This window comes from Pseudoalteromonas sp. '520P1 No. 423' (assembly GCF_001269985.1).
Taxonomy (GTDB): domain Bacteria; phylum Pseudomonadota; class Gammaproteobacteria; order Enterobacterales; family Alteromonadaceae; genus Pseudoalteromonas.
Genome location: NZ_BBZB01000001.1, coordinates 1,153,433 through 1,211,103, shown reverse-complemented (window position 1 = coordinate 1,211,103; position 57,671 = coordinate 1,153,433). Strand labels below are relative to the sequence as shown.

Annotated in this window: 55 protein-coding genes and 2 pseudogenes (2 of these 57 running past the window's edge); 26 read left to right on the top strand and 31 right to left on the bottom strand. The window is 35.8% G+C overall.

The window, feature by feature from the left end; all coding sequences use genetic code 11:
• On the bottom strand, window positions 1-59 hold the 5' end (the start) of the coding sequence (locus PSA_RS05555) for a marine proteobacterial sortase target protein (protein WP_059364779.1). 2,005 nt of this gene lie to the left of the window's left edge; the window shows 59 of its 2,064 coding nt (coding positions 1-59); the start codon lies at window positions 57-59; its stop codon lies off the left edge, out of view.
• A gap of 61 nt (window positions 60-120) precedes the next feature.
• Window positions 121-879 carry a sortase-associated OmpA-like protein PdsO gene (gene pdsO / locus PSA_RS05550; protein ID WP_042147536.1) on the bottom strand — a complete coding sequence of 253 codons (759 nt, stop codon included), beginning with the start codon at window positions 877-879 and terminating at the stop codon, window positions 121-123.
• 220 nt (window positions 880-1,099) lie between these two features.
• On the opposite strand from pdsO, the gene pdsR reads away from it, so the two are divergent.
• The gene (gene pdsR, locus PSA_RS05545) at window positions 1,100-1,789 is read left to right on the top strand and encodes a proteobacterial dedicated sortase system response regulator (protein ID WP_042147533.1); all 690 of its coding nucleotides are present in this window, start codon (window positions 1,100-1,102) and stop codon (window positions 1,787-1,789) included.
• Window positions 1,789-3,915, top strand: coding sequence for a proteobacterial dedicated sortase system histidine kinase (gene pdsS, locus PSA_RS05540; RefSeq protein WP_042147530.1), 2,127 nt, complete (start codon window positions 1,789-1,791; stop codon window positions 3,913-3,915). Before pdsR ends, pdsS begins: the two co-directional genes overlap by 1 nt.
• Here the strand turns inward: pdsS and PSA_RS05535 are convergent.
• Both PSA_RS05535 and PSA_RS05530 read right to left on the bottom strand, forming a co-directional pair.
• Entirely contained in the window at window positions 3,902-4,621 is a 720-nt protein-coding gene (locus PSA_RS05535) for a hypothetical protein (protein WP_042147527.1), read from the bottom strand. The two genes, pdsS and PSA_RS05535, sit on opposite strands and share 14 nt — an antisense overlap.
• A 115-nt stretch (window positions 4,622-4,736) precedes the next feature.
• Window positions 4,737-6,440: a substrate-binding domain-containing protein gene (locus PSA_RS05530; protein WP_052380068.1), complete on the bottom strand. Its 1,704-nt coding sequence runs from the start codon at window positions 6,438-6,440 to the stop codon at window positions 4,737-4,739.
• Between the two features lie 412 nt (window positions 6,441-6,852).
• On the opposite strand from PSA_RS05530, the gene hutG reads away from it, so the two are divergent.
• Genes hutG through fdhD form a run of 3 tightly spaced genes read left to right on the top strand, consistent with a single transcriptional unit; the run spans window position 6,853 to window position 9,855 of the window.
• Window positions 6,853-7,641: an N-formylglutamate deformylase gene (hutG, locus tag PSA_RS05525; protein ID WP_042147524.1), complete on the top strand. Its 789-nt coding sequence runs from the start codon at window positions 6,853-6,855 to the stop codon at window positions 7,639-7,641.
• A gap of 29 nt (window positions 7,642-7,670) precedes the next feature.
• Window positions 7,671-9,032: a formimidoylglutamate deiminase gene (locus PSA_RS05520; protein WP_042147520.1), complete on the top strand. Its 1,362-nt coding sequence runs from the start codon at window positions 7,671-7,673 to the stop codon at window positions 9,030-9,032.
• A 10-nt stretch (window positions 9,033-9,042) separates the two neighbouring features.
• Window positions 9,043-9,855, top strand: a complete 813-nt coding sequence (gene fdhD, locus PSA_RS05515; protein WP_042147517.1) for a formate dehydrogenase accessory sulfurtransferase FdhD — start codon at window positions 9,043-9,045, stop codon at window positions 9,853-9,855.
• Window positions 9,856-9,864: 9 nt separating this feature from the next.
• On the opposite strand, the gene PSA_RS05510 is transcribed toward fdhD, so the two are convergent.
• Window positions 9,865-12,210, bottom strand: a complete 2,346-nt coding sequence (locus PSA_RS05510; protein ID WP_231665319.1) for an FdhF/YdeP family oxidoreductase — start codon at window positions 12,208-12,210, stop codon at window positions 9,865-9,867.
• Between the two features lie 219 nt (window positions 12,211-12,429).
• Window positions 12,430-12,732, bottom strand: a complete 303-nt coding sequence (locus PSA_RS05505) for a hypothetical protein (protein ID WP_052380067.1) — start codon at window positions 12,730-12,732, stop codon at window positions 12,430-12,432.
• 342 nt (window positions 12,733-13,074) lie between these two features.
• Here PSA_RS05505 and PSA_RS05500 point away from each other — a divergent pair, with 342 nt between their 5' ends.
• Together PSA_RS05500 and PSA_RS05495 are read left to right on the top strand one after the other, a co-directional pair.
• Window positions 13,075-13,659, top strand: a complete 585-nt coding sequence (locus PSA_RS05500) for a HutD family protein (RefSeq protein ID WP_042147514.1) — start codon at window positions 13,075-13,077, stop codon at window positions 13,657-13,659.
• A gap of 52 nt (window positions 13,660-13,711) precedes the next feature.
• Complete coding sequence (locus PSA_RS05495; protein WP_042147511.1) at window positions 13,712-14,200, top strand: ferredoxin-type protein NapF; 489 nt, start codon at window positions 13,712-13,714, stop codon at window positions 14,198-14,200.
• Here PSA_RS05495 and PSA_RS05490 read toward each other — a convergent pair.
• From PSA_RS05490 to PSA_RS05465, 8 genes and pseudogenes are all read right to left on the bottom strand, one after another.
• Window positions 14,200-14,817 (bottom strand): annotated as a pseudogene (locus PSA_RS05490) (molybdopterin-dependent oxidoreductase); the annotation flags it as partial. The gene PSA_RS05495 and the pseudogene PSA_RS05490 overlap by 1 nt on opposite strands.
• Before the next feature lie 178 nt (window positions 14,818-14,995).
• Window positions 14,996-15,145 carry a chaperone NapD gene (locus PSA_RS24355; RefSeq protein ID WP_269432819.1) on the bottom strand — a complete coding sequence of 50 codons (150 nt, stop codon included), beginning with the start codon at window positions 15,143-15,145 and terminating at the stop codon, window positions 14,996-14,998.
• 45 nt (window positions 15,146-15,190) lie between these two features.
• Window positions 15,191-15,337, bottom strand: coding sequence for a TIGR02808 family protein (locus tag PSA_RS24350; RefSeq protein ID WP_082305633.1), 147 nt, complete (start codon window positions 15,335-15,337; stop codon window positions 15,191-15,193).
• Window positions 15,338-15,904: 567 nt separating this feature from the next.
• On the bottom strand, window positions 15,905-16,414 hold the full coding sequence (locus tag PSA_RS05485) for a DUF3087 domain-containing protein (RefSeq protein WP_042147506.1): 510 nt from the start codon (window positions 16,412-16,414) through the stop codon (window positions 15,905-15,907).
• A 209-nt stretch (window positions 16,415-16,623) separates the two neighbouring features.
• Window positions 16,624-16,830: a cold-shock protein gene (locus PSA_RS05480; RefSeq protein WP_042147503.1), complete on the bottom strand. Its 207-nt coding sequence runs from the start codon at window positions 16,828-16,830 to the stop codon at window positions 16,624-16,626.
• A gap of 371 nt (window positions 16,831-17,201) precedes the next feature.
• Window positions 17,202-17,906 (bottom strand): DUF3581 family protein, encoded by a 705-nt coding sequence (locus PSA_RS05475; protein ID WP_042147500.1) that lies wholly within the window; start codon window positions 17,904-17,906, stop codon window positions 17,202-17,204.
• 128 nt (window positions 17,907-18,034) lie between these two features.
• Window positions 18,035-19,519, bottom strand: coding sequence for a glutamate--tRNA ligase (gene gltX / locus PSA_RS05470; protein WP_042147498.1), 1,485 nt, complete (start codon window positions 19,517-19,519; stop codon window positions 18,035-18,037).
• A gap of 90 nt (window positions 19,520-19,609) precedes the next feature.
• Window positions 19,610-20,995, bottom strand: coding sequence for a PLP-dependent aminotransferase family protein (locus tag PSA_RS05465; RefSeq protein ID WP_042147497.1), 1,386 nt, complete (start codon window positions 20,993-20,995; stop codon window positions 19,610-19,612).
• Between the two features lie 100 nt (window positions 20,996-21,095).
• Here PSA_RS05465 and PSA_RS05460 point away from each other — a divergent pair, with 100 nt between their 5' ends.
• The 7 genes from PSA_RS05460 (at window position 21,096) to ruvX (ending at window position 26,444) form a co-directional block, all read left to right on the top strand.
• Window positions 21,096-21,698, top strand: coding sequence for a LysE family translocator (locus PSA_RS05460; RefSeq protein ID WP_042147493.1), 603 nt, complete (start codon window positions 21,096-21,098; stop codon window positions 21,696-21,698).
• A gap of 9 nt (window positions 21,699-21,707) precedes the next feature.
• Window positions 21,708-22,124: a GNAT family N-acetyltransferase gene (locus PSA_RS05455; RefSeq protein WP_042147491.1), complete on the top strand. Its 417-nt coding sequence runs from the start codon at window positions 21,708-21,710 to the stop codon at window positions 22,122-22,124.
• Between the two features lie 156 nt (window positions 22,125-22,280).
• On the top strand, window positions 22,281-23,402 hold the full coding sequence (locus PSA_RS05450) for a DUF3083 family protein (RefSeq protein ID WP_042147488.1): 1,122 nt from the start codon (window positions 22,281-22,283) through the stop codon (window positions 23,400-23,402).
• A gap of 140 nt (window positions 23,403-23,542) precedes the next feature.
• Window positions 23,543-24,274: a 16S rRNA (uracil(1498)-N(3))-methyltransferase gene (gene rsmE, locus PSA_RS05445; protein WP_042147485.1), complete on the top strand. Its 732-nt coding sequence runs from the start codon at window positions 23,543-23,545 to the stop codon at window positions 24,272-24,274.
• Window positions 24,275-24,369: 95 nt separating this feature from the next.
• Window positions 24,370-25,320, top strand: a complete 951-nt coding sequence (gene gshB, locus PSA_RS05440) for a glutathione synthase (RefSeq protein ID WP_042147482.1) — start codon at window positions 24,370-24,372, stop codon at window positions 25,318-25,320.
• 84 nt (window positions 25,321-25,404) lie between these two features.
• The gene (locus PSA_RS05435; protein WP_042147479.1) at window positions 25,405-25,962 is read left to right on the top strand and encodes a YqgE/AlgH family protein; all 558 of its coding nucleotides are present in this window, start codon (window positions 25,405-25,407) and stop codon (window positions 25,960-25,962) included.
• Between the two features lie 35 nt (window positions 25,963-25,997).
• Window positions 25,998-26,444: a Holliday junction resolvase RuvX gene (ruvX, locus tag PSA_RS05430; RefSeq protein ID WP_042147476.1), complete on the top strand. Its 447-nt coding sequence runs from the start codon at window positions 25,998-26,000 to the stop codon at window positions 26,442-26,444.
• Here ruvX and PSA_RS05425 read toward each other — a convergent pair whose 3' ends face one another.
• The 3 genes from PSA_RS05425 to PSA_RS05415 all read right to left on the bottom strand — a co-directional run bounded on the left by PSA_RS05425 (window position 26,445) and on the right by PSA_RS05415 (window position 29,622).
• On the bottom strand, window positions 26,445-27,311 hold the full coding sequence (locus PSA_RS05425) for a hypothetical protein (RefSeq protein WP_231665223.1): 867 nt from the start codon (window positions 27,309-27,311) through the stop codon (window positions 26,445-26,447). It abuts the gene before it with no gap.
• Window positions 27,312-27,435: 124 nt separating this feature from the next.
• Window positions 27,436-28,569 carry a PilT/PilU family type 4a pilus ATPase gene (locus PSA_RS05420; protein ID WP_042147473.1) on the bottom strand — a complete coding sequence of 378 codons (1,134 nt, stop codon included), beginning with the start codon at window positions 28,567-28,569 and terminating at the stop codon, window positions 27,436-27,438.
• The gene (locus tag PSA_RS05415) at window positions 28,570-29,622 is read right to left on the bottom strand and encodes a type IV pilus twitching motility protein PilT (RefSeq protein ID WP_042147469.1); all 1,053 of its coding nucleotides are present in this window, start codon (window positions 29,620-29,622) and stop codon (window positions 28,570-28,572) included.
• A gap of 39 nt (window positions 29,623-29,661) precedes the next feature.
• Here PSA_RS05415 and PSA_RS05410 point away from each other — a divergent pair, with 39 nt between their 5' ends.
• The 4 genes from PSA_RS05410 (at window position 29,662) to PSA_RS05395 (ending at window position 32,382) form a co-directional block, all read left to right on the top strand.
• Window positions 29,662-30,348, top strand: coding sequence for a YggS family pyridoxal phosphate-dependent enzyme (locus tag PSA_RS05410; RefSeq protein ID WP_042147466.1), 687 nt, complete (start codon window positions 29,662-29,664; stop codon window positions 30,346-30,348).
• A gap of 9 nt (window positions 30,349-30,357) precedes the next feature.
• Complete coding sequence (gene proC, locus PSA_RS05405) at window positions 30,358-31,176, top strand: pyrroline-5-carboxylate reductase (RefSeq protein ID WP_042147463.1); 819 nt, start codon at window positions 30,358-30,360, stop codon at window positions 31,174-31,176.
• A gap of 44 nt (window positions 31,177-31,220) precedes the next feature.
• Entirely contained in the window at window positions 31,221-31,754 is a 534-nt protein-coding gene (locus PSA_RS05400; RefSeq protein WP_042147460.1) for a YggT family protein, read from the top strand.
• Window positions 31,755-31,932: 178 nt separating this feature from the next.
• Entirely contained in the window at window positions 31,933-32,382 is a 450-nt protein-coding gene (locus PSA_RS05395; RefSeq protein ID WP_042147457.1) for a DUF4426 domain-containing protein, read from the top strand.
• Between the two features lie 43 nt (window positions 32,383-32,425).
• Here PSA_RS05395 and PSA_RS05390 read toward each other — a convergent pair whose 3' ends face one another.
• From PSA_RS05390 to glyA, 11 genes are all read right to left on the bottom strand, one after another.
• The gene (locus PSA_RS05390) at window positions 32,426-35,605 is read right to left on the bottom strand and encodes a ligand-binding sensor domain-containing diguanylate cyclase (RefSeq protein WP_231665222.1); all 3,180 of its coding nucleotides are present in this window, start codon (window positions 35,603-35,605) and stop codon (window positions 32,426-32,428) included.
• An 88-nt stretch (window positions 35,606-35,693) separates the two neighbouring features.
• Entirely contained in the window at window positions 35,694-36,176 is a 483-nt protein-coding gene (locus PSA_RS05385; RefSeq protein ID WP_042147454.1) for a phosphatidylglycerophosphatase A, read from the bottom strand.
• 12 nt (window positions 36,177-36,188) lie between these two features.
• Window positions 36,189-37,148, bottom strand: coding sequence for a thiamine-phosphate kinase (thiL, locus tag PSA_RS05380; RefSeq protein ID WP_042147451.1), 960 nt, complete (start codon window positions 37,146-37,148; stop codon window positions 36,189-36,191).
• 56 nt (window positions 37,149-37,204) lie between these two features.
• Window positions 37,205-37,615, bottom strand: a complete 411-nt coding sequence (gene nusB, locus PSA_RS05375; RefSeq protein WP_042147448.1) for a transcription antitermination factor NusB — start codon at window positions 37,613-37,615, stop codon at window positions 37,205-37,207.
• A 9-nt stretch (window positions 37,616-37,624) separates the two neighbouring features.
• The gene (ribE, locus tag PSA_RS05370) at window positions 37,625-38,089 is read right to left on the bottom strand and encodes a 6,7-dimethyl-8-ribityllumazine synthase (RefSeq protein WP_042147445.1); all 465 of its coding nucleotides are present in this window, start codon (window positions 38,087-38,089) and stop codon (window positions 37,625-37,627) included.
• Window positions 38,090-38,211: 122 nt separating this feature from the next.
• Entirely contained in the window at window positions 38,212-39,330 is a 1,119-nt protein-coding gene (gene ribBA / locus PSA_RS05365) for a bifunctional 3,4-dihydroxy-2-butanone-4-phosphate synthase/GTP cyclohydrolase II (RefSeq protein WP_042147442.1), read from the bottom strand.
• Between the two features lie 17 nt (window positions 39,331-39,347).
• Complete coding sequence (locus tag PSA_RS05360) at window positions 39,348-40,031, bottom strand: riboflavin synthase (RefSeq protein ID WP_042147439.1); 684 nt, start codon at window positions 40,029-40,031, stop codon at window positions 39,348-39,350.
• 13 nt (window positions 40,032-40,044) lie between these two features.
• On the bottom strand, window positions 40,045-41,151 hold the full coding sequence (gene ribD, locus PSA_RS05355) for a bifunctional diaminohydroxyphosphoribosylaminopyrimidine deaminase/5-amino-6-(5-phosphoribosylamino)uracil reductase RibD (RefSeq protein ID WP_042147572.1): 1,107 nt from the start codon (window positions 41,149-41,151) through the stop codon (window positions 40,045-40,047).
• A gap of 93 nt (window positions 41,152-41,244) precedes the next feature.
• Entirely contained in the window at window positions 41,245-41,694 is a 450-nt protein-coding gene (nrdR, locus tag PSA_RS05350; protein WP_042147436.1) for a transcriptional regulator NrdR, read from the bottom strand.
• Window positions 41,695-41,781: 87 nt separating this feature from the next.
• Window positions 41,782-42,435 (bottom strand): ERCC4 domain-containing protein, encoded by a 654-nt coding sequence (locus PSA_RS05345; RefSeq protein ID WP_042147433.1) that lies wholly within the window; start codon window positions 42,433-42,435, stop codon window positions 41,782-41,784.
• A 133-nt stretch (window positions 42,436-42,568) separates the two neighbouring features.
• Window positions 42,569-43,825, bottom strand: coding sequence for a serine hydroxymethyltransferase (gene glyA, locus PSA_RS05340; protein WP_042147430.1), 1,257 nt, complete (start codon window positions 43,823-43,825; stop codon window positions 42,569-42,571).
• Between the two features lie 785 nt (window positions 43,826-44,610).
• On the opposite strand from glyA, the gene PSA_RS26195 reads away from it, so the two are divergent.
• From PSA_RS26195 to PSA_RS05330, 3 genes are all read left to right on the top strand, one after another.
• Window positions 44,611-44,826 carry a DUF5522 domain-containing protein gene (locus tag PSA_RS26195; protein WP_197276837.1) on the top strand — a complete coding sequence of 72 codons (216 nt, stop codon included), beginning with the start codon at window positions 44,611-44,613 and terminating at the stop codon, window positions 44,824-44,826.
• A gap of 552 nt (window positions 44,827-45,378) precedes the next feature.
• Complete coding sequence (ettA, locus tag PSA_RS05335; RefSeq protein ID WP_042147425.1) at window positions 45,379-47,052, top strand: energy-dependent translational throttle protein EttA; 1,674 nt, start codon at window positions 45,379-45,381, stop codon at window positions 47,050-47,052.
• 236 nt (window positions 47,053-47,288) lie between these two features.
• On the top strand, window positions 47,289-47,540 hold the full coding sequence (locus tag PSA_RS05330) for a DUF4124 domain-containing protein (protein ID WP_059364777.1): 252 nt from the start codon (window positions 47,289-47,291) through the stop codon (window positions 47,538-47,540).
• Here the strand turns inward: PSA_RS05330 and PSA_RS05325 are convergent.
• Both PSA_RS05325 and PSA_RS05320 read right to left on the bottom strand, forming a co-directional pair.
• Window positions 47,518-47,835 (bottom strand): annotated as a pseudogene (locus tag PSA_RS05325) (transposase); the annotation flags it as partial. The gene PSA_RS05330 and the pseudogene PSA_RS05325 overlap by 23 nt on opposite strands.
• A gap of 442 nt (window positions 47,836-48,277) precedes the next feature.
• A complete protein-coding gene (locus PSA_RS05320; protein ID WP_042147406.1) occupies window positions 48,278-49,675 on the bottom strand; it encodes a PhoH family protein in 1,398 nt (465 codons plus the stop codon).
• Window positions 49,676-49,841: 166 nt separating this feature from the next.
• On the opposite strand from PSA_RS05320, the gene rapA reads away from it, so the two are divergent.
• From rapA to PSA_RS05300, 4 genes are all read left to right on the top strand, one after another.
• Complete coding sequence (rapA, locus tag PSA_RS05315; RefSeq protein WP_042147405.1) at window positions 49,842-52,751, top strand: RNA polymerase-associated protein RapA; 2,910 nt, start codon at window positions 49,842-49,844, stop codon at window positions 52,749-52,751.
• 115 nt (window positions 52,752-52,866) lie between these two features.
• The gene (gene rluA / locus PSA_RS05310; protein ID WP_042147402.1) at window positions 52,867-53,535 is read left to right on the top strand and encodes a bifunctional tRNA pseudouridine(32) synthase/23S rRNA pseudouridine(746) synthase RluA; all 669 of its coding nucleotides are present in this window, start codon (window positions 52,867-52,869) and stop codon (window positions 53,533-53,535) included.
• Window positions 53,536-53,566: 31 nt separating this feature from the next.
• The gene (locus PSA_RS05305) at window positions 53,567-53,881 is read left to right on the top strand and encodes an META domain-containing protein (protein WP_042147400.1); all 315 of its coding nucleotides are present in this window, start codon (window positions 53,567-53,569) and stop codon (window positions 53,879-53,881) included.
• Between the two features lie 47 nt (window positions 53,882-53,928).
• Window positions 53,929-54,789 carry a DUF3530 family protein gene (locus PSA_RS05300; RefSeq protein WP_052380064.1) on the top strand — a complete coding sequence of 287 codons (861 nt, stop codon included), beginning with the start codon at window positions 53,929-53,931 and terminating at the stop codon, window positions 54,787-54,789.
• A gap of 91 nt (window positions 54,790-54,880) precedes the next feature.
• On the opposite strand, the gene djlA is transcribed toward PSA_RS05300, so the two are convergent.
• Window positions 54,881-55,684 (bottom strand): co-chaperone DjlA, encoded by an 804-nt coding sequence (gene djlA, locus PSA_RS05295; protein WP_042147396.1) that lies wholly within the window; start codon window positions 55,682-55,684, stop codon window positions 54,881-54,883.
• Window positions 55,685-55,833: 149 nt separating this feature from the next.
• Between djlA and lptD the strand changes: the two genes are divergently transcribed.
• On the top strand, window positions 55,834-57,671 hold the 5' portion of the coding sequence (lptD, locus tag PSA_RS05290) for an LPS assembly protein LptD (RefSeq protein ID WP_042147393.1). It continues 418 nt past the right edge of the window; the window shows 1,838 of its 2,256 coding nt (coding positions 1-1,838); the start codon lies at window positions 55,834-55,836; its stop codon lies off the right edge, out of view.

Here is a 57,671-nt window from a genome sequence, read left to right as displayed (position 1 = left end):
AAAAAAAGGCTAGTTTTACACAATTGTGTAAAACCTAACGCTTTGACAAGTGTCATCATAAGGGAACCTTTAATTGAGGTGGTAAAACACCTCAATCCTAACTTTAAATTAAATGGTTGATTAGTATTGGTTACTTGCTGTTTGAGAATTTGAGTGTACTTTTCTAGCTTTAACCGTGACACGGCGGTCAAAAAAATCACCTTCATAATCTGTTTGTTTCGCTACAGCTTGGCTTTCACCAAATGCATGACTATTTAAACGTGTATGTTCTACACCTTGTTTTATTAAAAATTGCTGTACTTGGGCTACGCGCGATTTTGATAGCTTTAAGTTAAACTGCTCTTCACCCCTTTGATCTGCAAAACCATTTAAATCAATTTGGATATCCGGATTGGTTTTCATTACTTGGGCAAGTTCAGTTAACTGCTTTGCAAAATGAGACTCTATTTTTGCTGAACCCGTTCTAAACTGAACTGTAATCGCCATTAAGTTATTAATGCGTTGCTTTTGAAGTTGTGATTTTTCAAACTCAATTTCTTCTAATTGTGTTTCTAGTTGCTCCGTTTGTGCTACTAATGCCTGATAGTTTTTTGTTTTATATTGCATCGCGACTATTTGTGTTTTTTGTGACGATATTTGTTTATCTTGCTCAGCGATTTCATCTTTATTTACTTCTACTTTTCCTATTAAAGTTCCCGTAAATGCACCTATAAATGCGCCGATAGGACCACCTACTACACCACCAATTAATGCACCAGTTCCTAAACCGATAGCTTCTTCTTTTTGCATTTCATTTTTTTTACTGCTTGCAGCTTGCGTTGAAAATGTAACTGAAGAAAGTGCTAAAACTAATGCTGTAGTGATAATTGATTTTTTCATTTTGTTTGCCTCATGTTTAAATTTATTAAATTGGTTGGTCGTGCTTGGTTGATGAGTTAATTAAAACATTGAGTTCTGGCGATAAAATGGATGAAAAATGGCAATGCAAAGATCAATTGTGGCAAAAAAATGGCAATGTGCTTTTTTGCATTTTATTAGTGGGTAATTTAGGTATAGTTCTATACAGCAAAACGATTTAAGCAAAAGGTAAGCAATAACCATGAAAAAAATAGCCATTATTGAAGACGAAAAAGCCATTAGAGAAAACTATACCGAAATGCTGACAAAGCAAGGCTATCAAGTAAATGGTTATGCTTCTCGCCCTGAGGCCGAAATGGCCTTTAATGATGCCTTGCCAGATTTAGCCATTATTGATATTGGCTTAGGCGATGAAATTGATGGTGGCTTTGCTTTATGTCAAACCTTGCGCTCTTTATCAAAAACGCTACCAATTATTTTTTTAACTGCCAGAGACAGTGAAATTGATACGGTATGTGGTTTAAGAATGGGCGCTGATGATTATTTAACTAAAGATATTAGCCTCCCCCATTTAGCTGCACGGATTGCTGCTTTGTTCCGTAGAATGGAAGCGTTAGAAGCTCCAATTCTTGAAGAAAATATTATTACCCGTGGCAAATTAAAAATTGATAATAAACGTATGCAAGTCTTCTGGTTAGATACTTTATTAGATTTAACCGTCACTGAATTTTGGATGGTACATTCATTAACACAGCGTCTAGGTCACGTAAAAAGCCGAAATGAACTAATGAATGATGCCAAGATTTATGTCGATGACAGCACCATTACCTCTCATGTAAAACGTATTCGTAAAAAGTTTATAAAGCTTGATCCTCAGTTTGATTGCATAGATACTGTTTATGGCATGGGATATCGCTGGGAGCAAGTTTAATGCGATTTGGTTTACGCAGTCAGATTATTTTATTGTCATGTTTTTTAGCACTGCTTCCTTGGCTTGGTTATGAATACGTATGGGAAATGGAGAAGTATTTAAGGCAAGGCCAAGAAAAAACGTTAGTGGGTACTACTCGTGCCCTTGCGACTGCTTTACACGAACGACCAAAACTATTCGATCATCAAGCAAGCTTTTTAGATCAAGTGGTTAAAGGCCGTGACTTGTACGCCTATAATTTACCAAGTCGCATACAGTTAGACGGTAAATTACATGACTGGAAAACCTACCAACCACTATTTTGGCATTACGACAAAAGTTATTTAACACCGATTAATCTCAACCATAACCCCGCTGACTTATCTTTTACTCATATGGTGGGGAAATACGATAATTACTTATACGCGGTATTTAAAGTAAAAGATGATAATACCCAATACCGCGGTGCTAATAGCCTTAGCATCACCAATAATGATTATCTTAAAATTGCTTTAAAAAATCCTGATAACCAAATTTTTAATTACATTATCGCTCCAAAAAAAGATGGTTGGATCACAGCTTATGAAGCAACATCTTTAACTCCTATTTCAAAAATTCAAGGGCATTTTTTAAAAACACCTGATGGTTATAATATCGAAATTCGCATGCCACTAAATATGATTGGCAATAAACTAGGGTTTGCAATTGTTGATAAAGATAACAAAAATACCCCCATCAAAACCATGTCGACTTCTAACCTGCAAGATTTAACACAGTTAGGCTCAGTATTATTACCATCACCAGAAATTGAACGCATTATTAAAGGTATGGGGCACTCTGGTAGTCGTATTTGGGTAGTCGATAATCATCACAGAGTATTGGCGCAATCAGGAAAAATCCAGGATGCTGATGGCGTTTGGTCACAAAATTTAACTGAAGATCCAAGCAAGTTAAGTCAATGGCGGCAATTCGAAAAAAAATATTTGCATCCTTTATATTATAAAATTTTAACTAAACCACCAGCTGATTTTTTAGATACATTATTTGATGTTACTTCATTACAAGGCAAAAACATTAAAGGTGCTTTAGCAGGTGATCCAGAATCAAGTTGGCGTCTTACGCCTGATAAAAAGGCTGTTATTTTATCAGCCGCTTACCCAATTTGGATTGATGATAAAGTAATGGGTGCTGTCATTGCAGAAGAGACCACCAACGGCGTACGTACCTTAAGAAATAAAGCTTTAGAAAAATTATTTACTGTAATTTTAGCAGTTATGCTTATAGGCACTTTATCTTTATTCTTTTTTGCCTCTCGTATTTCAAGTAGGATCCGAACCCTAAGAGATGCTGCTGAAGCGGCCATAGACCCTCAAGGAAGAGTATTAAGAGACATTAAAGGCTCAAATACCCAAGATGAAATTGGAGATTTATCTCGTAGCTTTGCCAATATAGTTGGTCGATTAGGTGGATATACCCATTATTTAGAAAATATGTCATCACGCTTATCCCATGAACTGAGAACGCCTGTTGCGGTTGTGCGCTCTTCCTTAGAAAGCCTACAATTGCAAAACTTAGATGAGGAAAGTAAAAAGTATATTGAGCGTGCCACAGATGGTGTACATAGATTAAATAAAATCATAACTACAATGAGTGAAGCCACACGGTTAGAGCAAAGTATTCAAAGCGCAGAGACTGAATCTTTTAATTTAACCAAAGTGGTTTCGGGTTGTATGCAAGGCTATCAAATGGCTTATCCTGAAAAGTCCTTTGAATTAAACTTGAGTGATGAAAAGAAAGCCATGCAAGGTGTGCCTGAATTTATAGCACAATTACTCGATAAGCTTATTGCCAATGCGGTTGAGTTTTCAGAACAAGATAGCCCGATTTATGTTGAATATCGTGTTGATAATCAATCAACTCATATTAAAGTCATCAATAAAGGGCCTTTATTACCTCCTGAAATTGGCGAACATATTTTTGACTCTATGGTATCGGTAAGAAGCCAGTCATTACAAAAGAAACCACATTTAGGACTCGGTTTATATATTGCTAGACTCGTTGCTGATTTTCATCATGCACAGATATCAGCTAAAAATTTAGATTCAAATGACGGCGTTGAATTTAAATTAGTGTTTAAAAGTTCATAGATTGAGATAAGTCAGTTTGTAATGAGCGATCAAGCGCTTCTTGCAAACTAATTTTTTTTACCTTGGAAATTTCGATTTCTTCAGTTAATGATTTTGTATTTTTCGACTCTGTTTTTTGTATTTGAGTAGGCTGATTTTTTGGCTTTTCAACATCTTCAACTAGCGCATTAAGTTTTGACTTAATACGACTTTTTTTATCTTCTGCGGTTTCTTCAATTGCTTGTGATAATAACTTTTTTGTTTGTGCGAGCTTAATTGAAGATACTGTAGATTGAGGCGATGTATTTTCTATGCCTATGCGCTGTAAAGATAAACCTTCTTGCTCCATCTTTGAGATCAGCTCATCTGAAGGTAGCTTTAATTGACTCATGTTCTTTTGTAACAAAGCGCGTATTTCTATAGCTTGTGACATAGAAAAACCACTCATCGCATCAATCAGTTTTTGCTTATCTAAAAAGACTTTATGAAGATGTGCACGAATAATACTAGGTGAACTTTCAGACGAGGATAATGGTTTATTGGAACCTAAGCTAAAATCAGTTATACATAAACCTTCATTACGCATATGCGCAATTAAATCATCAGAAGGAATATTAAGTGTTTTAATTGCCTGATGAATATTAAACTTTACTTTAAGCGCCTCTGTTACTGAGTATTTTTTAAATACAGCAATGAGATTTTCTTGTTGTGAAAAAATAGCAAACATAAAATAGACTCTTAAAACTCCGAATTGACTGCATAATAAAAGGAATTTATGACAGAAATATTAATTAATCTAATTAATTGAGCTAGCTTCATAAAGTGAAACTAGCTTGGCCTGGTTATAACAACCATACCTCTACTCTTCTATTGCGCTCCCTGCCTGATTCGGTCTCGTTATTTGCAACTGGGATCGCCTCGCCTAAGCCTTCAACAGCCATAACAGGTATGCCTCTAGCAACAAGTTCTCTTTCAACCGACTTTGCACGTGTAAGTGATAATTGAATATTTTTCAATTTAGCACCAATACTGTCTGAAAAACCCATTAATACTAAACGACGTCCTTCATTTTGCTCCATAAAGGAGATTAATCTTTGTAAATCTCTTTTACCTTTATTATCGAGGTCTTTATTACCGTAATTAAATCTAAAGTTAAGCGAAAGTCGCTTAGCTATTTTTGTATATTTATTGTATTTAATTGGTGCATCTTGCATTGGATATGCATTTTCAACCTTGATGTTTTGTGAAATCAAACCTGTTTTTTCAACGATATCTTGCCCTTGTTGAGAAATAGCAAACTGGGCAAAATCTTTCACTATATTTGAAGCCGAAGTGGGTGTATAAAAATATAATCTACGTGCCAATGCATAGTCTTCAGTACCAATTGTAAAACGTGTTGGAAAAATAGCTGTTGTGCCCGCTCCTTCAGAAATAGCCAAAGCTTTATTATGCAAAACATAATTTAAGCCAATAAAGCCGATAGCAGCTTCATCTTGAGAGATTAATGTTGATAATTCCGAGCTTGATTCTAAACGAGTAGCTGTGACTGCTAATTCACGGCTAAACTTTTTTAATACTAAGTTTTTAAATGTATCCCAAGTACCTGATTTCGCATCCCTTGAAAATACTTTGATTGGTAAATCTGTACCACCAAGCTGTGACCAATTATTTATTTCACCAGAGAAAATTTTGGATAATTTATCCGTTGAAATATGCGCAATCGGATTATTCTGATTCACGATGACAGCTAAACCATCTAATCCAATAATATGCTCATTACCCACTTTATTTAAATTACCTAGTTGAGATTTAAGCGCTATAACTTCTTTTTGTTTAACGCGACGAGAAGCCATTGCTAAATCTGCTTTGCCCAACTTTAAATCTTTAAAACCTGTACTTGAACCATGTGCATGTAACTCTATCGCATAGGCTTTGTTATTTTTTATATACTGTAAAGTACGCTCAACCGGACTATCTCCTTGAATCCACTCAAAATCTTTTACATCTTGCTGCTCTAAATATTTAACTAGTAATGCCGGAGCCAGTTTCTCCCCTATGGTATTAGAGCCATGAAGTTTAAAGCTCACCTCTGCTTCTTTAACCGGTAATGTTAGTTTTATTGTCTTTGTAGTCTCAGTCTTAACTTCAATAGGAGTAGTTTGATGTTTAACTTGGGGTGCTTCTAGTAATATATCTGAACCACTATTTTGCGATACTAATAGAAATGCCATTACTGCGATCACAGATACAAAAAATAAGGATAAAGGTAATAATAAGTTGGGTTTTTTATTGTTGTGACTATTACTATGTTCAGCAGGAGAAGATTGATTTTCTACCGCAGAATAATTATTGATCCAATTAATAATTTCAATTATTTCTGGATGATTAAGTTCATATAACTCTTTTAGAACCAATTCTCGATAATCTTGCTCTGAAATCATTTTTTGATATGAAATTTGGATTTCAAATTCTGTTAATGATAATAGAGTGAGTTTTTTTAACTGTGATATTAACTCATCACTGTAAGTATCAAATGCTTTATTCATATCTAAATTACCACCTTGTTTTTTAAGGGATAATAAAATATTAAAATTTCATTTTTATGACATAGGTACAAGTCTCGATACATAAACATAAACTTGTTTTCATTTAATAACACTTTTATTTCTAATCATTACATTGCTCACGTATTTACTTACAGGCTTTCATGAAATGATAGCAGCATAGAAAATTTAGTTGAATTAATACATATACTCTCCCCGTTCAATGGTATATAAATCAAAAGCCTCAAGCCAGTTGAGGCTTTTTTATTTCTATATTTACCTTTCATTCTCTGCATATTATGAACAACTCCCCTATATTTAAAGTTGATAAATTTGGTTGTTTTCTCCACTCGTGATAGATTATAGCTACAACTTGTATATACAAGTTATCTTATTAAACAAAAAGGGTTATAAAATGGCATCAAGTTATACGCTCAGTAAAGGTAGAATCCCGTTATTAATCAGCATGCCACATAATGGTGAAGCCATTGCTGATGAAATTAAACATGCTATGACAGAGGTCGGTATTAATGTTACCGATACTGACTGGTATATGGATAAACTTTATGATTTTGCGGATGAGCTTGGTATATATGTTATTAATCCAAAATATAGTCGGTTTGTCATTGATTTAAATCGCGACCCTGATGGCGTAAATTTATACCCAGGTCAAAATACCACTGAACTGTGCCCGACAACGGCTTTTGATTTATCACCTTTATACTTAGAAGGTATGAAACCTGATGAGACTGAAATACAACGTCGTGTAGATCTTTACTGGCGTCCATATCATCAAGCGATTGAAGATACATTAAATCAAATGAAACAAGAATTTGGTAAAGCAGTATTACTCGAAGCACACTCTATTTTATCTCATGTACCACGCTTTTTTGAAGGTCAATTACCTGATTTTAATTTTGGCACCAGCGATGGCGCTAGCTGTGATAAAGCTCTAATCTCACAAGTTGAAGCATTAGACTTTTCTCCTTATTCAAATGTGACCAATGGTCGTTTTAAAGGTGGCTTTATTACACGTCACTTTGGTAAGCCAGAAAATAATATTCATGCATTACAACTTGAGTTATCACAAATTACTTATATGAATGAACCAAGTAATGAATATAACGAGACTAAAGCAGCACAAGTAAAACCTAAGTTAAGAGCGTTAGTTGAAGCTTTAGCTAAATTTGCGCAAACCAAATAACCACAACTGACAATTATAAGAGTTAAATAATGAAATTATACGCACATAAAGTATTGCTCAATGATGGTTGGGCAAATGATAAAACGATCTCTATTATAGATGGTGTGATCACTGCGATTACTGATGGCAAAGATTCTGATGCACAAGTTGCTAATGGTGTTGTGATCCCGGGCATGGTTAATTGTCATTCCCATGCATTTCAACGTGCTTTTGCAGGGTTTAGTGAGCAAGGAAGCGAAGGACAAGATAGCTTTTGGACTTGGCGCAAGATCATGTATCAATTTTTAGATCAATTATCTGCAGATGATGCTCAAGCCATTGCGAGCCAACTTTATATTGAAATGCTAAAAATGGGTTATACCCGCGTTGCTGAATTTCATTATTTACATCATCAAATCGACGGTGAAAACTATACACCGCTTGCAACTATGGCAGAGTCTATATTTAAAGCTGCAAAAACATCTGGTATAGGTTTAACTATGTTACCTGTAATGTATCGATTTAGCGGTTTTGGTCCACTTGAGCCAAATGACGGTCAAAAGCGATTTATCAATTCTGTTGAACAGTTTAATCAATTAGTAACCGATTGTTTTAGTTTAACCAATGATTACAGCAATACAAATGTCGGCATAGCACCGCACTCTTTACGTGCTGTTGATAAAGCGTCGTTACATAGTGCTGTAAATCATGTTCGTAGTTTAGATGATAAAGCACCTATCCATATTCATATTAGCGAACAACAAAAAGAAGTTGATGATTGCCTTGCTCATTATGGCGAACGCCCTGTTCAATGGTTATTGAATAATGCTGATTTAGATAAACATTGGTGTTTGATCCATGCGACGCATATAGATGAAAATGAACGTAGAGGCATAATTAAAACAGGTGCAATTGCGGGTATTTGTCCGACAACTGAAGCTAACTTAGGCGATGGCATTTTTCCAACAACTGAGTTTTTAGCCGAAGATGGTACTTTTGCAATTGGTTCAGATAGTCATATTTCAGTTAACCCAATTGAAGAATTACGCTGGCTTGAATATGCGCAGCGCTTAATTAAGCAACAACGTGCTATTTTAGCAACATCAGAGCAAGCATCTGTTGGCCTTAATTTATGGCAGCGTGCAGCACTTGGTGGCGCACAAAGTACAAATAGTAATACTGGTAGCTTAGAGATAGGTAAACAAGCTGATTTGTTAGTATTAGATGCAAACCAAACTAAGCTATTTGCTAATAGCGACAAAAATTTATTAGATAGCTTAATTTTTGCAAGTCAGAAAAACCCTGTTCAAGATGTGATGGTAAATGGCACTTGGGTAATAGAGTCAGGCAAACATGCAGATGAAGAAATATGTGCTAATAAGTTTGCTAAAATTTTAGAAAAAACAGCATAAAAGGTTATAAGTGAAGCAAGATCAGAATATCAAACCGCCTAATGGTTTAGTCAATGTATCGCGACAAGTACGTGATACACAACTAGATCACACTTCTGATCTTGAACAAGATTTTGTTATAGATGAACAAGCAATCGCTTTTGTTTATAACGGGATCTCTAACGCTGTTATGATGGCAACTCCTTGTGATCTTAAAGATTTTGCTTTGGGTTTTAGTTTATCTGAAAACATCATAGATCAAAAAAACGATCTACTCGATCTAGAGATCACACACACCGCCCATGGTATTGAGCTTAATATAACAATTAGCTCGAGAAAGTTTATACAATTAAAAAAGAAACGAAGAACATTAGCAGGTAATAGCGGCTGTGGCTTATGTGGCATAGAATCTTTGCAACAAATTGATAAAAACAGAACACCTCTAAATGCATACCAAACACTTGCATCTGAAGTGATTGAAGCTGCCTTAACTCAATTTAAAACACAACAAGTATTAAATTTACAAGCCGGAGGCGTACACGCTGCCGCTTTTTGTGACTTAAGAACTGGTCATATAAGAATTATTAGAGAAGATGTTGGCAGACACAACGCGCTTGATAAACTAATTGGTGCTATCAATAACCATAAATTAAAGAACTCAAATGGCTTTATTTTAGTATCAAGTAGAGCAAGTTATGAAATGGTAGATAAAACCATAGCGGCTAATATTAATCATCTTATTACTATTTCCGCACCCACCAGCAAAGCAATCGCAGTTGCAAAACAAAACCGTTTAAACCTGATAAGTTTTGCACGTTCTGGTAGGTTTGTTATTTATGCTTAAATTACTAAGTTAAATAATTCTGTTGTCTATCGCTTTAGTTAAAATAACAGGTATTGATTTTGATGTTGGCGTAAAAGAGCGATCACCATAACTATTTAATGGTACTAAAGGGTTTGTTTCTGGGTAATAGGCTGCTAAATTATCTCGCGGAATATCATAATAAAACACTTTAAAACCTGTCACACTGCGGGTTTGGTTATTATGCCAAATGGACGTGATATCAACTAAGTCACCATCAGCTAAACCCTGTTTTTTTGCATCTTTTTCATTAATAAATAAAACTTTACGTTCATTCTCTACACCTCGGTATCTATCGTTCATGCCATAAATCGTTGTATTGTATTGATCGTGTGAACGTAAAGATTGTAAAGTGAAAATCTGGTTGTGTTTTTTATTATTGTCTTGGCTCAGTTCATCTATATTCACATGCATTAAGTGTTCTGGTAACTTATTTGCTGTGAACTGTGCTTTTTGCGATTGAGTAAGCCAGTTTTTATCTGCCGCGCTATTGCCCAAATAAAACCCGCCAGGTTGGGATAACTTAGCTTCAAAGTCGTCAAATCCACCTACAATATTTGATATTAGCTGTCTGATTTTAGCGTAATCATCAGTCATTGACTGCCAATCAAGATGCCCTTTCGGTAATGTTGCTTTTGCGATATTAGCTACGATATTAGTTTCAGAACGCATCTCTTTTGAAAGTGGCTCTACCTTGCCTTTTGAGGCATGCACCATAGAAAAAGTATCTTCAACTGTGATCTTTTGCTCGCCACTTGCTTGCCTATCAATTTCTGTACGCCCTAAACAAGGTAAAATTAATGCATCTTTACCTATTAATAAGTGACTACGATTTAACTTTGTAGAAATTTGCACATTTAATTCAGTATTTTTTAAAGCTTGATGTGTTTGCTCTGTATCTGGTGCTGCTTGTGCTATGTTTCCACCCAAACAAATAAGTACTTTACTTTGTTTATTTAAAAAAGCACTTAATGCGTGATAAACATTATGACCGAAGTTTTTTGGCATATCATGTTGCACAACTTGAGCTTGCTTTGCTAAAAACTCCGCAGGCGGTTTTTCATTAATCCCCATAGTGCGATTACCTTGCACATTTGAATGCCCTCTTACTGGACATAAACCCGCACCTGGTTTACCTATATGGCCTTTTAATAATTGTAAGTTTACTAATTCTTGAATTGTCGCAACTGAATGTTTGTGTTGCGTTATGCCCATAGCCCAAGTACAAATAACACTGTTAGCCTGCGAATAAACTTCAGCGGCATTGGTGATTTGCGCTTTGCTTAAACCTGATTGTTCTTCTATGGTTTGCCAACTAGTGCTTTGCACCACTTCAACATAATCCACAAAGTTTGCACTGTGCTGATTAATAAATTTTGAATCAATAATTTCAGTTAAACCTTTTGCTAAACACTCTGTATTTTTAGCTAAGATAACTTTTACCATGCCTCTGATCGCCGCCATATCACCACCAAGTCTAGGTGTATAATAGGCATGACTGATTGTTGTGGCGCTAGGTGTTAGTAATTCGATTGGATCTTGAGGACTGGCAAAACGCTCTAATGCGACTTCTTTAAGATTATTAAATGTCACTATCTTACAGCCATTTCGAGCAGCTGAGCGGAGTGCATTCATCATTCTAGGATGATTTGTTCCTGGGTTTTGACCAAATACAAATATCGCATCTGCTTTATCAAAGTCTTCTAAAACAACTGTACCTTTTCCTATGCCTATGGTTTCTTTTAAAGCAACGCCGCTGGCTTCATGACACATATTTGAACAATCTGGAAAGTTATTAGTACCGTACAGTCGACCAAATAGTTGATATAAAAATGATGCTTCGTTACTGGCTCTGCCGGAAGTGTAAAACTCAGCTTGATCTGGACTTGATAATCCATTTAAGTGCTCTGCGATAAGTGAGAAAGCATCATCCCAACTGACTGCTTCATATTTATCTGTTTTTTGATTATATCTAACAGGTTGCGTTAAGCGCCCTTGGTATTCAAGCCAATAATCACTTTGCTTTAATAACTGGCTTACAGTATGTTCTGCAAAAAATTTAGCATCTACTTTTTTAGAGGTAGACTCCCAAGCGATAGCTTTAGCGCCATTTTCACAAAAATGTAAAAAGCCCTCTTGTTTATCGCCCCAAGCACATCCAGGGCAATCAAAACCATCTTTAGTATTGGCAATAAGTAAATTTTTAAGGTTGGTTTGTGGCTGCTGACTTTTAATAATATGTTTTAACGTTGATTTTAAAGAAGAAAAGCCACCCGCTTTTGCTGGTTTATGATGTGATGATTTATTTGAATTATTATTTGTCATGTTATCTTTCATATTATCCACAGAACCAAACCTCAGCCATTTTAGAGATAGCTCAAAGCACAAACTTACTTATAAGTGTATTGTACCATTTAGGAGAATTCAGACCAATTTATCGAAAGATAATTTATTTTTATTATTAAGTTTAACTATTTAGGCATTGATTAAAAACAAGAGGAGATATAAAAATATAATAGAGTCATAATTAAAGCTATGACTCTATATATTTACTGATTATCTACCATCTTCAAATGAAGCTGTCGCAGAAGCAGAACCCCAAGTACCATCTGAATATAAAATTGTTGCAGTTGCTTTATTTGTTCTAAATGCTCTTATAGATACTGAACAAAATGTGCCTGAAGTTCCACAGCTCTTAGCTGAATCTTTCCAAATTACAGAATCTATTGGTTTTGATGCTCCTACAATTCGAAAAACAGCTGTCGCTTTGTTTGCTCCAAAAATAAGCGCTTCACAATGATCTGCTGTAAAGTGATTATATGCCTGAGTATCAACATAACACTGCATATTTGCTGCCATAGCTTGTGAACCAAAAACTCAAGACGCTACTAATATTCCCACTTTTAAAAATTTATTTATTTTTAATCCTTTATTAACCATTAAGGACCCGAAATAGGCACAGGATTAACTTACCCCATACAGGAATTAGAAATCAAGCAATTATTTCCTCTGTCAAAAATGACAATTTATTTACTCCAATAATACAAAATATAAATCAGAATTTTGCCTTTATTTGTTTTATGCAATACATGCTCAACCTGAAGGTATAAAAATAATCTTTCGTATGAGAAAATGAAATTGTATAAATAGCTAGTTTCATTATCCATAGCATCTACCCAAACGACTCAAAGGCTTTAAAGTATGAACATAAGTATCAAAACACCTGCACAGTTTAAAAATGTACCTTGGAAAAATGGCAAAGGCACAACAACTGAGCTAGCAATCAATGAAGGTGGTACATTAGAGTGCTTTGATTGGCGAATGAGCATTGCTAGTGTTGCTGAGGATGGTTTGTTTTCTAATTTTGCAGGTTATACTCGGAACCTGACACTTATTGCGGGTAACGGCATTGATTTACACCATTACTATAATGATGTTTCTGTTACTCACAGTTTAAAAAGCATTTTAGATGTATCTATATTTGATGGTGGTAGTGCTACATCAGGTGAGTTACATAAAGGCGAAATTTTAGATTTTAATGTAATCGTAAGAACTAATAAGTTTTCAGTGGAAACAATCAATAATGTTGCTCTAGAACAAGTTTCATTAGAAGCTGGAAATGATTATTTTGTTTATTGTTTAGCAAATAAAACCAAGCTAACTCACAATGATAAAGTGATCAAAGAGCTTGCTTTAGGTCATTTAATGCATATTACAGAGTTAACTGATAACAATGTGCAATTATCTGGTGAAATGATGATTATCATCAAACTAAAACATAAATAATTAACTAAAATTATAGCTGCGTTGAGTGTTTATATTTTTAAGGTAACAGTTCATGGCAATTGATCATAGTCGTCGCGAATTTTTTAGAGCAAAACCAAAAGCTCCTCCTCCTTTAAGGCCTCCGTACAGTGGCAATGAAGATGCTTTTCTGGAATCTTGCACTCAATGTAATAAATGTATTGATGCATGTGAAACAGGCATTATAAAAAAAGGTGCTGTGGGGTTTCCTGAAATAGATTTTAATATCGATGAATGCACTTTTTGTGATTTATGCGCTGATGCATGTGAACCCAAAGCTTTAAATAATAACTTACACCCAGCTTTTAATAATCAGATATCAATCGCATGTAACTGTTTAGCAGTAAATAAAGTTCACTGTATGTCGTGCAAAGATATCTTTGAAACTGAGGCCATTAAGTTTGATTTATTTAAATCCGCAATTCCCATTCCAGAGATCATTTTTGCTGATTGCACTAGTGGTGGTGCGTGTGTTTCTATTTGCCCGCAAGGTTCAATAGAGATAAAGCCAAAACTAACTTAATCTGCTTGCTCTAAATCATCATAACAACCCATAGGTTCATCTATACCAAAAGTACGCATAAACCCACCTACAGCAGAAGCCATACAGTGAGGTGTATTTGGATCAATATTATTTGAACGGAAACCTGCTTTCATTAATTTAACAGCAGCATACCCTTACATTACAGTCCATTGACCAGAACCAAACATACCTAAAGATGTTGGACCTTTCGCTTTTAATGAAGATTTAAATTTATCAGCCATCACATCAAAAGCCATATCCCAGCTTACTGGTTGGAAGTCGCCTTCTTTATGGAATTTACCATCTTTCATTCTTAACAATGGCTGAGTTAAACGGTCTTTACCGTACATAATTTTAGATAGGAAATAGCCCTTAATACAATTTAGGCCTTTATTTACCTCTGCATCAGGATCGCCCTGAGTTGCAACAACTTTACCGTTTTGGCTACCAACTAGAACACTACAACCTGTGCCACAAAAACGACAAGGTGCTTTATCCCATTTGATTTTACTTTCATCTGAATCAGTGTTCAGATTAGATGCTGATGTCAGAATTGCTGCTGCAGCGGTAGCGGAGATTGCATTTGCTTTTATGAAGTCACGTCTTGATTGAGTCACAACTTCTTCTCCTGACTAGTTATATGACGATATAAGTCGATATGAACTATTTGCTATTTAAAATTAATTTTACCGCCATTATTTTTTGCATGAGGTACCAGCCCAGCATCGTGATAGTGGAATATCAAAGACGCATCAAGCACCCCTTCAAAAACACTTAACTTAGTAATAATGTCGACTACATTTTTTCTTTATCTGCTGCTTCAACTGTCACAACCATACAGCCATCATCACTGATCTCATGAACTTCAGTACCTGGAAGTGCATTTAGTTTTAGAGCAATTGCTTGGGTATTGTGAGGAAATGCTTTAACAAGCACTCCAGCAATGTGAACAGGTTCTTCTAATAAGTTAATCTCAAAGAATTTACCTATTTAAACTTTAGACTGAATTGATTTAGCACCTAGCATTTTCAAAACAAACAATGAAACTGCAGCTACACCAGCAAAACCTAAAATGAATATAGTTGGCATTGCTAAATAACCTAATACGGTCCAAATCATTGACTCTAACGCACTCATTTAGCTCTCCTGTTTGATGGTTTTCATCTTGTATTTATAGTGTAAATTTTGTTACAAATAGCACCTTGATTTAGATCATGCTTTTAAATAAACCTTACTAAATTTAAGATTTTTATCTGTAATGATAATTAGTTGTATTTAAAATATTTTAAATTTAGTAAGACAAAGATCGATAGGGAAGAGAGGTATTTAATAAAGAAAATAATTAGCAGGTTTATATAACAAATAAGAATTAAAGGAGGTTTTTAAGATAAGTATTAATTGAAAGAGATAAAAGAATCGGTCGCAAGCGACCGAGTTTAAAAGAGTCCTAACTGATTTCCGTGAGCTTCTTTTTTATCCAATTCAACCAATTGGTTTTACACATATTTTCGAATTCGTCGATACTTAGGTATCCACACAAAGTGATACATTAGTCTGAAAACATGATGAGAATTTCTTTGAAGTTCCATGTAGTGGATAGTGTAGACTGAGGCAAGCTCAGTCTACACTATCCAGCAAGGGAGCAAACCCCCGAGATTTTCGCTACGCTCTATTAAAAATAAACCTCTTTGAATAAAGTATATATTAATTCATTGACGATAATGTTGTTGCATCATATTTAGTGGTATCTAATTCAAGATTGTATTGGGCAGCCTTTGTATCTAATTCAGCTTGCCAAATAGTAAGCTCGTCTTGGGTAATATTATTATCATCTAATAACCATAACTGGCGAGAACCAGCATAAAAAAAGTTAAGTGCTTGCATAGCATGAACATCACCTCGCTCAACACCTTGTTTTACTTTACGCATTTTACGAGTGATTTTATTTAGCGCTTGTTTTAAGTCCCATACATAAGCAACTTCATACATATAGGCATGTTTTTTATATTTGATCAGTTGCGAGCCTATTAATAAACTTGTAATAATCACACCAATCAGATTCCAATGGAAATGACTACCAGAATCAGATGGCAATAATGTAATTAAACCTTGCGCGATACCTAAACTACCTATCGTTAAGCTTGCAATACACCCGATAATCACACGATTTAAATGTGCGCGATATCTTTTTTTATCAACTTCAATTAATGTCATTTATTTTCCAATATTTTTGAATATATCTACCTAGATGTATTTTATACCAAATGGCATATAATGGGCTTTGATTTCAATTAGTTTAATGTCATTGAGAATGATACTGCCATTTATCAACAAGCACAAAAAAGGGCAACCCTTTAGGCTGCCCTTTTGTCTTAGTATTAAGACAAACTTAAACTAAGTTACTAATATTAGCAAAAGCTAAATTAGATAGCTTGGATGTTCTCAGCTTGAGGACCTTTCTGACCAGTAGTAACTGTGAAAGATACACGTTGGCCTTCAGCAAGAGTTTTAAAACCATCGCTTTGGATTGCAGAGAAATGAGCGAAAACGTCAGGACCATTTTCTTGCTCGATGAAACCAAAACCTTTAGATTCGTTAAACCATTTTACTGTACCAGTAGTAGTAGACATAATAATATCCTATTTATTTAAAGTAATATAAGCCTTGTATAAGGCGGTTCTGCTAAAAGTGTTACTTCTTATGTAAAACAGGACGAAGATGTAAAACATACATCGAAATGGTGTTGCATAATCTAAAACGAACTTTCAAGCTGCACGCAGTATATACCATAATTTTTAGCAGTCAAACACTAAAGTCTTGTTAAATGCGTAGTTTCAAAAAATTTTAATTTTTTTTACTGCATATCTTATTTATTCGAAAAAAACCTTCTAACGTGTCAAGTTACACAGCCATTTTTTAAACAATTAGATAAAGCAAAAAAGACGCATTTAGCGTCTTTTTATATATATCGTCTCTTAAAACAGTCTAGTAGTTTGAGCAATTACTCAGGTTTTAGATCTGTTTTTCTTTGATTATAAAAATTAATCAAGTCATCTACTGTTTCTTGGCAATATTCACGAATACCTGAAACCAACATATTTTTAACGCCAGTTCCTACCACGACACCTTGCTCTAAAATATTAAAACGCAGAATAATTTTCCCGCGTTTACCATTAAGTTCAAACACAGGATCTGCAAATTCAAGTTCAGGGCTAGCAATATCTAATCGTTGTAAATCTATCGACATAGATTCATAAATAACCATAGGACGTGAAGGATTTATCATCACATCTTGCTCACCCATAATTGGAATGATTACATGAGGAAAAGTCGTTCCAGAGAACTCAACGTAATTTTTAGTTAAGCTCTGTGTTAATGCAGGGCAACTTGAGGTATCACCCGAACGCTTTACTGATAAGTAAACTTTATCACCATCTGTGATATCAAACTCATCAGCTGCTTCAGGGAAATCTAATGCGACATTTTCATTAACCATGCCTGAAAATGTAAAATGCATTTTTTGGCTAATGCCATACTTCTGTAGTACTAATGAGAAAAGTAAATCACCTGGTACACAAAACTTTTTAGCATCAGCATCGTGTAAAGGGTTATAGTCATCGGCTATTAATTTAGCAAAATTACTACCTTGTTCACGGGTAAAAGTGATCTTATTTTTTTCGCACTGATGGTAAAAAGGATTTAACATATTTTAATGACTTCTTTTATGACTAAAGTTACAACCTGACCATTCTACCAAGATTTTAGGTAATAGAGGTCGAATCAGTTAAAAAAGCGACCCTAAGGTCGCTTTTATATTATTAGCAAAAGTATTTTTTATTCTGCTAGGTAAACTTTATATGCTTTTTCTAGCTTTTTAGCTTGCTTCTTAGATACACCTATATGACCTAATGCAACACGTAAACGGGCACGAGACATATCTGAACCTAAAATTTCCATCGCATCGATAACCGATGTTGAAGATGGCTTACCACTAATCGCAACAAAGATAGGTTCTAAGAATACTTTAATTTTAAGCTCATGGTGATCAGCTAGTTTTTTTGCAATCGAAAAAATCTCTGATTTTTCCCAAGTGCGTAAAGCCTCTAGATCCCAAATAAAGAACTGTAGTGCTTGACGAATAACATCTTCTTCCGCTTTGCCTGCTGTTAATAACTCAGGCTCATAGGTTGGCATACCAGATACAAAGTAACCTGCAAGCTCAACTAAATCAGATAATGTATTAATACGTGTTTTAACTTGCGGTAAAATTTTACCTAAAGTTTCACCATTAAACTTCCAATCAACAAAGCGACCAATTAATTCTTCGTCAGTTAAGTTTTCACGGATCCAAAGACCATTTAACCAACTTAATTTTTCAACATCAAATACCGGACCACCAAGTGATACACGTTTCATGTCAAAATTTTCAATCATCTCTGCTAATGTGAATTTTTCACGCTCATCAGGCATTGACCAACCCATACGACCTAAGTAATTCAATACAGCTTCCGGTAAAAAGCCCATTTCTTTATAGTAGTTAATAGAAGTTGGGTTTTTACGTTTTGATAATTTAGATTTATCTGGGTTTCGTAATAATGGTAAGTGACCTAAAGTTGGTGCAGTCCAACCAAAATCTTCATATAGTTTTAATAATTTAGGCGCTGAGTTTATCCACTCTTCACCACGGAAGATATGGCTAATTTCCATATGGTGATCATCAACCACATTTGCTAAGAAATAAGTTGGGAAACCATCAGCTTTAAGCAATACTTGCATATCAACGTTTTCCCACGGGATCTCAATTTCTCCACGTAAGTAATCGTTAAATTTAAATGTCCCTTCTTCTGGGATATTCATACGGATCACATAAGGTTTACCCGCAGCTAAATTTGCTTCAATTTCATCAGCAGAAAGCTTTAAACCACGACCATCATACTTTGGACGTAAACCTTCAGCCATCTGCGCTTCACGCATTTGGTCAAGCTCTTCAGCCGTTGCAAAACAGTAAAAAGCTTTACCATTATCAACAAGTTGCTGTGCATATTTTTTATATAAATCACTGCGCTCAGACTGGCGGTATGGACCAAAATCACCGCCCACATCAGGACCGTGATCCCAATTAAGACCTAACCAACGTAAACTATCCATAATCGCTTGTTCTGATTCTGGTGTACTACGAACCTGATCAGTATCTTCAATACGTAATACAAATTCACCGCCTTGCTGCTTAGCAAAAGCGTAGTTAAACAATGCAATATAAGCTGTGCCTAAGTGCGGGTCACCCGTTGGTGACGGTGCTACACGAGTACGAATAGTCATGAGTTAAATCTCTTAAAAAAAATATGTAAGAACTAAGTCTAAATAATTGTGGCAAGGGTAACATAAAGCTTAGTTTTAGGATAATAGGTTTTAAATAACAACATCATTATTATTGTGTAATTGCTTAAAAACCCTATCCATAATTTCTATGCCTTTATCAAATACCTTTCTATGCTCTGGTCCACCTAATGAGATACGGATCGCATTATAATCATTCGTGCTTGACGGTGCTAAAAATAAGTCTGCAGTACGTATTTTTACATTATTTGCTAATAATAAACCGCTTAACTGATGCATATTGATAGTTTTAGGCAACTCAAGCCAAATATTTAAACCGCCTAAGCGTGCGATAAATCTATATTTATCAAAAATCACTTGGAACGCTTTTTGGCGATAGATAAGTTCTTTTGCAAGTTTGTCTTGATTGAACTGATAGCCATCACTTTGAATAAAACGAGATGCCAATTCAAAGTTCATAGATGAAACCATCCAACACTGACTATGAATATGTTGCTTTAATACCTGTTGAAATAAAGCAGGAGCCAAAATATAGCCAACTCTTAAGCCACCAGCAAAATACTTAGACAAACTTGATATATAAAAAACACGATCAGGGGCTTTTTGTTGCAGTGGTAAACGCCAATTATTAGGCAAACAGTAATTCACATCATCTTCAATAATAAAAAATTGATATTGACGACTTAAAGCTAAAATTTTATCTAACTGCTGCTCAGTGTATTTTACATTGGTCGGGTTTTGATTATTTGGCGTAATATAAAGCACTTTTGGCGCGAATTTTTTACAAATAGCCTCTAGCTCATCTAAATCAATACCTTCATTTGTTATCGTGAGCTCTTTCATTTTTAAACCTGATGACTCTGCCGCACGATAAAACCCAGGATAACAAAGGGATTCATGTAGCACGAGATCCCCACGCTCAGTCAGTATTTGTAAACAGCTATAAACGCCTTGTTGGGCACCTTGTAAAAATATTAAATCAGCAGCGTTTTTAAACCCTTTATTTATGAGCCAGTCATTAAATACCTTCTTATGCTTAGCTATGCCATCTATTGAATACGTTAATATGTGAGATAAAGCATTATTATCTTGTGCGAGCTCAGTCATTGCTTGCGCTAAAACAGCTTGTTGACCCATCATTGGCTGCATACTAGATGCAAAATCAACAACGAGCTCTTCTGTTATATTTGAATTGCTCCCAGTATCAACAAAGGTGCCAGCACCTAACTTTGCTTTAACAAGCCCTTGTTTTTGCGCTAATTCATAAGCTCTAGTGACCGTACCATGGGTTACATTTAACTCATCAGCCAACCAGCGCTGCGCTGGTAATTTTTGCTTAAAAGCTAAATCCCCATCAGTGATAGCTTCATCAATTAAAGTCACTAAGGCCTTATATTTTGCTTGAGTTTTTACAAGCTCAATAAAACGAACTTGGTTTACCTTCCAAATTGTATCCATAACAATAAACTTATAGCCTAATAAAATAAATGTGACAACTTAAAGCAATACAAACACCATAAATTGTATGCGTACAATTTAAAATTAACAAGGACAAATTATGCAAAATGAACTTTTAGCGCTAATTTTACCTATTAGTATCTTTACGGTTATAGCAACAATCACCCCTGGACCAAACAATATTTTACTGGCGCATTCTGGCGCTTATTTTGGTATCAAAAAAACGATCCCGCATATTTTAGGGATTCGAATAGGCATGATATGTTTGCAAACATGTATTCTTTTTGGTTTAGGACAGCTTTTTATCGCCTACCCTAAAATACAGTTTATTTTAAGCTTGATTGCTTGCATATATATTCTAAAGCTCGCTTTTACTATCTCAAAAGCGAAACCACCGTCATCAAATAAAGCCCATCAACCATTTAATATTATTCAAGCTGCGGGATTTCAGTTAATTAATCCCAAGTCCTGGGCGATGTTATTAACAGCAAGTTCTGCGTTCACACTAGCTGGCGACCTTTATTGGTCTTCTGCTTTTCTCAGTATTTTATTATTTAATACAGTATCAATCCCTTGTGCTTTTGTATGGGTAACAATAGGAAAACTGATCGCAAAAAAATTACAAAACCCTCATTTCAATCAAAAATTCAATTTGACTATGGCTAGCTTACTACTACTTACAATTCCCATGATCTTTATTTAGGAGATAACAATGCAAATTAAATACAAGTTAAACCAAGCAGATTTTGAAACTATTTTTAATTTTTTAAGCGAACGCAGCTATTGGTCTAACGGTATCTCAAAAGACTGCTTAAAACGTGCCTGTGATAATTCTTTATGTTTTGTAATTCAAAATAACAATACATTATGTGCCTTTGCCAGAGTAGTTACCGATCAAGCTACCTTTGCTAATTTATTAGATGTCTTCGTTTTAGAGAAATATAGAGGCCAAGGTATAGGAAAGAAATTAATTACAGCAATTATAGAAGATGAGAAATTACAAGGATTAAGACGTTTCACTTTAGCAACTAAAGACGCCCATGATTTATACGCCCAATATAATTTTGCAAAACCAATTTATCCTGAGGGCATGATGGAAATTTATAAACCTAATATCTACCTTGAGTAAAATTATAAATAAAATTGTATAATTTTTTATCTTAAACTTGATTCCTTTATTAAATGAATGTCTACTTGAGAAAACTTTGTTCTAAAACAATAAATCAAATGATTAGAATTTTATAATAACCCTATAAAAAGCGTGCTTATTAATTAAGGATCAATAATGTCTATTCGTCGTAGTCGCAGTAAAGTTAGTAAAGTTTATTTACCTTCTAATTCTCGTTATAACCAATTTTTATTAGCTGAGTTTAAAATAACAGATGAATTATTAGAGCGTTTTGAAAGTAGTGACAGCTCTGATAAGTTAAAGCCTTGGCAGAGTTTTTATCAAAAGTTCTCAGAGCAACTTTTCACCGTATGTGAAGAGGCAGATATAGATAATGTGCATTTTATCGCTAATGATAAATTACCTCGAGTTCGTTTTAACCAAGAGATCCGATACTGGGAAACAGATCAGCAAATGCTGATTTTTTATAACCCAGAATATCATCAGTCATATAAGTCTCATTTCGATGGTGCTGTTCGCTCTAAAAAAATATCACTATTATTTTTAGCATCTGGCGATTCTATTCGCACAAGTGCTGCGGGATACCATACAAAAGTTCGCGAAACACTTACAAAGCTTTTATCTGAAGTGGGTGTTGATGCAAGCGCTGTGCGTTTACGTGATCATCAGCATTTAACTTATGATTTATTTGCAAAAGATAAAGGCGTCGAAGGCTCTAACGGCCATACTTTAAGACGTATTAAAAATCGTTATAAAGCAGCCGATGTTATCTTGCCTGAGCAAAACGATACTATGAGTTATGTCGTAGCAAGTATGCCGATTTCTCGTCGTTTATTAAAACGTAGCAATGTAAATTTAGTTGGTGAACAATCTTACGCTGATTTTTACCAAACGTTATCTGATGCATGTGTAAAATCTGCCAACCATTATAATTTAAAAAATGGTGCATTTATCGCTAATGGCTTAACACCGATTATTCGTAATAGCTCAAATAAACCTGAGCAAAAAGTAGGTGAGCTTCAGATGTTAGGTTTTGACCCTATCGAACCTAAAAATGAATTTTACTGTAACTGGCAAGATGATCATTTAGTTGATTATGTACAAATCATTTTTGCGGCAACTAAAGACGATATTGAAGATAAAGGTTTTGCTAAATTTATGGAAACCGTTGATAAGTCATTACGTATGATGGCAAAAGAATTAGAAATGACGCCAGATCATGAAGAAATCGCTATTCGCTTCCACCAACATTTAGCTTACCACTTCGATCAAGCTTAAATAAGTAGCTTAAAATATAGAGTGGCTCGAATTGAGCCCTCTCCTCCCTCCAAGATCACCTTTAACTGTAGAAAATAGATATAAACAATAGATATCTGTATCATGATCATTACTCACAATTAAATTAATTTATTACTATTATGCGCATTCCACATATTTATCAAGCTGGCGAAATCAGCTTAAATGAAACTTTAGCTTTACTTCCTGATGCGGCAGGCCATATTACTCGTGTATTACGTATGGATATTGGCGAGCAGGTTTGCCTATTTAATGGTGAAGGCGGTGAATACCTATGTGAATTATCTGAAGTAAGTAAAAAATCAGCTGCAGTAAAAGTAATCGAATTTATTGAAAAAGATGTTGAGTCACCCCTAAAAATTCATCTAGGCCAAGGTATTTCAAGAGGCGATAAAATGGATTTTACAATTCAAAAGTCTGTCGAACTTGGTGTGACTGAAATCACCCCCATTTTTACCGAGCGATGTGGTGTAAAGCTCAGCGGTGATAGATTAGAAAAAAAACATCTACAGTGGCAAAAAATTGCAATTTCAGCTGCCGAGCAATCTGGTCGTAATTTCATTACAAAAATTCATGCACCAATTAAAATAGAAAGATGGTTAGAGCAAACATCCGATGAATTAAAAATCACACTACACCCTAGAGCCGATCACAGCATAAAAACGATTCCAGAACCATCAAATGGTCTACGCTTTATTGTTGGCCCTGAAGGCGGATTTACCGATGCTGAAATGTTAAAAACTAAAAACTGTGGATTTATGGATATTCGTTTAGGCCCAAGAGTATTAAGAACTGAAACAGCAGCATTGACAGTATTAAGTGCATTGCAATTACAATTTGGTGATTTAGCTTAAACTTTTCTTAGGCTAGTTTTTTCATAAACTAGCCCCATATACTTTATAACTAACAAATTTGGACCACAGGTCCCGCTAAATAATAAGGCCATCACATGAGCATAAAACTCGGGATCGTTTCAGACCCAATTTCAGGTTTTAATATTAAAAAAGATACTGGTTTTGCCATGATGGTAGAAGCACAAAGCCGTGGTTATGAAATCTATTATATGGAAATGGACGACCTTTACCTAAGAAAAGGTCAAGCCTTTGCTACAGCAGCAAAAGCCCAAGTTTTTGAAGATGAAAACCACTGGTATGATTTAGAAGAAAAACAAAGCATTGCCTTAGCTGATCTTGATGTAATTTTAATGCGAAAAGATCCACCATTTGATACCGAATATATTTACGCAACGTATATTTTAGAACGCGCAGAACTTTCAGGCACTTTAATTGTAAATAAACCGCAAAGCTTGCGTGATGCAAATGAGAAACTATTTACCGCTTGGTTTAGCGAATTTACACCGGATACTTTAGTAACAAGAAGTCAAAAGCAGATCCGCAGCTTTTTAGATGAGCACGGCGATATTATTTTAAAACCACTTGATGGCATGGGTGGCGCATCAATATTCAGAGTCAAACAAGATGATGCTAATTTAGGCGTAATTTGTGAAACACTCACGAAACATGGTAGTGAGTTTGCGATGGCACAAAACTATATCCCTGAAATAAAACAAGGCGATAAACGTGTATTAGTGATTGATGGCCAAGTTATTCCATATTGCTTAGCGCGTATCCCACAAAATGGCGAAACACGCGGTAATTTAGCCGTGGGTGGCCGTGGTGAAGCGCGCCCGTTAAGTGAGTCAGATCTTAAAATTGCACAAGCGATTGCACCAACATTAAAAGAAAAAGGCCTTATTTTTGTTGGCTTAGATATCATTGGTGATAAGTTAACTGAAATAAATGTAACAGCGCCAACTTGCGTAAAAGAAATTCAAGCAGCTTATGATATCTCAATCACAGGTATCTTATTTGATGCCATTGAACAGAGATTAAAATCATAAGATATTATTACGGTATCTCCCAGGTAATGCTTATAATAATGAATAAAGTATTACCTTTTTAAATAACGAACTAAGGTAAATGTTATGCAATCTTTAGAAAATCACTTTCTCATTGCAATGCCAAATATGCAAGATCCGGCATTTGAACATTCCGTTACCTATATTTGTGAACATAATGACCAAGGCGCAATGGGTTTAGTCATTAACCAACCGATAGATTTAACTGTAGGTGAGCTACTTGATCAAATAAAAATTGATAACAATAAAGAAACCGACGCAGCCAATATCGCAGTGTTCTCTGGCGGCCCAGTTCAGCAAGAGCAAGGTTTTGTATTACACATCCCTAAAGAAGGTTATCAATCAAGCTTAAAACTCACCAATGACGTTATGATCACCACATCTAAAGATGTATTAACATCACTTACAACTGAGTTAGCACCTGAGAAATTTTTAATCTCTTTAGGTTATGCCGGTTGGAGTTCGGGACAACTTGAACAAGAGCTAATGGATAATGCATGGCTCACAATTGAAGCTGATCCTGACATTATATTTAGTACTCCCGCACATTTAAGGTGGGAAAAAGCAATTGAGATGCTCGGCATTGATATTAGCAAATTAAGTACACAAACAGGTCATGCTTAAATATCTGAAAATTATAAGTTTACACTGAGGTTAAAATGGCAAAGCGCCAGCTAAAAGAAAAAGGTCAACGTACTGTATTAGGATTCGATTTTGGTACTAAAAGTATCGGTATTGCTGTGGGCCAAGAAGTTACCGGTTCTGCATCACCATTATGCGCAATTAAAGCACAAGATGGCATCCCTAATTGGGATGAGATAAAAGTGATTGTTGATGAATGGTTACCTGACTTAATTGTAGTAGGTTTACCTTTAAATATGGACGGCAGCAATCAACAAGTAACCTTTCAAGCCAAAAAATTTGCTAACCGCTTACATAATAAACATGGTTTACCTGTTGAAACACAGGATGAACGATTAACCACTACAGATGCAAAGTCGCAACTTTTTGAACACGGCGGTTATAAAAACCTAAAGAAAGGCAATGTAGATAGTATGTCAGCTAGAATAATCTTAGAAAGTTTTTTTGAAAATCAATGGGGTTAGTTACTGGTTTAAAATTTTCACACTGCCCTTTTTAGGAATAAAACCCGCCTCTCTATAAGCTTGCATAATCAAGCCTTTTACTCTTAGCTTATCAAGTCCAATTTGCATTGCTTGATAAGCTAAAAAACCATCAGGATGCTTTTTACTAATAACAAAGTGGCGACTATCATCAAGCATAATTGCAATGTCCGGTACGGCTTTTAACTCTATGCTTTCGAGTTTATATATATTATCTCTTGCGGGCATAAATGGCATTAGCATAAAGTCAGCCCACTTTAAGTTAACCATACGTGTTTGCCCTAACCATTCATGCTCTTGAAAGACTTCTTTTAGAGGTAAATCCATTAAGGTTTGCCAATCCGTACGCCACCTAGGCGTAGAAACTGATGTTAAACCTTTAAAGTCAGATAAAGACTTTATTGAAAATACCTTTTCATTGCTCGGATTTGAATATACACCAGCAAGATATTCACCTCTGTTAATTACCGGATCTGAAATATATACCTTTTCATTCAGTTGCAGTGCATCTGCTAACCAGTATGTATCAAAGCTAAGTAACAATGCTCCTTGCTCTAATAACTTGGTATTTCTAAAGTTAATTTTACCCACTTTATATTTAAAGGGTTTATGAAAGCCACCTAATTTAAGCGCTTGTTGTGCGATTATCATATCAACCACATCACGCCTAATTTTATGACCACTGAAAGAGGTGATTTCTAAAGGATCTCGACCGGCTAAAAAACTGGTGTAATCCTCATATACATCGTCACGTAAAAACATTTTAATTTTTTTTTCATCAACAGCCAGACATGTATTTAGGCTACTGAATATATAAATGAGCAAAACTAAAATCGCTTTATAAATCACAAACCTCACCATTAAATAAATATCTGTTTAAAAAGTATAAACCCAAATATGCATAAAAGAAAAGCTCATTTAAAAATGAGCTTAAAATATTTTAAATAAAAAAATCAGCAACTTAAATTAAAACCTAAGGGTTATCATCACCTAAACCATCAACAGTAACACCTTGTAAGAAGCCTGCCCCCTGCTGATCGTTATTTCTAAGTTTGATCATAAGTCTTAAATCATTTGGTGAATCAGCATGATGCAATGCATCAGCATAATTGATCCTTTGATTTTGGTAATGATCAAACAATGCCTGATCAAAAGTCTGCATACCCATTTCACGAGACTTAGACATAGTTTCTTTAATACCGCCAATATCACCTTTTTTCACTAACTCAGCAATCATAGGTGAGTTTAACAATACTTCAATCGCTGCGACACGACCTTTACCGTCGGATGTTGGAATTAATTGCTGTGCAACAATGCCTCGTAAATTAAGTGCTAAATCATATTTTAATTTATCATGCTTCTCTTTTGGCACTAAATGCATAATACGGTCAATTGCTTGGTTCGCATTATTTGCATGTAGTGTAGCAACACATAAATGGCCTGTTTCAGCAAAGCTTAATGCATATTCCATCGTCTCTTGAGAGCGTATTTCACCTATTAGTATTACATCTGGTGCCTGGCGTAATGAGCTTTTTAATGCCGCATCAAAGCTCTCTGTGTCTAAACCCACTTCCCTTTGCGTCACGATACTTTTTTCATGTTCATGCACAAATTCAATCGGATCTTCAATTGTCAGAATATGGCCTTTGTGATTACGGTTTCTATAACCTAACAAAGCCGCTAATGATGTAGATTTACCAGTACCCGTACCACCAACAAATAACATTAAGCCTTTTTTTGCCATGATCAAGTCAGTTAATACCGATGGTAAACCAAGATCAGCAACATCAGGGATCGTAGTGACGATTCGACGAATAACCATTCCCGCCTTATCTCTTTGCCAAAATGCCGAGATCCTAAAACGCCCTTCATCAGTAGCTATTGCAAAATTACATTCTTTTGTAGAATGAAATTCAGCTTTTTGCTTTTCACTCATAGCCGATTCGACCAAAGATAAAGATTCATCTTCAGTTAGTTCATGGTCATCTAAAGGTGTTAGTTCGCCATTTATTTTTGCACTGACCGGCAACAGACTAGATACAAAGACATCTGATGCATCTGCTTCACACATTTTTGCTAAATAATAGTTTAAATTACCCGGTTCCATTTACATTCCCCCTGAGGAGCTAAATTGAGATTTATCATGTGCTTTTGCAGCCGCTGCAGATTGGCTCACTAAACCTCTATTTAGTAAGTTTGTTAAACATTGATCCATGGTTTGCATACCAAAACCAGCACCTGTTTGTATTGAAGAGTACATTTGAGCAATTTTATCCTCACGAATAAGGTTTCGAATAGCTGGAATACCTATCATGATTTCATGTGCTGCAACTCGACCACCACCAGTTTTCTTTAGCAGTGTTTGTGAAATAACGGCACGTAATGATTCAGATAACATAGAACGTACCATAGATTTCTCTGCTGCCGGAAAAACATCAATAATACGGTCAATGGTTTTTGGTGCAGAGGTTGTATGTAAGGTACCAAACACTAAATGACCAGTTTCAGCTGCAGTCATCGCTAAACGAATTGTTTCTAAATCACGTAGCTCACCAACTAGAATTACATCTGGATCTTCACGTAATGCAGATCTAAGCGCTGCATTAAAGCTTTTGGTATCTCTATGAACTTCCCTTTGATTGATCAAGCTTAGTTTATTTTTATGAACAAATTCGATTGGATCTTCAATTGTTAAAATATGATCGTGTCGTGTCGCATTAATATAATCAACCATACCTGCTAATGTTGTTGATTTACCTGAACCTGTAGGTCCTGTTACTAATACCAAACCCCTTGGGTTATCTGATATTTCTTTAAATATTTCTGGTGCGCCTAAATCTTCTAAAGATAATATTTCACTTGGGATAGTACGAAATACAGCTGCAGGACCTCTATTTGTGTTAAATGCATTTACACGAAAACGCGCTAAATTTGGTACTTCAAAAGAAAAGTCACATTCTAAGTTTTCTTCGTATTCTTTGCGTTGTTTATCGCTCATAATGTCATAAACTAACCCATTGACATCTTTGGCTTCTAAAGCTGGAATATTGACACGCCTAACATCACCGTCAACGCGTATCATAGGAGATACATCTGACGATAAATGTAAATCTGAAGAATTATGTTGCACACTAAAGGCCAATAATTCGGTAATATCCATGGGTAAACTCCGAGAACTAATAAATTTAGATATAAGTATATGATTACAATAGCAGAACGACTGGATTCCGCCTATGGTAGAATCAAAGAAGCAGTAAAAAAGTTTAACCGCCCAGAACAAAGTATTACTTTGCTAGCAGTGAGTAAAACTAAGCCAATAGATCTTATTTTAGATGCATATGAGGCTGGCCACAGAAAATTTGGTGAATCTTATGTTCAAGAGTCTGTTGAAAAAATTGAAAAGCTCGCGCATCTTGATGGTATTCAATGGCATTTTATAGGTCCGATACAATCAAATAAAACCAAATTAATTGCAAATAATTTTTCTTGGGTGCAAAGTATCGACAGATTAAAAATAGTAAAACGCTTAAGTGATCAAAGAGCCACCGAATTACCGCCTCTTAATGTATTAATACAGGTCAACATCAGTGACGAGGCATCGAAATCCGGCTGTACATTAGCAGAAGTAAACCAACTGGCACTCAGTATCCATGCCTTAGATAATATAAAGCTCAGAGGATTAATGGCAATCCCTGAGAAAAAAGAATCATTAGAGCAACAAATCCAGGCTTTTAGTCAGTTAAAAACTTGCTTTGATGCGTTACAGACCCAATATAAAGAGATTGATACACTATCTATGGGCATGAGTGCAGATTTAGAAGCAGCCATCGCTGCAGGCTCAACTATGGTAAGAATTGGTACAGACATTTTTGGTGCAAGAAGTTAAGGTTTATAAATGACAGACAGAACCATCGCCTTTATTGGCACAGGCAATATGAGTTACGCAATTATCAGTGGCATGATTAAAAATGGTTTTGATAAAAGCCGTATTATCGCAACTAATCGCAACAGTGAAAAATTAGCAAAAGTAGCCAAAGAATTAGCAATATCAACTGATACTGATAACTTAGCTGCATTAGCAAAAGCAGATGTGATTGTACTGAGTGTAAAACCACAAATGATGGCTGATTTATGTAAAACCTTTGTTGATTCTGGCATAGATATCAGTAAAAAATTATTTATTTCTGTCGCTGCAGGTTTAACAATTGAAAGATTACAACAAATGTTAGCTCAAAAAGTGACTATGATACGTTGTATGCCTAATACGCCTTGTTTATTAGGTAAAGGTGTATCTGGACTTTATACTCAAAATGCAACTGATGAAGAACGCGCTTTTACACAAAGCGTATTTGAAAATACGGGTATCGTTACTTGGCTTGAAAAAGAAGCTGATATTAATAATATTACAGCCGTAACGGGTTCATCACCGGCTTATTTCTTTTTGTTTATGGAAGCCATAGAACAAAAAGCAAAAGCGTTAGGGTTTAGTGATGAACAAGCAAAACAGCTAGTGCAGCAAACAGCTTTAGGTGCTGCGCAAATGGTAGCGTCTCAAGATATTTCAATCTCTACTTTACGTGCTAACGTGACATCTAAAAATGGCACTACTGCTGCTGCGATTGCTCAGTTTGAACAAAGTGGTTTAGTACAAAGTGTTTCAGATGCAATGGATAAGTGTATTGCGCGCGCACAAGAAATGGAACAAGAACTTTAACAAGCTCTGTAGTTAAAGAGCACAGAAAATAAAACAGGTAACCAATGAATGCATTTAAATTTTTAATTGAAATCGCCTTTGATTTGTTTTTAATGGTGGTTTTACTTCGTTTTTGGCTACAACTTGCAAAAGCTGATTTTTATAACCCTTTAAGCCAATTTATCGTAAAGGCAACTTCACCTTTAGTGAATCCATTACGTAAAGTCATTCCTGGCTTTGCAGGGATAGATGTTGCTTCTTTGGTATTAGGCTTTTTAATCGCTTTTGCTAAAGTAAGTGTTGTAATGTTAATGATTTATGGCACATGGGAGCCTATCAGTGCATTAATCGGATCTGGTATTACACTTGTTAAAGAAGCGGTAAAATTAGTATTTTGGGTGTTGATTATCCGTGCAATTTTAAGCTGGGTAAGCCAAGGAAATAATCCTATGGAGGCTGTATTCCATCAACTAACAGAACCTATGCTTAGACCAATTCGAAAAATCATTCCTCCTATTGGTGGCTTAGATTTATCTGTATTAGTATTAATTATCGGTATTCAGTTTATTCAAATTTTGTTTATGGATTTATTTAAATAAACCCAATATAAATCATTTTTAAAGAGGCGCTAAAAATAGCGCCTCTTTGCTCTATTTTCCCACCAAAAGTTATTTAATCTATAAAAAATAACAAGATAAAAATCATTCCTGATACTATAATCAGAACAAAGCCACTATGGCAACTCACTCATAAAGCCAATGTCGATGGAGACACCCAATGATAAAGTTCAATCATGTCATTTTGCTATTTGTAACTTTCTTTTTATTTTCCGCTTTTACGCAAGCCAGTGATCAAGGTGGCCAATTTAAAACCTTAGGCAATTGGGATGTGCATTACATCGCTTTTCCATCTACTTTTTTACAACCTAAAATAGCAAAACATTACGGTATTGAACGCAGTGGTTATGCTGGTGTAGTTAATATTTCTGTATTAGATAATCGCACTAAAGATACACCCGCACAAAAGGTGAAAATAATCGGTGTGGCAAGAAACTTAATAGGTCATCGTATAGAGATGGAATTTCAAGAAATTGTTGAAGGCGACTCAGTGTATTACATCGCACCAATCAAATACCGCAATGAAGAAACTTATCGCTTTGAATTAGAAATAAGCCAAGGTAAAAACTTTAAAAAATTGAAGTTTCAGCAAAAGTTTTATGTGGACTAATAAAAATATGCCCGTTTCACTTCGTGAAACGGGCATATTTAATTTAGAATTGCCATATTTTTAATTCTGACAATCCTGTTTCTAACAAATTATTTAATTGTACTTCTATGTTTTCGCTATTTTCAAACTCAAAAGCATCTAACTGCTCATCAAAAGAAAAAGTCGCATAACCATTTCGGCCATTATCTTTTACGCGATGCAAAGCCAAATCAGCTATATTAATAGACGTTTCCCAGCCAATGATTTGCCCACCTAATAATGGTAATGGATAAAAAGCCCAACCCATAGAGCTAGTCAAATGAATAGCTTTACCATTTGGTAACTTAAAGTTGTCTTGTGCAATGGTTTGCCCTAAACGTTTTACATAACGTGTTATTGCATCACGCCTCATATCTCTTAGTAATAATAAGAACTCATCACCACTCCAGCGTACAATATAATCCGAGCCTTGCGTTTTACTATTAAGCAAAGCTGCAACTTGCTGTAAGCAGCTATCACCGGCCATAGGACCGTAAGTATCATTTACCCGACTAAAGTCATCTAAATTAATAATAAGCAGCGCCATCGCCTTACCCTGCTCTTCTATGCTTGCTCTATTTCGCTGGAAATGCTCAATATCTTTAGGCAATTGATCAAATAAGAATCGACGACTTCTTAAACCTGTTAACTCATCATTATGGCTCACTTCTTTTAGCTGAGAGTTAGCATTATTTAATTTATCATTGGCAGACTTTAATTCTTGAGTTCGGGTTTCTACCTGCTTTTCTAATTCAATTTGTTTTCTACGCTCTTGGGCACGATATATCCAAAACAATAGATAAAATACCAGAAAGAAAATTGAAATAATCATTAAACGAAAATAAACGGTTTCATCAAACGTTTTTGGGACTACAAATACAACCTCAGTATCTATCGCATCATCCCAAGACTCACTGACACGTTTAACTGATAGCTCAAAAACAAAAGTACCCGGTGATAAGTTAGTGTAAATCGCTTCCCGGCGCATTTTGGCATAACGCCAATCATTATCTAATCCTAATAATTTATATCTAAACTCTATGCTTTTTGGTGCTGAATAATCTATTGCCGTGTACTTAATCGTCACATTACGTTCATCGGTATCTAATACTGTTTTATCATCATTAATAAAACCAATGGATCTTTTGTCGGTAATGATGCTTTCAATATGTGGTGTTAATGCTTCTGAACCAAATAGCACTATATTTTTAGGTACTTCTACCAAACCTTTCAAACTTGGGTACCATAACGAACCTTTTTGATCTGCAACCGCATCATGACCATAACCAGCACAACATTGGCTTGGTTTACCATCTAATTGACGATCTAGAGAGGTGATCACTTGCTCTGCTTTTAAGCTATCTAGAGCTTTAGGGAATTGGATAACAGGTAAGCGATATACACCTTTAAGTGTACTAACCCAAAGTTGTTGTAAATTTCCATCAAAGTGCAAACTAAAAATTGGGCCATAAGGTAAACCGTTTGAAATATCAAACTGGCGCCACTGCTTTTTTAGATCTCGATAAAACAAACCATCATTTAAAGTACCAATAAAAGTACCTACTTCAGCCACTTCTAAAATACTCGTAACATAGGCATTTTCAAGTGCTGTTGAACTACCTGTGCGCTCTATGCCTTTATCTGTAAAATAATAAGCGCCTTTACTTGTTCCAAGCCAACCATAGGTGCCTTTATCCATGACATAAGTAATAAACTTACTATCCAAAAATGCATTATAAACAAAAGGTTTTAAACCACTATATGCTTGGCGAAACAATCCGCGTGCAGTTCCTATCCAAATTCCGCCACTAGATGAAGGCGCTAAAGCTAATACAGGGTTATAACGCAAAGCTCTTCCCGGTAAGGTTTCTACTTTTCCGTCTTGATAATAAACAACACCCCGATCGGTTCCTAAATATAGTCTTGAACCTTGAAAGAACATATCATTAATAGATGAACGCTCTAGTTCAGAAAGAGGGATTTCATTTACATATTCGTTATTTGCATCAAAATAACCAACACCACTTCGTGTTGCTGCCCAAAGATGACCATCTGGAGATAAAGTCACCGCCATTATGGCTTCAGTGAGACCTGCTGTTGTTTTATGGCGCTTAATGTTACCAGCATGTACTTTCCACAAACCTTCACTGAGACTGGTTAACCAAATATTTTTTTCACGATCTTGAAATATATCTGAAAACCAAATATTTTGCCCCAATTGTGTAGGCTCAATCCACTGCCATTCACCTGAATCATCGCGATAAAATAGCCGCCCATATGATGAGACCCACAGGGCACCATCAGCATCACTCATGAATTTATAAACAGCTTTATTACTACTGTGAGGCAGTGCAAATGGCCTTAACTCTTCATCGACATCTAAAAAATTTGCACCTAAAAAATCAAGAAAATAAGCACCCAGCTCTGAGGCTAAATAAAGGTTGCCATCAATCCATGACAAATCATAAACAATTGCTTGCCCTAAGCGTTCGGGTAGAGATACTTTTGCTGTAATTTCAAGGCGAAGTGCTGCACCAGGATCATCAGAAAGATTAGTTAAACGTAATAAAAAGCGATTATTTATCAGCCAAATTCCTTCTGGTGATAATGCCATTTTATTTACTGAGCCAATTAGCTGACTAATTGCATTTTGCTTTTCTCTATCTGAACGGTAACGTCCTTGAGGGTCTACCCAATCTCGATTAGAAGAAATACCACTAATGATTTGATTTAAAGATTTAAACTTATCTTGAGAAAATAAATACAAGCCATTTGCAGCAATCCAAATGCGATTATCATTATCTTCTAAAATATCTCGAACTGGACCTTTGACATTATATTTTGTAAAGCTAAGTGATTTAGGGTCTAATTTAACTAATCCTTTTTTTGTGCCAACCCATAATAAACCATCACGATCTAACATCAGTTTCTTAATAGAGTTACTTGGTAAAAATTTTGAATTAGAAGTTGTGAAATTGGTAAATTGCTGTCCATCAAAGCGGCTAAGACCAAACTGTGTACCGATCCAAATATAGCCTTGTTTGTCTTGTACAACACTTTTTAAAGACTGAGATGCTAAGCCATCTAACGTACTCCATTGCTTTACAACATAATCATTAATTGAAGCAAAGGCACCTAAACTTATTGCATTTAACAGTATAAAAATAAATACAAAAAAGCTAGATCTCACATATTGTTTGATCACTTAACATCTTCTTTTATTGTGATCTTAAAAACCCTAACCATGTTTTTTGATTATGATTTTTAAGATTATTAATCCTAATTAAAGCTATTTATACTAAATAACCCGCTTTAATTAAAGCTTGCAAGCAAATTAATGAAAAAATACCAGCAAGTACATCATCTATCATAATGCCAAAACCACCAGATACTTTTTTATCAAGCCACCTGATAGGTCCTGGTTTTGCGATATCAAAAAAGCGAAATAGTACAAAACCAACAAGCAAAGTCTGCCAACTAATAACCGCGCCTATCATAGTAATATAATAGCCAGCCACTTCATCCCAAACTATTGCACCATGATCATGCACACCCACATCATCAGCTGTTTTACCACATAACCAAATACCAACCACACTGATAACGAGAGCTGTGAGTATCTGCACAACAATCCCATATTGCGCTGTTAAAAATATAAATGGTAATGCGGCAAAGGTACCAAATGTACCTGGTGCCTTAGGTGCTAATCCTAAACCAAACCCCAGCGCCAAAAATTGATGTGGTTTTTTTAAATTAAATTGGCTTTTTGTACTCAAAACTCACCCTTATTAAAAATGTTGATAACCTTTTTCGTTAATCTCAAAGCGCTCTTCATTTTTAAGTAACTCAATTTCACCTGCATTGCCTTTAATTTGCCCAATGCAAACAGCCTCAACACCATACTGGCGCAAATTAATTTCAAGCATACCTTTGTTATCTTCTGGAACAGTAAACAATAACTCATAATCATCACCATAAGCTAAGGCATAGGGTAAGTATTCATCTTGTGTCAAAGCTTCTTTTAATACATCTGAAACAGGTACTTTTTCAACATCAATAATTGCGCCGACACCTGATAAATCAAGAATGTGTTGAATATCCGCAATTAAACCATCAGAAATATCAATAGCAGATGATGCCAAACCACGTAATACTTGGCCAGCAGCAACTCTAGGACTTGGGTATTCAAAACGTTTTTTAACGGCTTCTAACTGTCTTGGTGACAGGTTGTGTTTACCCTTTTGAGCTTCAATAGCAACACCTGAATCACCTAATGGACCAGATACATAGATCCAATCGCCATTTTTAGCACCTGAGCGTTTTAGCGACTTTCCTTTAGGTACAGTGCCTTTAGCACATACAGAAATTGTCAAAGGCCCTTTGGTTGTATCACCACCTATGATCTGAACATTAAAGTATTCAGCAATTTCATGCATACCAGCAGTAAACTCTTCCAACCAGTGAATATCAGCTTCAGGTAATGTTAATGCTAAAGAGATCCAAGCGGGTTCTGCTCCCATAGCCGCTAAATCACTTAAATTTACAGCTAATGCTCTATGCCCTAAAGCACGCGGATCCATATCAGGAAAAAAATGCACGCCTGAAATAAGCGTATCAGTTGTTACAACTAATTGACAGTTTTCAGGTACAGTTACAACTGCGCCATCATCACCTATGCCTAAATCAACATCTTTACGGGTAATACCGTTATTCTTAAAAAAACGGCTGATTAATTCAAATTCGTCCATACACAAAAAAGCCGGCTGTGGCCGGCTCCCTTAATTAGTAAATTTATTCTCAGGGACTAAGCTCGTAAATCTTTAACAGCTTTATCTAAAACACCGTTAACAAATTTATGACTGTCTTCAGCACCAAATAACTTAGCTAGTTCAATTGATTCATTGATTGCTACTTTATATGGGACATCTTCACGGAATTTAAGTTCATATCCAGATAAACGTAAAATCGCTTTTTCAACCATATCTAAGTCATCAAAAGGACGTGCTAAATGAGGTAATAAAAGCTCATCTAACTGTGCATGATGTACAGAAACACCACGTGCTAAGTCTTTGAAGTACTCAACATCCATTTTAGTAACATCATTTTCTAAAAGCATATGTTGTTCAATCGTAGCAATTGCGTTACCGCTTAATTGCCAAGAATAAATTGCTTGCAACGCTAATACGCGTGCTTTACGTCTTGCAGCTGGTTTCACTAGGAATCCTTAAATTTTATCTAATACATTAACCATTTCTAGCGCACCTAAAGCAGCTTCGCCACCTTTGTTGCCCATTTTAGTACCTGCACGCTCAATCGCTTGCTCTATGCTTTCTGTTGTTAGTACACCAAATGCAACAGGAATATCATAGTTTAGAGATACTTGCGCTAAGCCTTTATTTGACTCACCAGCTACTAAATCGAAATGTGGTGTGCCACCTCGGATCACTACACCTAATGCAATTATTGCATCATATTCTTTTTTAGCTGCGACACGTTGTGCAGCTAATGGAAGCTCTACAGCACCTGGTACATAAACAACTGTAATATCGTCGTCACTTACATTACCAGTGCGTTTTAATACGTCTACCGCACCTTGCAATAAACTACTTCCGATAAAATCATTAAAACGAGAAATAACAATGGCAAATTTTTTGCCTGGGCACTGCATATTGCCTTCAATAATTTTCATTTATAACCTCTGAAATTGGGTTTATAGCTAGCGCGATAGCGCTATAAATAATCTGGCCCGCATTGTAACACAAAAAAACGGCTGAATTTAAATTAGCCGTTTAAATTTTTATCTAATAAAGATTAAGCTTTTGGAGGCTCAACATATTCAACTACTTCTAAGCCAAAACCTGAAATAGCATGATATTTTTTAGGTAAGCTCATTAAGCGCATTTTATGAATGCCTAAATCTGCTAAGATTTGAGAACCCACACCCACAGTACGTGATGTACCTTGGAATTTTTGTAACTGACCTGACTCACCTTTGTCTTGTGCTTCAAAAGATTTTACGATGTTTGTTAGCTCATCAGTTGATTCTTGGCGACCTAAGATCACTAAAGCTCCGCCTTGTTCTGCAATATATTTCATAGCAGAATTAAGTGTCCAGCTGCGATCAGCAACACGATCTGATTGTAAAATATCATTAAAAGTACTTTGTAAATGCACACGTACTAAAGTTGATTCATCTTGTTTTACTTCACCATTAAGTAATACATAATGTAATTGGTTGTCGATCGTATCTTGGTAAGTTACCAGATCAAAGTCACCATATTCAGTTGGTAATTTACATTTAGCAACACGCTCAATGGTCGCTTCATTTAAGTTACGATACTCAATTAAGTCAGCGATAGTACCGATTTTAAGTTCGTGTTCTTTAGCAAAGATCTCTAAATCTGGACGTCGTGCCATAGTGCCATCTGCATTAAGTATCTCAACAATAACAGATGATGGCTCACAGCCCGCTAAACGTGCAATATCACAGCCAGCTTCAGTGTGCCCAGCACGTGTTAAAACGCCACCAGCTTGCGCCATAATTGGAAAAATATGACCAGGTTGTACGATATCTTCTGGCACTGCGCCTTTTGCAATGGCAGCTTGTACTGTACGAGCACGATCTGCTGCAGAAATACCTGTTGTTACACCTTTTGATGCTTCAATTGACATTGTAAAGTTTGTAGAGAAAGCTGCGCCATTTTGGCTTACCATTAATGGTAATTTAAGCTGTTCACAACGGTCTTGTGTTAATGTTAAACAAATTAAACCTCGACCATGAGTTGCCATAAAGTTGATTGCATCGGCACTAATATGCTCTGATGCCATGATTAAATCACCTTCATTTTCTCTATCTTCGTCATCCATAAGGATAACCATTTTTCCTAGTCGAATATCTTCTATTATTTCTGCTGCACTGTTTAGATTCATTGGTAACTCGCCACTTCTTATTTGATAAAGCCAGCTTGAGCTAATAGATCAAGCGATACGTTGTCTGGGGCACTTTTAGGTGCATTGTGTTCTGTTTTTGGTGCTAAGATCAATCTTTCTAAATATCTTGCAAGTTGATCAACTTCTAAATTAACCGATGTACCGACTTCAAAATCAGCAATCCTTGTTTGCTCTGCAGTATGTGGCACGATAGTTAACTTAAAACGATTATTTGTTTCTTCATCAGGGGCTGCATTAACGGTTAAACTGATCCCATCAATACATACTGAACCTTTATAAGGAATATACTTTAAAAGCTGACTAGGTGCTGATAACCAATAATCGGTTGCTCGTGCATTTTGTTCCACTGCAACGATTTTTGCAATACCATCAATATGACCTGACACTAAATGACCGCCTAATCTAGAGCTAGGTGTAAGTGCTTTTTCTAAATTTACTTTTTGCCCCATTTTATAATGTGCAAAGCCTGTTAACTCTAATGTTTCTTTTGAAACATCAGCGCTAAATGTATTTTGTTGTAATGAAACAACAGTCAAACATACGCCATTTGTTGCTATGCTATCACCTAACTTTACATCACTAAAATCAAGTGTGTCTGTATAAATAGTAACAGCTAAGTCACCGCCTTTATTTTGTAAGGCAGCAATACGACCTGTTGCTTCAACAATACCTGTAAACATGGTTTTACCTTATTTAGCCGACTTCTTTTTTAGAAGAGGCAGTGATTCGTATATCGTCACCTATCATAGTGACATCAGAAAATTTAAGCTGAATAACCTGAGACATATTTTTAAATTCAGGTAAGTTAACCAGACCTTTACTGCAATCACCCATTAATTTAGGTGCAATATAAAAAATATATTGATCAACTAAATCTAATTCTGCAAATTTACCTGCTAATGTATGGCCAGCCTCTAAAAAGAGATTATTAATATTGTGAGAAGCCAAAAGTGTTAATGCAATATTTAAATCTACTTTCCCATCACATTCAGGCACGAGCATATGAGTTACAAAGTGTGGCCATTGTATAGAATTATCAAGCTTAGTTGTTAAAATAATTACTGGGCTCTCAATTTCAAAAAAAGCTAAACTGGGCGTTAATCTGTTTTGCGAGTCAATTACAATGCGTATTGGCTGTCGTAACTCACTTTCATTTATATCTAACTGAGAAAAATCTGTATTTTTTAACTCTTCATAACGCACATTCATTTTAGCATTATCAACAATCACAGTATCCGCACCCGTTAATATTGCACAACTTTTCGCTCTTAAATTTTGCACATCTTTACGTGCATCAGAGCTGGTGATCCACTTACTTTGACCATTTTTTAAAGCTGTTTTACCATCTAGGCTAGATGCAAGCTTACAAGTAACAAAGGGTTTTTCTGTTTTCATTCTAGTTAAAAAACCTGGGTTAAGTGCTATCGCTTCTTGCTCCATTAAACCATACGCGGTTTCAATTCCAGCTTGCTCTAATATTGCCAAGCCTTTTCCGCTTACTTGTGGATTAGGATCAACCATAGCTGCTATAACTTTTATAACACCTGCTTTTTTTAAACCTTCAGCACAAGGCGGCGTACGCCCATAATGACTACAAGGCTCTAAAGTGACATAAGCCGTCGCACCTTGAGTTTTGTCACCCGCCATAGCAATGGCGTTGACTTCCGCATGCCCTTGCCCGGCTTTAACATGATAGCCTTCGCCAACAACTTGATTATTTTTAACTAAAACACAGCCCACATTTGGGTTAGGTGTTGTGGTATAACGACCTTTTTTTGCCAATTCAATAGCTCTGGCCATGTAAATATGGTCTTCAGGAGTAAACTGCACTTTTTATCATTCCTAACAAAATCATTGCCACGCAGTGGCATTAAATAAATTTATGTAGCTAATTTATTCGCCTAAGCGCGCAATTTCTTCACCAAACTCTTTGATATCTTCAAATGAGCGATAAACAGAAGCAAAACGCACATAAGCTACTTTATCTAATTTTTTTAATGAATCCATAATAAATTCACCAACAAGGTGACTGGATATTTCTCTTTCACCTGTGGCTCTTAATCGAGATTTTATTACATGTACTACATCATCTACTTGTTCTGTACTGACAGGTCTTTTTTCTAGCGCACGATTGAGTCCATTTAATAATTTATCTTCATTAAACGGTTCCCTGCTACCATCTTGCTTTACGACACGTGGCATCACCAATTCAGCAGTTTCAAATGTCGTATAACGCTCATGGCAATCATTACATTCGCGACGACGGCGGACTTGATGACCGTTACCTACCAAACGAGAGTCAATCACCTTAGTATCTTTTGCTGAACAAAATGGGCAGTACATAATAAAAATTCTCCGAATGTTTATTTAAGGTCGCTGCGCGACAAAAGAATTAAGGAAATAAAAAATTATTGTAACAAAAGAGTTGCTTTAACTATATTTTTTAGTGAGCAAAGTTTTAATTTTATTTGCAGTATGTGAACCGACACCTTCAACATCCATCAGTTGCAGATCTGTTGCATTAAAAATTTGTTCTATAGAACCAAAATATTCTAGTAATCTTTTCGCTAATTTAGCACCAACATTTGGTAGCCCTTGAATTAGGTGTAATTGCTGAGTTTTAATGCGTTTTGGTTTTCTACCTGCTCGAGTGAGCAGTCTGTTTTTTTCTCTTTTTTGTTTTGCACAATAGATTAATATTTTTGCACTTTCAATTTGATTTGCAGAACGAAGTATTGGTATTTCCATTATTAGAGAAATACTCGCAATTGCCCCTAATACTGCCTCCCTTGAAATATTAAACTTTTTAATATCAGATGCACAACCTTCAAGTAATAATGCAACTTGATAGTCAGATTGCGTTAAACGATACATTTGTGAGAACAAACGCCCATTGCAAAGTGACTGCACAAAATCTGTTATAGATTTTCTTTCAATTAAAACTTCACTATCAAGTAGGTAATCGCCCAGAGATAGTGTCGTTCGACTTAGCTGTATTCTTTCATTTTCAGCAAGGTGATTCAGTAAATGAATGCATTTTTCTCTATGATCAAATGCAATCTGATAATTCCTGTTATCAAACATTTTAATACCACTACGACAGTCCTTTAAATTAACCATAGCTTAAAACAATAAAAGACCACTAAAAGTGGTCTTTTATTTATCACATATTATCTACTCGCCACGCAGTGGCTTTCAATAAAGCTGCGAAGCAGATTTATGCATAAACTGGAAGTTTTGCACAAATCGCTTTAACTTTTTCTTTTACGTCAGCTTGAACAGTAACGTCTTCGATATTATCTAATACGTCACAGATCCAGCCTGCAAGCTCTTTAGATTCAGCTTCTTTAAAACCACGACGCGTGATTGCTGGAGAACCAATACGTAAACCTGAAGTAACAAACGGAGAACGCGGATCGTTAGGTACTGAGTTTTTGTTTACAGTAATGTTTGCATTACCTAAAGCAGCATCAGCATCTTTACCTGTAATATCTTTATCAATAAGATCTAATAAGAATAAGTGGTTTTCAGTTTTACCAGAAACAACTTTGTAGCCACGTTCTTGTAAAACAGCAACCATAGCTTGTGCATTTTTAACAACTTGCGCTTGGTAAGTTTTAAATTCAGGTTGTAAAGCTTCTTTAAAAGCAACCGCTTTAGCAGCGATGATGTGACATAAAGGTCCACCTTGGCCCCCTGGAAAAACTGCGCTGTTTAATTTTTTGTAGATAGCTTCATCGCCACATGCTGAGATGATTAAACCGCCACGTGGACCCGCTAATGTTTTATGTGTTGTAGTTGTTACAACGTGAGCATGCTCAACTGGATTAGGATAAACACCAGCAGCAATAAGACCAGCAACATGAGCCATATCAACGAATAAGTAAGCACCTACTTTGTCAGCGATTTCACGGAATTTAGCCCAATCTACAATACCTGAATATGCAGAAAAACCACCGATGATCATTTTTGGCTTATGCTCTAATGCTAATGCTTCAACTTGTGCGTAATCGATTTCGCCAGTTGTTTCATTTAGTCCGTACTGGACAGCATTGTATAACTTACCTGAGAAACTAACGTGCGAACCGTGAGTTAAGTGACCACCGTGAGCAAGGCTCATGCCTAGAACAGTATCACCCGCTTCTAATAAAGCTAAGAAAACAGCTGCATTTGCTTGAGAACCAGCATGTGGTTGTACGTTTGCGTACTCAGAACCAAATAACGCATTAGCACGATCAATTGCTAACTGCTCAACAACATCAACATGCTCACAACCACCGTAGTAACGCTTACCTGGGTAACCTTCAGCATATTTATTAGTTAACTGAGAACCTTGTGCTTCAAGAACACGCGGGCTACAGTAGTTTTCTGATGCGATAAGTTCAATATGCTCTTCTTGACGAGCGGTTTCTTGTTGAATAGCATCGAATAACTCAGAATCGAAGTCAGCTATGTTCATGTTACGTTCTAACATGGTATCTCCTAATAAAAGATAAAGGTGCAAATATGTACGAAGTTTAAGGTGCTATTGTACGCATTTTATGTGCGTTTGCCCATAGTAAGTACATATGGATTAAGTGAGTATATTTAAACAGGGATTGAAAAATTTTCACAGTGCTTTTGATATGATGTTTTTTTATCACTTACATTTAAAAAACAAATAAATAACAAATTAACATTTATAAAACTAATGTTTTACTGTTTATCTTGATATGACTCGCTATTTCCCCTTCATTTTTTGTAAATTAATTTTAAGGCGACAAGGTAAATTTTTAACTTTGGTGAGCGTTAACAGTAAATTAGCCTGCGATCTTTCATCACTAGCAAGAATTTTAATTATACTGAAGGATTTTGGACGATAACCAAAGTTGTTTAAATATTTGTTTAAAAGTAATCATTCAACCTCTTTAATACTTTTATCAAGTACGCTAATTTCGATACCTTTAAACGCTTCCAAATTTTTGAAAAAGCAGCATCACCACTTGCTGATACCTTTGCATAATCAATCATTTCCTTAGAATCAATACAATCAACTAAACGCGCACTTAAAAATAGATAATCACCTTTTTATATTTTTATTGTTTGCGAAAGCCTACAGGCTAAATGCAAATAATAAAACAGATACGGTTAATAGCTTCATATCATGCCAGAACAATGTAATAGTCAATTTATCTAAGTATTGTACAGCTATTGTATTAAACAGTTTCTCTAATCAACACGATTTATTCATAACTAAATCAGTTATTTTAAAATAAACAAATACACACTCTTTACCATACTAAAAATTTAGACCTATTAATTGAAATAGCCAAGCCATATAGAAAAAAAACAAATTTAATTGAACATATTGATTACACTATAGAAAATGGCCTTTATGTATTTAGTGCTTGGCATCATTTAAAGCGAGGGAAGTGTTGTGCTAATGGATGCAGACATTGTCCTTATGACAAACAAGGCAAGATCACGCATAAATAATTTAACAAGTATAATGAGGGGTGGTTAACTCCTCACGCTGACATCAATTCTATTAGTTACTTATCTTTGCTGCAGTACTATTACTCTGAGTCTTTTTTTTCTACTGACTGCTTTTGCACACACAACTTTCGTTCAATCTATTAATTAGGACTATAAATCATCTATGAAGAAATTTATACAGGCCTTATAGATAGTAGCTTTCAAGAGGAATTTCCTAGGTATAATAAAAGGAAGCATTGGGACTAAAAGGACTTTTACATGTTGAAAACAGCAGCAACTTTCATTTTCGGCGCACTGTTCAGTGCACCAATTTATTATAATGTATTTGATAATAAAAGAAACGCCAGTTAACAAAATTGAGCACCAACTAAAAAATTCGCCTTGGCATAAAAATTTTGGCAACAGCAATTCAAGCAAGGCGAACGGTAAAGTGATTTTATTTGTCGAAAAACAAAGTAATTCACTTTAACAAGCATACATGTTTGCTTAATTACGCCATATTAATCTAAAATATCGGCAATATTCATTTTCCTCTAATAAAAAGGTCTTGTAATGCCATTACCAGATAAGTTTATTTTTTCAATGCACCGCGTAAGTAAAGTAGTGCCACCAAAGCGTACTATTTTAAAAGATATTTCTCTGTCATTTTTCCCAGGTGCAAAAATTGGCGTATTAGGTCTAAACGGCGCGGGTAAATCTACCCTTTTACGCATCATGGCCGGTGTTGATAAAGAGTTTGAAGGCGAAGCGAATGCATTCCCTGATACTAAAATTGGTTACTTGCCACAAGAACCTAAGCTTGATGAAAGCAAAACGGTACGTGAAGTTGTTGAAGAAGCTGTTAGTGATGTTAAAAACGCACTAACACGTCTTGATGAAGTTTATAACGAATACGCTGCTGAAGGCGCTGACTTTGATGCTTTAGCAAAAGAGCAAGGTGAATTAGAAGCAATCATCCAAGCTGGCGACGGTCATAACTTAGATAACGCACTAGAGCGTGCTGCTGACGCATTACGTTTACCTGAGTGGGATGCAAAAATCTCTGTACTTTCTGGTGGTGAACGTCGTCGTGTTGCGATTTGTCGTTTATTATTAGAAAAACCAGATATGCTACTTCTTGATGAACCAACTAACCACCTTGATGCAGAATCTGTTGCTTGGTTAGAGAAGTTCTTACATGACTACGAAGGCACAGTAGTAGCTATCACCCATGATAGATACTTCCTTGATAATGTTGCCGGTTGGATTTTAGAGCTTGACCGTGGTGAAGGTATACCATGGGAAGGTAACTACTCTTCTTGGCTTGAGCAAAAAGATGCGCGTTTACAACAAGAAGCGAAATCTGAAAAAGCACGTCAAAAGTCAATTGCACAAGAACTTGAGTGGGTACGTTCAAATCCAAAAGGTCGCCAAGCAAAATCTAAAGCGCGTATGGCTAACTTTACTGAAATGCAACAATCAGATTACCAAAAGCGTAACGAAACTAACGAACTGTTTATCCCTGCAGGCCCACGCTTAGGTGATAAAGTACTTGAAGTATCAAACTTGAAAAAGAGCTATGGTGATCGTTTATTAATTGATGATTTAAGCTTTACAGTACCTAAAGGCGCGATTGTAGGTATTATCGGTGCTAATGGTGCAGGTAAATCAACTTTATTCAGAATGCTCAATCAAGATGAGCAAGCTGACTCTGGTGATATCGTAGTAGGTGAAACAGTTCAATTAGCAACTGTAGACCAATTCCGTGATGACTTAGATGGTTCAAAAACTGTTTATGAAGAACTATCAGACGGTCAAGATATTCTAAAAATTGGTAACTTTGAAATACCAAGTCGCGCTTACGTGAGTCGTTTTAACTTTAAAGGTAACGACCAACAAAAGTTTGTTAAAGACTTATCTGGTGGTGAGCGTAACCGTTTACATTTAGCTAAATTACTTAAAGCTGGCGGTAACTTTATCCTACTGGATGAGCCTACCAATGACTTAGATATCGAAACTTTACGTGCCCTTGAGAATGCAATTTTAGAATTCCCTGGTTGTATCATGTGTATCTCGCATGACCGTTGGTTCTTAGATCGCATCGCAACACATATTCTTGATTACCGTGATGAAGGTCAAATCAACTTCTACGAAGGTAACTACACTGAATATGAAGCTTGGTTCAAGAAAACTTATGGTGCAGAAGCTGCGCAACCTAAGCGTATTAAGTATAAAAAAATAGGCTAACATTACTGCTGCGCAGTTCTGTTTTGGCACTACGTGGCAAATATAAAGTAGAGGCGGGTTATCTAGAAGATCCGCCTTATTTTTATAACATTCTTCATTTATTACCCGTATATACAAACATCTCAAAAATTCACTTAAAAAATAACTGCCACAAAGTGGCCTTAATAAAAATGCGAAGCAGATCTATATGCTAAGCTTTTATTTACGGTCTTTGCTAAACAGGTCTTGAATTGCCTATGAAAATAAAACCCTTTATTTTCTTTGCCATTTTGCTTTCAAGCAATGCCTGTGATGCTGCAATTTATAAGTGTGTGGTAAATGGCACTATCATGTTTAGCGAAAGCCCCTGTGGTAATGAATCTGAAGAAATAGACTTAACTCCTCCACCCGTATTAAGGCATAACTCTCATACAAGTTACGGTAGTAGCGTTAAAAATATGGTTAGTTATGTAAAAATTGACGTAACTATTGAGCCTTATCTTCAATAAATACATCTGGAAGCTGATTTTTGAATAGCAATTCAAGAGATAGGCTTGCAGATACATATTGTTTTCTGCAAGTCGATAAATAACTTCTGATCAAACAGAACATCTCTGCGCCTTGCATACTTCTAAAATATACTGATATTTTTTGATGAACTTTTGTCATCCTAATATCATTCTCTCCTTGATTATTGGTAAATGGGACTGCAGCGCTCGTCAGAAAGCGTAAGACATCATCTTGATAATCTCTTAATCGTTCCAACAATGCTCTGGATTTTGTTCGTTTTAATCGCCCTCGCTGCATTACGCTTTTAATTTTCAAAAAAACGACAGTATCGTACAAAAAATTTATCACAGCGAGAGATCTCGTCATGTCAGATGACCGCTATGACAAACTTTTAAACAAGTGGCAAAACAAGCTTGCGTTATAATACCCAAGCCTCTTCAATATGTAAGTTTCAATACTTCTAAGCAATTCATGCTCTAGGCGCATCTTTGTATTAATTGTAACTCCCTTAAAAGAAGATGGAACAACGAGCATGAACTGCTCTGCAGTCCCCGTAGGATTGGTTTAGAATCGCTTTATGCTGCGTTATTGATTTTAAAAAAGGGAACACCATTCTTTGCAATCAATGTCTTGCTTAAAGCGCTTCTAACTCCAACTGAATTCTACATATTGAAGTGGTTTGGGTATAAAACACGCTTACATAAGTAAGCGTGTTTTAAAAGATTACATGTTTAAATCAAAGATTTTCTTCTGCAAATGAAGCTAAACGACTCCTCACAACGCCATTAAGATTAACCGTTGCACTCCCTTCAAAGTTTTTAAATCGCTCAACTAAATAAGTTAAACCTGAGGTCACTGCAGTTAAATAATTACTATCTATTTGTGCTAAATTACCGGAACAAATTAGTTTGGTGCCTTCACCACAGCGGGTAATAATCGTTTTAAGTTGTGACGCTGTTAAATTTTGACTTTCATCTAAAATCACAATCGCATTTTGAATACTGCGACCACGCATAAAATTAATTGACTTAAACTGAATATTCGCTTTTTCCATAATGTAATTACGGCTTGAAACAGGGTTTTCATCTCCTTTATGTAATACCTCTAATGAATCAGTGATCGCAGCTAGCCAAGGAGCCATTTTCTCCTCTTCTGTTCCTGGTAAAAAACCAATTGACTCTGCGATTTCAGGCGTATTTCTGGTAACGATGACTTTATCGTACATACCTTGCTCTATTACTAACTCTAAAGCACTAGCCAATGCTAACAATGTTTTACCGCAACCTGCTGGACCAGTTAAAATAACCAACTCTATATCTGGGTCAAGTAACGCTTGTAATGCCATAGACTGATATACATTTTTAGCGCGTATTCCCCATGCCATGCGCGACATTAATCGCTCAACACCTAAATCTAATAGTTTAATATGTTCATTATCAAAGCTTTCAACTCTGGCAGCAAAGTGCCCTGTTTCATCTAATAAATACTCATTGATAAAAACATCATCAACTAAAGCGCGTGGAATTGTATGATATGTTTCTCTGCCGACTTGCTCACTTTCACACTCTTTAACTTGTTGCCAAAAGTCGCCATCTAAGCGTTTATAACCAGAACTCAGTAAACTAATATCATCTATAAGCTGATCTGTTCGATAATCTTCAACATACTCAAGCCCCGCTCCCTTGGCTTTTAATCGCATATTAATATCTTTGGTTACTAATACAACTTTTTCATTTTGATATTTACCCTGCAGATACACAGCACAATTAATAATGCGATGGTCATTTTCATTACCGGGTAGCCCAGATACGGTATCTTCATATAAGTGATCATTTACTATGGTTAGCTTACCTGCACGCTGATCGTCATCATTGCTGACTTTAGGTAAATCAACACCCGCTAGCATTTGTTCTGGGGTTGCATCTCTTAATACATCATCTAATGCACGGATCGCGACACGGGCATCTCTGCTTACGTCTTTTTTTCTATCTTTTATATGATCTAATTCTTCTAAAACTGTCATTGGAATAATGACGTCATGCTCTTGGAAGGATAAAAAAGCGAGCGGTTCATGTAGCAAAACATTGGTATCAAGTACATACATTTTATGATCAAGTGATAAATTTTTTCCCATAAATGATTTCCTTTTTTTGCGCTATAATTTTTATGCTTTCCTCTAAAGTTTAGTCTATTTTTAATGAGTTACTTTTTTATGACAGTAAATTGTTTTTTTTTAGTGAAACTCAGTGCGATTGCAGTTAACATAGCCGCCCTTTTTTATGTAGGATTAGAGTAGATAAATGAATTTTTCCTTAGGTCAGCGTTGGATAAGTGATACAGAATCAGACTTGGGACTTGGAACGATAGTCGCCGTTGAAGGGCGTCATCTTTCTATATTGTTTCCAGCAACAGGCGATAGCCGCGTTTATTCAATGCAAGAAGCACCCATAACACGTGTTGCTTTTAATCTTGGGGATAAAATCCGCTCTACTGAAGAATGGGAATTAACAGTTGAATCTGTCACTGATAATAATGGTATTTTAACTTATCACGGCACACGTTGTGATAATGATGAAAAAGCAGAACTTAAAGAAACATTTTTAGATCACTTTATTAAGTTTAATAAACCACAAGACAGATTATTTGCCGGGCAGGTTGACCGTTTTGATAGATACACGCTTAGATACAATACTTGGCAGTATCAATTCCAAAGCCAACAATCTGAATTAAAGGGCTTAATTGGACCTCGCGCAAGCTTGATCCCGCATCAATTATATATAGCTGAAGAAGTTGGTAAACGATTTGCACCACGTGTATTACTGTCTGATGAAGTTGGCTTAGGTAAAACCATTGAAGCTGGCATGATTTTACATCAACAAATTATCAGCGGTTTAGCCTCACGTGTATTAATTGTTGTGCCAGAAAACCTACAACATCAGTGGTTAGTTGAAATGCTTCGCCGTTTTAATCTTAAATTTTCTATTTTTGATGATGAACGTTGTACTGAAGCCTATGCAGATTCACCAAATCCATTTGAAACTGAACAACTGATCTTAACTAGCTTAGAGTTTTTAACTAAGAAAAAACGCTGGTTTGAACAGGCAGCTTTAGCTGACTGGGATTTAATGATTGTTGATGAAGCCCATCACCTTATTTGGGATAAAAACAGACCCAGTACTGAATACAAGCGCATTGAAGAGTTAAGCCAAGATATTAATGGTTTAATATTATTAACAGCAACACCTGATCAACTTGGTCATGAAAGTCACTTTGCCAGATTAAAACTGCTAGATCCGAGCCGTTTTTATGATTATGAAAAATTTGTAGAAGAAGAAAGTCACTATACCGAAGTTGCCGATGCCGCAAATGAATTATTAACTGATTCAGCATTATCTAATGATTCAAAGTCTACATTAGTATCAATGTTAAAAGAAACGAATATCAAAGCTTTATTAAGTGAAGCTGAAAATACCAATGAGACTGATAAAAAATCAGCACGTAGTGAAATTTTAAATATGCTGTTAGATCGCCATGGCACAGGACGCATATTATTTAGGAACAGCCGTAGCGGCATTGAAGGATTCCCTGGACGTACTTTACATCCTTATCCAGTTACTATGCCAAAGCAATATTCAACTGCTATGTCAGTTATGGGTAATATGGGCGGCGCACAAAAGCCAGAAAAAAGTGCATTACGCGCACTTTTCCCAGAAAAAATATTCCAAGAGTTTGAAGGCAGCGATGCAAGCTGGACCAAATTTGACCCACGTGTAAACTGGTTAGTTGATAAGTTATTAGAACTTAAACGTGAAAAAGTATTGGTTATTTGTGCCCAAGCACAAACTGCGCTGGCTTTAGAGCAAGAGTTAAGAGCGCGCGAAGCAATTAAAGCGGCAGTTTTCCATGAAGGAATGAGTATTTTAGAGCGTGACCGTGCTGCCGTTTACTTCTCTGAAGATGCCCGAGATGCTGCGCAAGTATTATTATGTTCTGAGATTGGTTCTGAAGGTCGTAACTTCCAATTCTCACATAACATTGTACTGTTTGATTTACCTTTAAACCCTGACTTGTTAGAGCAAAGGATTGGTCGACTTGACCGTATAGGTCAGACTCAAGATGTTAAAATTCATGTACCTTACTTTGAAAATACCGCACAAGAAGTATTATTCCGCTGGTATCACGAAGGTTTAAATGCATTTGAGCAAACTTCAACAACAGGCCAATTACTGTATAAAGAGTTCAGTGAAGAACTATTAGAATTTATTGCAGCTCATAACTGTGATGAAGATGAATTAGACCCATTACTTGAACAAGCTGCAAGTAAAAACTTACAACTTAAAAAGAAAATGGAACAAGGCAGAGATCGATTATTAGAGTTACATTCAAGTGGCCAAGGCCGCGCAAAAGAATTAGTTAAAATCATTGAAGAAAAAGATGATGAAACAGATCTTGCGATCTTTATGATCAAAGTATTCGATATCTTTGGTGTAAACCAAGAAGATAAAGGTGAAAACTCTATTATCTTAAAACCAACTGAGCATATGCTAACAACGTCTTTTCCGATGTTAAAAGATGATGGCATGACAGTGACGTTTGATAGAGATACCGCTTTAGCACAAGAAGATCTCAACCTGATCAGCTGGGATCACCCTATGGTGCAAGGCTGTATGGATATGATCTGTAATGATGATTTTGGTTCTAGTTCTGTTGCTCTATTAAAAAATAAAAAGCTGCCTGCCGGTAATTATTTTGTAGAATTGATTTTCATCGCTGAAGCTAGCGCACCAAAATCATTGCAAATGGGTCGTTTTTTACCACCGACACCTGTTCGTATATTACTAGATAAAGCAGGCAATGATTTAGCTGGTAATGTTAGTTTTGATCAATTTAACCAACAGTTATCTGCTGTGGGCCGTCAAACGGCAAGCAAACTTGCGGGTGCTTTACAAAGTGCAGTACACCCTTTGATCACCAATGCCACTGGTAAAGCAGAGATACAGTTAGCAGAACTAAAACAGCAAGCAACTGCAAAAATGCAAGTATCTATGAAAGAAGAAATCGAACGATTAACGGCATTGAAAAAAATCAACCCTAATATTCGTGATGAAGAAATTAACTTCTTTAAAAAACAAGCCATTGATTTAGAAGCATATATAGATAAATCACAACTTAAATTAGATGCTATTCGCTTAATAGTCGTAACACACTAAGCACTGCGTACACGGAAATTATCCGTGTACAACTAAATTAATTAGTAAGTTGATCCCGTAGTAAGTTAATATTGCATTAACTTACTACTTCCCTCCTATTACGTACGAGCTTTGCATGTTATTTAATTACAATCCGCCAACAGATCCGTATCTTGAAATTATTTACCAAGATGATGACTTAGTAGTATTAAACAAACCAAGCGAACTATTAACTGTTCCAGGAAAAGATCCTAAACATGCAGACTCTTTAGAAAAACGTGTTCAACGTGTTTTCCCTACAGCAACGATAGTGCACCGTTTAGATATGGCGACCTCAGGCATATTATGTATGACGTTAAATAAACCAGCTCATAGACATATCAGCCGCCAGTTTCAGCAAAGAGAAACGAAAAAGCGCTATATTGCACGCGTTTGGGGAGCACTAGCACCAGAATCTGGATTAGTTGATTTACCTTTAATTTGTGATTGGCCAAATCGCCCAAAGCAAATGGTCGATTTTGAACGCGGCAAACCATCACAAACCCTTTGGCAAGTATTATCAACTCAAACCCTTGATTGTGGCAATACTGTAACTCGTGTTGCGTTAACGCCAATAACGGGTCGTTCTCATCAATTAAGAGTGCATATGTTATCTCAAGGGCATGTCATTTTAGGTGATAGACTTTATGCTCACGAAGATGCTTTAAAAGCTGAGCCAAGATTACAACTACATGCAGAGTTTTTATCTGTGCGACATCCAGTAACGGAAGAAATATTAGAGTTCAATGCACCGAGCCCTTTCTAATTAACCTGTTATATAAGTAATTGAGAATTAAATGAAAAGCATATATAAATACCACGGTTACTTTTTAGCTATTATATGCTTTTTATTTATTGCTGGCTGTCACACGATAGAGCAGCTACAGTTAGATACTGAATATAAATCGAATGCACCGCTTACCATCTCACCGCAAATACTTAGATTTAATCAAATAAATACCACCGAAAAATTTTGCACTAAGGGCATGGAGCAACAGAACAGCATTGCGCCTATGTTGGAAAAAGTTAACTCATATAAAATATCAGGTGATAGCTTATTTTTATATAATAAAAATAACGATGTGATTGCTAAATTAGCTTCAAGGTTTTAAATCACAAGCCGATAATAAAATATTAAATTATAAAATTTAGGAATACTTTGAAAAGCACTTCTTTTTACATCTTCATTTTAAGTTTATTTTTTATTAGTTGTACTTCTTGGGCGGCTGAATCAGAAGATATTGATGTAAAAGCACCGCCGACGCTTGAAAGTATCTATCAGCAAGATTTATATCATTATTTAAAAGGTGACGAGATAAAACAAATACTCGCTGGCGATAGCGAGTTTAGTGCTTTGTATCGTGATCATACTGCCGCCCAAGCTAAAGGGATTGTATTGTTATTTCCCGATTGGAGTTCACCTGCAAATAATCAACTTGGTTTAGATTACCTTAGAAAAGAGTTAAATGATTATGGTTGGGTATCGTATGCACTCAATGTTCCCGATCAAATTCCTTTAAATACCACTACAGCGCTCACCAATGAAGCTTTATTTCATGCGCCAGATCTACCTGTATTATCTGAAGCCGAACTTTCAACATATAAATTACTGCTTACTAGCCGCATAAAAGCGATTTATCAGCAAGCCTTAGAGCATCCTGGGTTTATCATTATCATAGCCCAAGGTTCAACGTCAGCCATGATATCTGAATTTTTGGCGACTAAGCCAGAAGAAGAAGTGGATGCGGTCATTTTACTAAGTAGCTTTTTACCTGATCCCACTTTAAATAGAGGTTTAAGCAATACGATTGCTAAGGTGATAGCCCCAGTGCTAGATATTTATCATACCCATGATAATAACTGGGTTTTATCCGAGGTTTCCAATAGGAAAAAAGCCAATAGAAAAGCACATAAACTTGATTATCGACAAAGAGAACTATTTGGTAATAACGACTCCTCACTCCAACATGCTCGTTTGCTGAAAGAGATTTACGGGTTTTTAACTAAGATAGGAATATAAAATACAATTTTTATGGACATAGATTAACGTATCTACACTATAGGCTTGGCTTCAGCCGCGCATCTTTTAATAAACCTGCTCAGCAGAATTATTATTTTAAGTACTCATAAGCAGCTTGAATATCTTGACTTTTTCTTTTGGCTATTTCCATCAAATGTTCTGGTAAACCTTGGGATACTAGTTTATCGGGATGATGCTGTGACATCAGTTTACGGTATGCTTTTTTTATCTCTTTTTCATTTGCAGTATCAGATAAACCTAATACCTCTAAAGCCTGTTTTCGGCCCATTTTATTAGTTTGTGCTTGCTTGTTTGATTTTTGCTGACCTTGTCTAAAGTTAAATTCAGCTTGATAACGCTTTAAAATGAAAATGAAGTGTGTTTTTGAAATACCTAATTGTTTACTTACTTTTTGCAGCAGCGATTTTTCTTCTTCTGATAAGTGTCCATCACTAAATGCCATCTGAATTTGTATTTCTAAAAATAACTGTAATAAATCAAAACGCCCTGCAAAACGTGCCTTAAAATCAGATAATGTATCTTTTAACGGAAAATCAGCATCTTTGCCTGCGACAAAAGCATCTTTTGCTTCTTGCCTGCTTTCTCCTGTTAAATCCATTTCATCCATAAAAAGAGAAGCTGCTTTTATATGCACTTCACTTACTCTACCATTTGATTTTGCGATATGCCCCATTACTGAAAAACAGGTATAAAAAAATAAAGCTTGGCGTTCATGAACATCCTCACCAGAAAATAAGCTTTGAAATCCACCTGATTTATCAAAATTTTGCTTTAAACTTTTATCAAACATATGCCCAAGATAAAACCCTAATGCAGCTCCTAAAAACTTACCAAATAAAAAGCCAAAAGCTGTTCCTAGTATTTTACCCCACATTGCTTTACCTCCATTTTAACAGTTTTTATATTTATACCCTGTAAAATACAATTTTTTACTAATTTTGCAATCTCATTTATTAGAGAATTTGACCAAATTGTTTTATTATATCTGATTGTCCCTAATCACCTGAGCATTAAGGTTAATAAATGAACAATACTAGGAGCCTTTTGTTGCTCACAGGCTTATGTTTTCCAATGATAAGCCATGCTGAAGATGCTTCTTTGTTGTGTCATTCTCAAAATCAATTAAATACTTGGTCTCCTTTAAAAAACATCCAATTTGGTAGCATGGACATTAAATCAGATAATGTTGAGCTATTAGGCACTCAAAGTGCTGAATTCTCAGGTGATGTTGATATTAATTCAGCCAAGTTTAATATTAAGGCAACATCAGCTTTAATTGATAAGCGGCTTGGGTTATTTAATGCAACAGGTCCTATTAGCTATCAAGATGTGATTTCAAAAATAAGCAGTACTGGTTTAAATGCCGACTTAAGTAGTTCTCAAATCAACTTATTAGGTGCGCAGTATCAGTTAACACAGCAACAAGCTCGTGGTGGCGCAGAACTGCTTTCAATCAATAAAAATGAATTCATCTTAAATAATGGAAGTTTTACAACTTGTCCTGTCGATAATGAGTTCTGGTCAATTGAAGCCGATCAAATAATATTATCTCAAGAAGAGGGTTGGGGTGAAACTTATGGTATGACGTTAAAAGTACTCGATACGCCAATGCTTTATTTACCTTATTTTACGTACCCTATTTCAGATAAGAGGCAATCAGGATTCTTAATTCCAAGCTTTGGACCCTCTTCTAAATATGGTTTTGAAATTGAAGCGCCTTTCTATTGGAACATTGCAGAAAACGTTGATGCAACAATTACACCTCGCTATATGGCAAACCAAGGTGTGCAATTAAAAACCAAAGTGCGTTATCTAACCGAAAAGCACCAAGGCTCTATCGGTATAGAGTATCTTAATGAAGATCAATCTGAACCAGAATTAAATGAGAGATACCTTTTTAATTGGCAGCAAGTTACAAACTTTAACGATGATTGGCGTGCTAGCATAGATGTTACCAATGTAAGTGATGACAACTACTTAACTGATTTAGAGTCTGATTTTGCTAATAAAACAGATACGCAGCTTTATAGAACAGGTTTACTGACACATTTTGGTGATATGTGGCAAACAGATATAAAAGTACAAAATTTCGAAGTGCTAGGCGATCATTTAGCCTCTTACTCCGCGATGCCACAAATTACTTTCAATCAAATCCAAGCTTTTAATTGGAACGATATTCAGTTTACGTTAAATGGCGAGCTAAGCCATTTTCAGAATACTGATTTAATTATCACTGAAGCGTCTAGATTACACATAGAGCCAAAAGCACGTTACAATTATCAAGAATTTGGCTGGTCCTTTTTATCTGAGCTAAGTCTCTTACAAACCAATTACCAACAAAATGGTAACTTTGAAGGCACTGATATTGAAAAACGTGTCAGCCGTACTTTACCTAAACTGAGGTTGCATACACAGCTAAACTTAGAAAGAAAAACACCTTGGTTAGTAGAAAATGGCTATCAAGTACTAGAGCCTCAAATTCAGTATTTATACGTACCAAAAAAAGATCAATCTAACATTGGTTTATACGATACAACTAGGTTACAAGATGATTTCTTTGGTTTATTTCGTGATAAACGATTCTCCGGTGTTGACCGCATTGCAGCCGCTAATCAGGTTACATTTGGTGCAACAACACGTATTTTTGGAGAAAAAAATAATGAACTATTCAGTTTAAGTGCTGGGCAGACCTTTTATTTATCTGATTCTGCAAAACCTTCAGAGCAAGAATTAGATGAACAAAAAACGTATAATTCCTTGTTTGCTGGTGAAGCCATGTTACATTGGCATAGAAGATGGTATTTAGGCGCTGGCATTCAATATGATGTTGAAGGCAAAGAGTTAGTTCAATCACATATGAC

Excerpts from the sequence above, each read along its gene's own strand:
- PSA_RS05420 (WP_042147473.1), bottom strand. The coding sequence starts at position 28,569 with ATGGAACCGGGTAATTTAAACTATTATTTAGCAAAAATGTGTGAAGCA.
- PSA_RS05465 (WP_042147497.1), bottom strand. The coding sequence starts at position 20,995 with ATGGATACAATTTGGAAGGTAAACCAAGTTCGTTTTATTGAGCTTGTA.
- PSA_RS05345 (WP_042147433.1), bottom strand. The coding sequence starts at position 42,435 with ATGTTTGATAACAGGAATTATCAGATTGCATTTGATCATAGAGAAAAA.
- PSA_RS05495 (WP_042147511.1), top strand. The coding sequence starts at position 13,712 with ATGGCAATTGATCATAGTCGTCGCGAATTTTTTAGAGCAAAACCAAAA.
- pdsO (WP_042147536.1), bottom strand. The coding sequence starts at position 879 with ATGAAAAAATCAATTATCACTACAGCATTAGTTTTAGCACTTTCTTCA.
- proC (WP_042147463.1), top strand. The coding sequence starts at position 30,358 with ATGACAGACAGAACCATCGCCTTTATTGGCACAGGCAATATGAGTTAC.
- glyA (WP_042147430.1), bottom strand. The coding sequence starts at position 43,825 with ATGTTAGAACGTAACATGAACATAGCTGACTTCGATTCTGAGTTATTC.
- PSA_RS05520 (WP_042147520.1), top strand. The coding sequence starts at position 7,671 with ATGAAATTATACGCACATAAAGTATTGCTCAATGATGGTTGGGCAAAT.
- PSA_RS05530 (WP_052380068.1), bottom strand. The coding sequence starts at position 6,440 with ATGAATAAAGCATTTGATACTTACAGTGATGAGTTAATATCACAGTTA.
- PSA_RS05475 (WP_042147500.1), bottom strand. The coding sequence starts at position 17,906 with ATGTTAAATCCTTTTTACCATCAGTGCGAAAAAAATAAGATCACTTTT.
- PSA_RS05395 (WP_042147457.1), top strand. The coding sequence starts at position 31,933 with ATGATAAAGTTCAATCATGTCATTTTGCTATTTGTAACTTTCTTTTTA.
- PSA_RS05320 (WP_042147406.1), bottom strand. The coding sequence starts at position 49,675 with ATGGGAAAAAATTTATCACTTGATCATAAAATGTATGTACTTGATACC.
- PSA_RS05480 (WP_042147503.1), bottom strand. The coding sequence starts at position 16,830 with ATGTCTACTACTACTGGTACAGTAAAATGGTTTAACGAATCTAAAGGT.
- PSA_RS05460 (WP_042147493.1), top strand. The coding sequence starts at position 21,096 with ATGCAAAATGAACTTTTAGCGCTAATTTTACCTATTAGTATCTTTACG.
- PSA_RS05435 (WP_042147479.1), top strand. The coding sequence starts at position 25,405 with ATGCAATCTTTAGAAAATCACTTTCTCATTGCAATGCCAAATATGCAA.
- rluA (WP_042147402.1), top strand. The coding sequence starts at position 52,867 with ATGTTATTTAATTACAATCCGCCAACAGATCCGTATCTTGAAATTATT.
- PSA_RS05485 (WP_042147506.1), bottom strand. The coding sequence starts at position 16,414 with ATGACATTAATTGAAGTTGATAAAAAAAGATATCGCGCACATTTAAAT.
- gshB (WP_042147482.1), top strand. The coding sequence starts at position 24,370 with ATGAGCATAAAACTCGGGATCGTTTCAGACCCAATTTCAGGTTTTAAT.
- hutG (WP_042147524.1), top strand. The coding sequence starts at position 6,853 with ATGGCATCAAGTTATACGCTCAGTAAAGGTAGAATCCCGTTATTAATC.
- ribD (WP_042147572.1), bottom strand. The coding sequence starts at position 41,151 with ATGGCCAGAGCTATTGAATTGGCAAAAAAAGGTCGTTATACCACAACA.
- ribBA (WP_042147442.1), bottom strand. The coding sequence starts at position 39,330 with ATGAATCTAAACAGTGCAGCAGAAATAATAGAAGATATTCGACTAGGA.
- PSA_RS05305 (WP_042147400.1), top strand. The coding sequence starts at position 53,567 with ATGAAAAGCATATATAAATACCACGGTTACTTTTTAGCTATTATATGC.
- PSA_RS05535 (WP_042147527.1), bottom strand. The coding sequence starts at position 4,621 with ATGTTTGCTATTTTTTCACAACAAGAAAATCTCATTGCTGTATTTAAA.
- PSA_RS05450 (WP_042147488.1), top strand. The coding sequence starts at position 22,281 with ATGTCTATTCGTCGTAGTCGCAGTAAAGTTAGTAAAGTTTATTTACCT.
- ruvX (WP_042147476.1), top strand. The coding sequence starts at position 25,998 with ATGGCAAAGCGCCAGCTAAAAGAAAAAGGTCAACGTACTGTATTAGGA.
- PSA_RS24350 (WP_082305633.1), bottom strand. The coding sequence starts at position 15,337 with ATGAGTGCGTTAGAGTCAATGATTTGGACCGTATTAGGTTATTTAGCA.
- PSA_RS05410 (WP_042147466.1), top strand. The coding sequence starts at position 29,662 with ATGATTACAATAGCAGAACGACTGGATTCCGCCTATGGTAGAATCAAA.
- pdsR (WP_042147533.1), top strand. The coding sequence starts at position 1,100 with ATGAAAAAAATAGCCATTATTGAAGACGAAAAAGCCATTAGAGAAAAC.
- rapA (WP_042147405.1), top strand. The coding sequence starts at position 49,842 with ATGAATTTTTCCTTAGGTCAGCGTTGGATAAGTGATACAGAATCAGAC.
- PSA_RS05455 (WP_042147491.1), top strand. The coding sequence starts at position 21,708 with ATGCAAATTAAATACAAGTTAAACCAAGCAGATTTTGAAACTATTTTT.
- PSA_RS05330 (WP_059364777.1), top strand. The coding sequence starts at position 47,289 with ATGAAAATAAAACCCTTTATTTTCTTTGCCATTTTGCTTTCAAGCAAT.
- ribE (WP_042147445.1), bottom strand. The coding sequence starts at position 38,089 with ATGAAAATTATTGAAGGCAATATGCAGTGCCCAGGCAAAAAATTTGCC.
- gltX (WP_042147498.1), bottom strand. The coding sequence starts at position 19,519 with ATGACTATTCGTACTCGTGTAGCACCGTCACCAACGGGTGACCCGCAC.
- PSA_RS05510 (WP_231665319.1), bottom strand. The coding sequence starts at position 12,210 with ATGAAAGATAACATGACAAATAATAATTCAAATAAATCATCACATCAT.
- PSA_RS05360 (WP_042147439.1), bottom strand. The coding sequence starts at position 40,031 with ATGTTTACAGGTATTGTTGAAGCAACAGGTCGTATTGCTGCCTTACAA.
- pdsS (WP_042147530.1), top strand. The coding sequence starts at position 1,789 with ATGCGATTTGGTTTACGCAGTCAGATTATTTTATTGTCATGTTTTTTA.
- nrdR (WP_042147436.1), bottom strand. The coding sequence starts at position 41,694 with ATGTACTGCCCATTTTGTTCAGCAAAAGATACTAAGGTGATTGACTCT.
- rsmE (WP_042147485.1), top strand. The coding sequence starts at position 23,543 with ATGCGCATTCCACATATTTATCAAGCTGGCGAAATCAGCTTAAATGAA.
- thiL (WP_042147451.1), bottom strand. The coding sequence starts at position 37,148 with ATGGACGAATTTGAATTAATCAGCCGTTTTTTTAAGAATAACGGTATT.
- PSA_RS05505 (WP_052380067.1), bottom strand. The coding sequence starts at position 12,732 with ATGGCAGCAAATATGCAGTGTTATGTTGATACTCAGGCATATAATCAC.
- djlA (WP_042147396.1), bottom strand. The coding sequence starts at position 55,684 with ATGTGGGGTAAAATACTAGGAACAGCTTTTGGCTTTTTATTTGGTAAG.
- PSA_RS05400 (WP_042147460.1), top strand. The coding sequence starts at position 31,221 with ATGAATGCATTTAAATTTTTAATTGAAATCGCCTTTGATTTGTTTTTA.
- PSA_RS05500 (WP_042147514.1), top strand. The coding sequence starts at position 13,075 with ATGAACATAAGTATCAAAACACCTGCACAGTTTAAAAATGTACCTTGG.
- PSA_RS05415 (WP_042147469.1), bottom strand. The coding sequence starts at position 29,622 with ATGGATATTACCGAATTATTGGCCTTTAGTGTGCAACATAATTCTTCA.
- ettA (WP_042147425.1), top strand. The coding sequence starts at position 45,379 with ATGCCATTACCAGATAAGTTTATTTTTTCAATGCACCGCGTAAGTAAA.